At 70.7% G+C, this 55,876-nt stretch carries 53 protein-coding genes and 1 pseudogene (2 of these 54 running past the window's edge); 26 read left to right on the top strand and 28 right to left on the bottom strand.

The window, feature by feature from the left end; genetic code table 11:
• Nucleotides 1–734, bottom strand: partial view of a potassium-transporting ATPase subunit KdpA gene (gene kdpA, locus OG718_RS45835; RefSeq protein WP_328846935.1) — the 5' portion only. It extends 946 nt beyond the left edge of the window; only the first 734 of its 1,680 coding nucleotides appear in the window; its start codon is at nucleotides 732–734; the stop codon falls past the left edge of the window.
• 7 nt (nucleotides 735–741) lie between these two features.
• Nucleotides 742–831: a K(+)-transporting ATPase subunit F gene (gene kdpF / locus OG718_RS45830; protein ID WP_037659531.1), complete on the bottom strand. Its 90-nt coding sequence runs from the start codon at nucleotides 829–831 to the stop codon at nucleotides 742–744.
• 299 nt (nucleotides 832–1,130) lie between these two features.
• Here kdpF and OG718_RS45825 point away from each other — a divergent pair.
• Nucleotides 1,131–1,437, top strand: a pseudogene (locus tag OG718_RS45825) (amino acid transporter); the annotation flags it as partial.
• Between the two features lie 37 nt (nucleotides 1,438–1,474).
• On the opposite strand, the gene OG718_RS45820 reads toward OG718_RS45825, so the two are convergent.
• Nucleotides 1,475–2,332: a LysR family transcriptional regulator gene (locus OG718_RS45820; protein ID WP_328846934.1), complete on the bottom strand. Its 858-nt coding sequence runs from the start codon at nucleotides 2,330–2,332 to the stop codon at nucleotides 1,475–1,477.
• A gap of 68 nt (nucleotides 2,333–2,400) precedes the next feature.
• Here OG718_RS45820 and OG718_RS45815 point away from each other — a divergent pair, with 68 nt between their 5' ends.
• Nucleotides 2,401–3,351, top strand: coding sequence for an EamA family transporter (locus OG718_RS45815; protein ID WP_328846933.1), 951 nt, complete (start codon nucleotides 2,401–2,403; stop codon nucleotides 3,349–3,351).
• Nucleotides 3,352–3,568: 217 nt separating this feature from the next.
• Nucleotides 3,569–5,554 (top strand): serine/threonine-protein kinase, encoded by a 1,986-nt coding sequence (locus OG718_RS45810; RefSeq protein ID WP_328846932.1) that lies wholly within the window; start codon nucleotides 3,569–3,571, stop codon nucleotides 5,552–5,554.
• Nucleotides 5,555–5,673: 119 nt separating this feature from the next.
• Here the strand turns inward: OG718_RS45810 and OG718_RS45805 are convergent, their stop codons facing one another.
• On the bottom strand, nucleotides 5,674–6,525 hold the full coding sequence (locus OG718_RS45805; protein ID WP_143633323.1) for a helix-turn-helix transcriptional regulator: 852 nt from the start codon (nucleotides 6,523–6,525) through the stop codon (nucleotides 5,674–5,676).
• Between the two features lie 86 nt (nucleotides 6,526–6,611).
• Between OG718_RS45805 and OG718_RS45800 the strand changes: the two genes are divergently transcribed.
• On the top strand, nucleotides 6,612–7,415 hold the full coding sequence (locus OG718_RS45800; protein WP_306941330.1) for an SDR family NAD(P)-dependent oxidoreductase: 804 nt from the start codon (nucleotides 6,612–6,614) through the stop codon (nucleotides 7,413–7,415).
• Between the two features lie 171 nt (nucleotides 7,416–7,586).
• Complete coding sequence (locus OG718_RS45795; RefSeq protein WP_328846931.1) at nucleotides 7,587–9,749, top strand: serine/threonine-protein kinase; 2,163 nt, start codon at nucleotides 7,587–7,589, stop codon at nucleotides 9,747–9,749.
• 64 nt (nucleotides 9,750–9,813) lie between these two features.
• On the opposite strand, the gene OG718_RS45790 is transcribed toward OG718_RS45795, so the two are convergent.
• On the bottom strand, nucleotides 9,814–10,512 hold the full coding sequence (locus OG718_RS45790) for a TetR/AcrR family transcriptional regulator (RefSeq protein ID WP_143633317.1): 699 nt from the start codon (nucleotides 10,510–10,512) through the stop codon (nucleotides 9,814–9,816).
• Nucleotides 10,513–10,656: 144 nt separating this feature from the next.
• Between OG718_RS45790 and OG718_RS45785 the strand changes: the two genes are divergently transcribed.
• The 5 genes from OG718_RS45785 to OG718_RS45765 all read left to right on the top strand — a co-directional run bounded on the left by OG718_RS45785 (nucleotide 10,657) and on the right by OG718_RS45765 (nucleotide 15,523).
• Nucleotides 10,657–11,334 carry an SDR family NAD(P)-dependent oxidoreductase gene (locus OG718_RS45785; protein WP_143633315.1) on the top strand — a complete coding sequence of 226 codons (678 nt, stop codon included), beginning with the start codon at nucleotides 10,657–10,659 and terminating at the stop codon, nucleotides 11,332–11,334.
• A gap of 47 nt (nucleotides 11,335–11,381) precedes the next feature.
• The gene (locus OG718_RS45780) at nucleotides 11,382–11,783 is read left to right on the top strand and encodes a hypothetical protein (protein WP_143633313.1); all 402 of its coding nucleotides are present in this window, start codon (nucleotides 11,382–11,384) and stop codon (nucleotides 11,781–11,783) included.
• Between the two features lie 387 nt (nucleotides 11,784–12,170).
• Entirely contained in the window at nucleotides 12,171–13,337 is a 1,167-nt protein-coding gene (locus OG718_RS45775; protein ID WP_143633311.1) for an MFS transporter, read from the top strand.
• A gap of 137 nt (nucleotides 13,338–13,474) precedes the next feature.
• The gene (locus OG718_RS45770) at nucleotides 13,475–14,374 is read left to right on the top strand and encodes an NAD(P)-dependent oxidoreductase (RefSeq protein WP_143633310.1); all 900 of its coding nucleotides are present in this window, start codon (nucleotides 13,475–13,477) and stop codon (nucleotides 14,372–14,374) included.
• Between the two features lie 411 nt (nucleotides 14,375–14,785).
• Entirely contained in the window at nucleotides 14,786–15,523 is a 738-nt protein-coding gene (locus tag OG718_RS45765) for a maleylpyruvate isomerase family mycothiol-dependent enzyme (RefSeq protein ID WP_328846930.1), read from the top strand.
• 57 nt (nucleotides 15,524–15,580) lie between these two features.
• Here the strand turns inward: OG718_RS45765 and OG718_RS45760 are convergent, their stop codons facing one another.
• Complete coding sequence (locus tag OG718_RS45760) at nucleotides 15,581–16,027, bottom strand: MarR family winged helix-turn-helix transcriptional regulator (protein ID WP_443055267.1); 447 nt, start codon at nucleotides 16,025–16,027, stop codon at nucleotides 15,581–15,583.
• Nucleotides 16,028–16,077: 50 nt separating this feature from the next.
• On the opposite strand from OG718_RS45760, the gene OG718_RS45755 reads away from it, so the two are divergent.
• Together OG718_RS45755 and OG718_RS45750 are read left to right on the top strand one after the other, a co-directional pair.
• On the top strand, nucleotides 16,078–17,586 hold the full coding sequence (locus OG718_RS45755; protein WP_328846927.1) for an MFS transporter: 1,509 nt from the start codon (nucleotides 16,078–16,080) through the stop codon (nucleotides 17,584–17,586).
• Between the two features lie 146 nt (nucleotides 17,587–17,732).
• Entirely contained in the window at nucleotides 17,733–18,017 is a 285-nt protein-coding gene (locus OG718_RS45750) for a DUF6332 family protein (RefSeq protein ID WP_143633304.1), read from the top strand.
• Here OG718_RS45750 and OG718_RS45745 read toward each other — a convergent pair.
• From OG718_RS45745 to OG718_RS45735, 3 genes are read right to left on the bottom strand one after another with little or no spacing between them, the layout of a single operon-like run.
• Complete coding sequence (locus OG718_RS45745; RefSeq protein WP_143633302.1) at nucleotides 17,978–18,643, bottom strand: response regulator; 666 nt, start codon at nucleotides 18,641–18,643, stop codon at nucleotides 17,978–17,980. The two genes, OG718_RS45750 and OG718_RS45745, sit on opposite strands and share 40 nt — an antisense overlap.
• Complete coding sequence (locus OG718_RS45740; RefSeq protein ID WP_443055266.1) at nucleotides 18,640–19,962, bottom strand: histidine kinase; 1,323 nt, start codon at nucleotides 19,960–19,962, stop codon at nucleotides 18,640–18,642. The genes OG718_RS45745 and OG718_RS45740 overlap by 4 nt, the downstream gene beginning before the upstream one ends.
• Nucleotides 19,963–20,015: 53 nt before the next feature.
• Nucleotides 20,016–22,337 (bottom strand): MMPL family transporter, encoded by a 2,322-nt coding sequence (locus tag OG718_RS45735; RefSeq protein WP_328846925.1) that lies wholly within the window; start codon nucleotides 22,335–22,337, stop codon nucleotides 20,016–20,018.
• On the opposite strand from OG718_RS45735, the gene OG718_RS45730 reads away from it, so the two are divergent.
• The gene (locus tag OG718_RS45730; RefSeq protein WP_143633299.1) at nucleotides 22,322–23,152 is read left to right on the top strand and encodes an AfsR/SARP family transcriptional regulator; all 831 of its coding nucleotides are present in this window, start codon (nucleotides 22,322–22,324) and stop codon (nucleotides 23,150–23,152) included. The genes OG718_RS45735 and OG718_RS45730 overlap by 16 nt on opposite strands.
• Here the strand turns inward: OG718_RS45730 and OG718_RS45725 are convergent.
• Nucleotides 23,107–23,841, bottom strand: a complete 735-nt coding sequence (locus OG718_RS45725) for a TetR/AcrR family transcriptional regulator (protein WP_143633298.1) — start codon at nucleotides 23,839–23,841, stop codon at nucleotides 23,107–23,109. The two genes, OG718_RS45730 and OG718_RS45725, sit on opposite strands and share 46 nt — an antisense overlap.
• Nucleotides 23,842–23,995: 154 nt before the next feature.
• Here OG718_RS45725 and OG718_RS45720 point away from each other — a divergent pair, with 154 nt between their 5' ends.
• Nucleotides 23,996–24,451 carry a nitroreductase family deazaflavin-dependent oxidoreductase gene (locus tag OG718_RS45720; protein WP_143633297.1) on the top strand — a complete coding sequence of 152 codons (456 nt, stop codon included), beginning with the start codon at nucleotides 23,996–23,998 and terminating at the stop codon, nucleotides 24,449–24,451.
• A gap of 77 nt (nucleotides 24,452–24,528) precedes the next feature.
• On the opposite strand, the gene OG718_RS45715 is transcribed toward OG718_RS45720, so the two are convergent.
• Entirely contained in the window at nucleotides 24,529–25,731 is a 1,203-nt protein-coding gene (locus OG718_RS45715) for a geranylgeranyl reductase family protein (protein ID WP_143633295.1), read from the bottom strand.
• Nucleotides 25,732–25,904: 173 nt separating this feature from the next.
• Between OG718_RS45715 and OG718_RS45710 the strand changes: the two genes are divergently transcribed.
• Complete coding sequence (locus OG718_RS45710; RefSeq protein ID WP_143633293.1) at nucleotides 25,905–27,260, top strand: dipeptidase; 1,356 nt, start codon at nucleotides 25,905–25,907, stop codon at nucleotides 27,258–27,260.
• Between the two features lie 106 nt (nucleotides 27,261–27,366).
• On the opposite strand, the gene OG718_RS45705 is transcribed toward OG718_RS45710, so the two are convergent.
• Complete coding sequence (locus tag OG718_RS45705; RefSeq protein ID WP_143633292.1) at nucleotides 27,367–28,407, bottom strand: NUDIX hydrolase; 1,041 nt, start codon at nucleotides 28,405–28,407, stop codon at nucleotides 27,367–27,369.
• Nucleotides 28,408–28,565: 158 nt separating this feature from the next.
• Nucleotides 28,566–28,760, bottom strand: a complete 195-nt coding sequence (locus OG718_RS45700; protein ID WP_143633290.1) for a hypothetical protein — start codon at nucleotides 28,758–28,760, stop codon at nucleotides 28,566–28,568.
• 361 nt (nucleotides 28,761–29,121) lie between these two features.
• Between OG718_RS45700 and OG718_RS45695 the strand changes: the two genes are divergently transcribed.
• Nucleotides 29,122–31,188: an NPCBM/NEW2 domain-containing protein gene (locus OG718_RS45695; protein WP_143633289.1), complete on the top strand. Its 2,067-nt coding sequence runs from the start codon at nucleotides 29,122–29,124 to the stop codon at nucleotides 31,186–31,188.
• 151 nt (nucleotides 31,189–31,339) lie between these two features.
• On the opposite strand, the gene OG718_RS45690 is transcribed toward OG718_RS45695, so the two are convergent.
• On the bottom strand, nucleotides 31,340–32,299 hold the full coding sequence (locus OG718_RS45690; protein WP_143633287.1) for an ROK family protein: 960 nt from the start codon (nucleotides 32,297–32,299) through the stop codon (nucleotides 31,340–31,342).
• A gap of 194 nt (nucleotides 32,300–32,493) precedes the next feature.
• Between OG718_RS45690 and OG718_RS45685 the strand changes: the two genes are divergently transcribed.
• Both OG718_RS45685 and OG718_RS45680 read left to right on the top strand, forming a co-directional pair.
• Nucleotides 32,494–33,558, top strand: coding sequence for a LacI family DNA-binding transcriptional regulator (locus tag OG718_RS45685; protein ID WP_055613455.1), 1,065 nt, complete (start codon nucleotides 32,494–32,496; stop codon nucleotides 33,556–33,558).
• A gap of 3 nt (nucleotides 33,559–33,561) precedes the next feature.
• Nucleotides 33,562–34,374, top strand: a complete 813-nt coding sequence (locus OG718_RS45680) for a hypothetical protein (RefSeq protein WP_328846924.1) — start codon at nucleotides 33,562–33,564, stop codon at nucleotides 34,372–34,374.
• Here the strand turns inward: OG718_RS45680 and OG718_RS45675 are convergent.
• Entirely contained in the window at nucleotides 34,320–36,455 is a 2,136-nt protein-coding gene (locus OG718_RS45675) for a protein kinase domain-containing protein (protein ID WP_443055265.1), read from the bottom strand. The two genes, OG718_RS45680 and OG718_RS45675, sit on opposite strands and share 55 nt — an antisense overlap.
• Nucleotides 36,456–36,660: 205 nt before the next feature.
• Entirely contained in the window at nucleotides 36,661–37,965 is a 1,305-nt protein-coding gene (locus OG718_RS45670; protein ID WP_143633283.1) for a DUF6986 family protein, read from the bottom strand.
• A 384-nt stretch (nucleotides 37,966–38,349) separates the two neighbouring features.
• Between OG718_RS45670 and OG718_RS45665 the strand changes: the two genes are divergently transcribed.
• A complete protein-coding gene (locus OG718_RS45665) occupies nucleotides 38,350–39,261 on the top strand; it encodes an endonuclease/exonuclease/phosphatase family protein (protein ID WP_328846923.1) in 912 nt (303 codons plus the stop codon).
• 88 nt (nucleotides 39,262–39,349) lie between these two features.
• On the opposite strand, the gene OG718_RS45660 is transcribed toward OG718_RS45665, so the two are convergent.
• From OG718_RS45660 to OG718_RS45645, 4 genes are all read right to left on the bottom strand, one after another.
• Nucleotides 39,350–40,312 (bottom strand): electron transfer flavoprotein subunit alpha/FixB family protein, encoded by a 963-nt coding sequence (locus OG718_RS45660; RefSeq protein ID WP_143633278.1) that lies wholly within the window; start codon nucleotides 40,310–40,312, stop codon nucleotides 39,350–39,352.
• A gap of 72 nt (nucleotides 40,313–40,384) precedes the next feature.
• Nucleotides 40,385–41,170 carry an electron transfer flavoprotein subunit beta/FixA family protein gene (locus OG718_RS45655; RefSeq protein ID WP_143633276.1) on the bottom strand — a complete coding sequence of 262 codons (786 nt, stop codon included), beginning with the start codon at nucleotides 41,168–41,170 and terminating at the stop codon, nucleotides 40,385–40,387.
• 243 nt (nucleotides 41,171–41,413) lie between these two features.
• On the bottom strand, nucleotides 41,414–41,938 hold the full coding sequence (locus OG718_RS45650; protein ID WP_143633274.1) for a flavin reductase family protein: 525 nt from the start codon (nucleotides 41,936–41,938) through the stop codon (nucleotides 41,414–41,416).
• A gap of 232 nt (nucleotides 41,939–42,170) precedes the next feature.
• On the bottom strand, nucleotides 42,171–42,593 hold the full coding sequence (locus OG718_RS45645) for a TlpA family protein disulfide reductase (RefSeq protein ID WP_143634114.1): 423 nt from the start codon (nucleotides 42,591–42,593) through the stop codon (nucleotides 42,171–42,173).
• Nucleotides 42,594–42,669: 76 nt separating this feature from the next.
• Here OG718_RS45645 and OG718_RS45640 point away from each other — a divergent pair, with 76 nt between their 5' ends.
• From OG718_RS45640 to OG718_RS45630, 3 genes are all read left to right on the top strand, one after another.
• On the top strand, nucleotides 42,670–43,086 hold the full coding sequence (locus tag OG718_RS45640; protein WP_328846922.1) for a DUF4395 domain-containing protein: 417 nt from the start codon (nucleotides 42,670–42,672) through the stop codon (nucleotides 43,084–43,086).
• A 189-nt stretch (nucleotides 43,087–43,275) separates the two neighbouring features.
• Nucleotides 43,276–44,004, top strand: coding sequence for a lysophospholipid acyltransferase family protein (locus OG718_RS45635; protein ID WP_143633270.1), 729 nt, complete (start codon nucleotides 43,276–43,278; stop codon nucleotides 44,002–44,004).
• A 162-nt stretch (nucleotides 44,005–44,166) separates the two neighbouring features.
• The gene (locus OG718_RS45630; protein WP_328846921.1) at nucleotides 44,167–47,121 is read left to right on the top strand and encodes an NACHT domain-containing protein; all 2,955 of its coding nucleotides are present in this window, start codon (nucleotides 44,167–44,169) and stop codon (nucleotides 47,119–47,121) included.
• Here OG718_RS45630 and OG718_RS45625 read toward each other — a convergent pair.
• The 5 genes from OG718_RS45625 to OG718_RS45605 form a co-directional block, all read right to left on the bottom strand.
• Nucleotides 47,087–47,791, bottom strand: a complete 705-nt coding sequence (locus OG718_RS45625; RefSeq protein ID WP_328846920.1) for a B3/B4 domain-containing protein — start codon at nucleotides 47,789–47,791, stop codon at nucleotides 47,087–47,089. The genes OG718_RS45630 and OG718_RS45625 overlap by 35 nt on opposite strands.
• Nucleotides 47,792–47,813: 22 nt before the next feature.
• Nucleotides 47,814–48,407 (bottom strand): transglutaminase domain-containing protein, encoded by a 594-nt coding sequence (locus tag OG718_RS45620; RefSeq protein ID WP_143633266.1) that lies wholly within the window; start codon nucleotides 48,405–48,407, stop codon nucleotides 47,814–47,816.
• An 83-nt stretch (nucleotides 48,408–48,490) separates the two neighbouring features.
• Entirely contained in the window at nucleotides 48,491–49,561 is a 1,071-nt protein-coding gene (locus OG718_RS45615; RefSeq protein ID WP_328847945.1) for a threonine aldolase family protein, read from the bottom strand.
• Nucleotides 49,558–50,313 (bottom strand): SDR family oxidoreductase, encoded by a 756-nt coding sequence (locus OG718_RS45610; RefSeq protein ID WP_143633264.1) that lies wholly within the window; start codon nucleotides 50,311–50,313, stop codon nucleotides 49,558–49,560. The genes OG718_RS45615 and OG718_RS45610 overlap by 4 nt, the downstream gene beginning before the upstream one ends.
• A 38-nt stretch (nucleotides 50,314–50,351) precedes the next feature.
• Nucleotides 50,352–51,749, bottom strand: a complete 1,398-nt coding sequence (locus OG718_RS45605; protein WP_328846919.1) for a DUF6421 family protein — start codon at nucleotides 51,747–51,749, stop codon at nucleotides 50,352–50,354.
• 378 nt (nucleotides 51,750–52,127) lie between these two features.
• Between OG718_RS45605 and OG718_RS45600 the strand changes: the two genes are divergently transcribed.
• Complete coding sequence (locus OG718_RS45600) at nucleotides 52,128–52,811, top strand: glycerophosphodiester phosphodiesterase (RefSeq protein ID WP_143633260.1); 684 nt, start codon at nucleotides 52,128–52,130, stop codon at nucleotides 52,809–52,811.
• 24 nt (nucleotides 52,812–52,835) lie between these two features.
• On the opposite strand, the gene OG718_RS45595 is transcribed toward OG718_RS45600, so the two are convergent.
• Nucleotides 52,836–53,375: a GNAT family N-acetyltransferase gene (locus OG718_RS45595; protein ID WP_328846918.1), complete on the bottom strand. Its 540-nt coding sequence runs from the start codon at nucleotides 53,373–53,375 to the stop codon at nucleotides 52,836–52,838.
• 71 nt (nucleotides 53,376–53,446) lie between these two features.
• On the opposite strand from OG718_RS45595, the gene OG718_RS45590 reads away from it, so the two are divergent.
• The gene (locus OG718_RS45590; RefSeq protein ID WP_143633257.1) at nucleotides 53,447–53,833 is read left to right on the top strand and encodes a VOC family protein; all 387 of its coding nucleotides are present in this window, start codon (nucleotides 53,447–53,449) and stop codon (nucleotides 53,831–53,833) included.
• Nucleotides 53,834–53,888: 55 nt separating this feature from the next.
• Here OG718_RS45590 and OG718_RS45585 read toward each other — a convergent pair whose 3' ends face one another.
• Nucleotides 53,889–54,260: a VOC family protein gene (locus OG718_RS45585; protein WP_328846917.1), complete on the bottom strand. Its 372-nt coding sequence runs from the start codon at nucleotides 54,258–54,260 to the stop codon at nucleotides 53,889–53,891.
• Between the two features lie 41 nt (nucleotides 54,261–54,301).
• Nucleotides 54,302–55,267 (bottom strand): LLM class F420-dependent oxidoreductase, encoded by a 966-nt coding sequence (locus tag OG718_RS45580; RefSeq protein ID WP_328846916.1) that lies wholly within the window; start codon nucleotides 55,265–55,267, stop codon nucleotides 54,302–54,304.
• Between the two features lie 108 nt (nucleotides 55,268–55,375).
• Between OG718_RS45580 and OG718_RS45575 the strand changes: the two genes are divergently transcribed.
• Both OG718_RS45575 and OG718_RS45570 read left to right on the top strand, forming a co-directional pair.
• The gene (locus OG718_RS45575; protein ID WP_143633251.1) at nucleotides 55,376–55,618 is read left to right on the top strand and encodes a DUF7218 family protein; all 243 of its coding nucleotides are present in this window, start codon (nucleotides 55,376–55,378) and stop codon (nucleotides 55,616–55,618) included.
• Between the two features lie 153 nt (nucleotides 55,619–55,771).
• Nucleotides 55,772–55,876: the 5' end (the start) of an SMP-30/gluconolactonase/LRE family protein gene (locus OG718_RS45570; protein ID WP_443055264.1), read on the top strand. It continues 903 nt past the right edge of the window; only the first 105 of its 1,008 coding nucleotides appear in the window; its start codon is at nucleotides 55,772–55,774; the stop codon falls past the right edge of the window.

Genomic DNA, 55,876 nt, shown 5'->3' with positions numbered 1-55,876 from the left:
GCGGAGTTGGCGTTGAAGTAACCGCCGCCGTTGGTGCCCAGCTCCTTGATGGCCTCCTGCGACGCGACCGCGCCGCCGTTCCACTGCTGCGAGCCGCCCGTGCTGTGCCCATTAAAGAATTGACCGACCTCGTGGATGCCGGAGAAGTTCTGGATCGCACCGCACGCGACGAGCACGATCGCGGCGATCACCGCGATCGGCAGCAGGATGCGGATGGTGCCGCGGACCAGGTCGGACCAGAAGTTGCCGAGCTCACCGGTGCGCGAGCGGGCGAAGCCGCGGACGAGCGCGACGGCCACCGCGATACCGACCGAGGCGGACAGGAAGTTCTGCACCGCCAGGCCACCGGTCTGTACGACATGGCCCATGGCCTGTTCGCCGTAGTACGACTGCCAGTTGGTGTTGGAGACGAACGAGGCGGCCGTGTTGAACGCTTGGTCCGGGTCGATCGAGGAGAAGCCCAGCGAGCCGGGCAGGCTGCCCTGGAAGCGCTGCAGCAGGTACAGGAACAGAACACTCACCGCGGAGAAGGCGAGGACACCGCGCAGATACGCGGGCCAGCGCATCTCCGTGTCCGGGTTGGCGCCGATGCCCTTGTAGATCCACTTCTCGACGCGCAGGTGCTTGTCCGAGGAGTAGACCTTGGCCATGTAGTCGCCGAGGGGCACGTAGGCGAGTGCCAGTGCCCCTATGAGCGCCAGCAGCTGAAGGATGCCGGCAAGTACGGGACCCATATGTGTCTCAGAACCTCTCCGGGAAGATCAGGGCGAGGACGAGATAGCCCAGCAGGGCGACGGCCACGATCAGGCCGACGATGTTCTCGGCGGTCACAGCCTCGTCACCCCCTTGGCGACGAGAGCCACCAGCGCGAACACCGCGATCGTGGTGACGACGAAGGCCACGTCGGCCATCGCAAACTCCTAGATGAGGTTCGAATCGAACGGACGATTAGAGGAAAGCCCCTCTCCGACCGGATTCGAGCGCCGTTGACGGCTCCCATACGCAGGTTCGCCCGGCTTTGACGGAACTCATACGGCGGGCTGATCCAACTCCGGGATACGGGATCAGATGCGGAACCGCAGCCGACAGATCGCCGCGTCCGTGTCCTTCCGGACGGCGTGGGCGTCATCGCCCAGTCCCGCGAGAAGAACGAGCAGATCCACGCGGACAACGACGTCCCCGCCCAGGAGGACTTCGTCTTCGCCGAGGTCACGGTCCTGGACCCGTCGGAATTCGAGGCGGGCCTGACCGTACGCGGCGAGGTCCTGCACGGCCGCTACCGCGTCCTCACCCGGAGTCGTCCTCCGTCCCCAACGCCCTGGCCACCCTCGTGCTGCACGTCCCGACACCACCCCGCACATCTACTTCGAGTGAACCGAGGGCAACCCCTTCACCAACCTCCTCCGCTTCTTCCTCTTCGGGCAGGGCGAAGTCGCGGCGTGGGACTGTTCGGCGCAGAACTGCCCGAAGCCGGTCAGCCGTTGCGGTACAGAGCCGTGAGCAGTTCGATCGCCGCCTGGGTGGCGGGGTGCGGGTCGTCCCGCCACCAGGCGAGGCGTACGGCGATGGGCTCGGCGTCGCGGACCGGCCGGTAGACGATGCCGGGCCTGGGGTACTGGTGGGCGGTTGATTCCGCCGTCAGGCCGATACAGCGGCCGCTGGAGATCACCGTGAGCCAGTCGTCGACGTCGGACGTCTCCTCGGTCGCCGGGCGGGCGTCCGGCGGCCAGAGTTCGGCGGTCGTGGTGCCTGTGCGGCGGTCGATCAGGAGGGTGCGCCCGCCGAGGTCCGCGAGCCGGACCGAGCGGCGCCTCGCCAGGGGGTCGTCGGCGGCCAGGGCGCACAGGCGCCGTTCAAGGCCGACGATGGCGGAGTCGAACCGCCGGTCCTCCTCCAACGGCCGGCGCACGACCGCGAGATCGCAGGCTCCTTCCGCCAGACCGGCGGTGCCCGAGTTGACGCGGACCAGCCTCAGGTCCGTCTCCGGTTGTGCCTTGGCCCAGCGGCGCTGGAAGGCCGCCGTGTGGCGGCCGATCGCCGACCAGGCGTACCCGATCCGCAGACGCGTGTGACCCGACCGGGCCTCCTGGACCAGATCGGCCACCTCCCCGAGCACCCGCCGGGCCTGTGCCACCGTGCGCAGTCCGGCTGGGGTCGGCGCCACCTCACGCGAAGTTCGGCGCAACAGCCGTACGCCCAGGGCTCGTTCGAGCGAGGCCAGGGTCCGGGACACGGCTGCCTGAGAGACACCGAGCGCGATGGCCGCGTCGGTGAAAGTGCCCTCGTCGACGATCGCGACGAGACAGCGCAACTGTCGTAGCTCCACATCCATGACTGAAGCGTATAGATGGTTCGCCGGGTGCATTTTGCGCAAGAGACGCCAGGGCACACGCTCGAAGCATGCGAGCCGCACCCGCACCGGGCACCACCGCCGCCGTACACCCCGCAGTCGCGCCACTCCCCGCGGCACCCCCGCGCCGGGCGGCGCCGGATCTCCCGGACCCGCAGCCGACCGGTCGTTCACGGCAGCTCGCCGGTGTGGCCACGATGATCGGCAGCGGTCTGTCCACCCAGACCGGTGCCGCGATCGGGTCCCTCGCCTTCCCCGTACTCGGGCCGATCGGGGTCGTCGCGGTCCGCCAGTACGTCGCCGCGGTCGTCCTGCTGGCCGTCGGCCGGCCGCAGCTGCGGAACTTCACCTGGTCGCAGTGGCGACCGGTGCTGCTCCTTGCCCTGGTGTTCGGGACGATGAACCTGTCCCTGTACAGCGCCATCGACCGCATCGGCCTGGGACTCGCGGTGACCTTGGAGTTCCTGGGCCCGCTCGCCATCGCCCTCTCCGCCGCGCGCCGCCGCGTGGACGTCTGCGCCGCGGTCGTCGCCGCCGCGGGCGTGGTGACGCTGATGCGCCCCCAGCCCTCGACCGACTACGCCGGGATGGCCCTGGGCCTGCTCGCCGCCGCCTGCTGGGCGTCGTACATCCTCCTCAACCGCACCGTCGGCCAACGCGTCCCCGGTGCGCAGGGTTCGGCCGCCGCGTCAGGGCTCTCCGCCTTGATGTTCCTGCCGGTCGGCGTCGTCCTGGTGCTCCGGCACCCGCCGACCGCCGAGGCCGTCGGTTACTCCGTCGCCGCCGGGGTGCTCTCCTCGGCGGTGCCGTACCTCGCGGACATGTTCACCCTGCGCCGCGTACCCGCCCAGGCGTTCGGGCTGTTCATGAGCGTCAACCCCGTCCTCGCCGCCGTGGTCGGCTGGGTCGGCCTCGGCCAGAACCTGGGCTGGACGGAATGGGCGAGCATCGGAGCGATCGTCGCCGCCAACTCCCTCAGCATCGCAACTCGGCGCACCTGACCGGCACGCAATCCTCACGTGTCGTCCCCCGGCCACGACGGCCGAGGGAGTACGCGTGTTCGGGCGGAGACAGAGCCTGTGGACGTCGCACAACCGGCAACTCGAAGCCGGGTAGCCTCTGTTCACGTCAAGCGGAAGCTCGTGGACCACCGGCTCGTGATCGTGACCCTTCGCGGCGGTGAGTGGGGCGGAGTGCCGACCGAGGGGAGACAGTCAGATGACGAAGCCGTCGACAGGCGACTTCGATGCCACCTCCGGTGGGGTTGGCGACAGAATCGGCCGGTATCGACTGCTCAGAACCCTCGGCGCGGGTGGCATGGGGCGGGTCTGTCTGGCGCGTTCGGAGGGCGGGCGCACGGTCGCGGTCAAGCTCATCAAGCCGGAGCTGGCCGCCGAACCCGAGTTCCGCGAGCGCTTCCGGCTGGAGGTGGCTGCGGCGCGCAGGGTGAGCGACCGCTGGACGGCGCCGGTCCTCGACGCGGACACCGAGGCCGAGACGCCATGGGTCGCCACCGGCTACATCGCGGGACCCTCGCTCGAACACATCGTCTCGCCGCAGGGACACGGCCCGCTGCCCGCTCCTTCCGTACGCACCCTCGCCCATGGACTCGCCTGCGCCCTGCTCGACATTCACGGCGCGGGGCTGGTCCACCGGGACCTCAAGCCCTCCAACGTCCTGATCACCATCGACGGCCCCCGGGTCATCGACTTCGGTATCGCGCGGGCGCTGGACGCGATCCCCGGGTCGACCCCGACCAGCTCGGGCATGCTGGTCGGCTCGCCCCGCTTCATGTCGCCCGAGCAGCTCAGGGACGAGCCGGTGGGGCCGGCCGCCGACGTCTTCTGCATGGGCACGGTACTGGCGTATGCGGCGACCGGGCAGACACCGTTCGGCGGTGGCGGTTCGGGCGGGGTTCACGCCGTGATGTTCCGTATCGCGCAGGAGGAGCCGGACCTGACGGGGATCGAGGAGCCGGTACGGGGACTGATCGCCGACTGCCTCGCCAAGGACCCGGCGGCCAGGCCGACGCCGGAGGAGGTGGTCGCACGGATGCAGCCGGTGGCGACCGGCACCTCGTCGCCGCCGTGGCTGCCTGCCCAGATCATCGCCGAACTGGGGCGCAGTGCCGTCCAGTTGCTCGACACGGACACACCGCCGCACGCGAGCGCGATGGCGGCGCCAGTAGCGGCCGCCTACGTATCGTCGCCCGCACCGGCCGAGCCCGCACCCACGTCCGCGACTTCGTCCGCCGCCTCGCTCGTGACCTGGGAGGAACCGCCCGCGTCGGAGCGGTCGGAACGGTCGGAGTGGGGAACCCAGGTCGTCCCGAGGCCGGACCACGGGCGCACGGAACCTACTCCTTCGCCGCGCCCTCGCCGGGCGGGCAGGGGCCGACGAACCGCAATCGTGCTTGCGGCCGCCGCCGTGGTGGCAGGAGGCGTCTACGCCGCGTCGGCCGCCGATCTGCAGCTGCCTTACGGGGGCTCGGAATCCGGCTCCGCCTCCGGTGACGACGGCGGCGTGACCTCCGATGTGCCCAAGGAGTTCGTGGGCGTCTGGGCGGGCGAGGTCGAACGGGACGGGAAGCCCACCGATCAGTACCGCCGGTTCGTCGTCTCGTCGGGGCAGGTGGGCGAGGTCGTCGCCACCAGCATCAGCCTCGGCGAGAACTACGAGTGCAAGAGCGACGGCAAACTCGCCGCCAAGCCGTCCGGCGGCGGTACGTCGCTACGACTGGACACCAAGGTCGTCAGCAGCGTCCCCTCGGGCTCATGCTCGGCCCTCGGCGAGCATGTCCTCTCCCGGACCGACGGTGACTCCCTCCGTTGGGAAGCCGCGGGGCGCACCGCCGAACTGCACAGGATCAAGGGGCCGGAGGAGCTGCCCGAAGAGCTGCTCGGCACCTGGCAGCGCCCCCTGGCCAACGGCGGCACCCAGCGAATGACCATCGAGCGGACGGCTGTGGGCAGCCCTGCCGCCACAATGGTCTCGGACGGCGGCGGCGAGCACTGCGAGGCCGACATGAACCTGGTCTCCGTAGGAGACGCGGACAGTCCGGCACGCTTCGCACCACCGGCGATCGACCGGGCCGCGTCCTCCGGCGCCTGCCTCCGCGGCGGCTCCTCCACACTGCGCACCGAGGGCGACACACTGGTACGCGAACTGGCCGACGGGCGACGGCTCACGTACACGCGGGTCTGAGGAGGCCCCGACCGAAGGGCCCTGGGTTCGGTTTCCGAGTCCTGTTCCGAGTCCTGTTCCGAGTCGGCCGACCTTGATGGCCGGTGCTGCACACGCCCGGCCTCCGGCCCGGCGTGGTCTCAGCGGCCCACATCCATACGCTGCGTGCCGATGACCGACAGCAGTCGCAGCGCCTCCTCGGAGCGCGAGCCGGAGGCGGCGGTGTAGATCACGACCTGCTGGTCCCGGTCGGCGATGTCCAGGGCGTCGCAGTTGACGGTGACCGGGCCGACCAGCGGGTGCTGGAAGGTCTTGCACAGGGTGGGCTCGGCGCTCACGTCGTGAGAGGCCCACAGGCGGGTGAACTCCTCACTTCCGGCGAGGAGTTCGTCCACCAGACCGGTCACCTCGGGGTCTTCGGGATAGCGGGCGGCGGTGGCGCGCAGCCGCTGCGTCGCGTTGCGGGCGAACGCGTCCGCGTCCGACACTCCGTACAGCCGCCGCCCCTGCGGGTGCGGCCCGAGGAAGACACGGCGTACGAGGTTGCGGTCGCGCCTCGGCAGGGCGGAGAAGTCCTCCATGAGGGCGGCCGCCAGATCGTTCCAGGCGATCACCTCGCACGACGCGGACGTCACGATCGCGGCGGCCTGGGGCAGCCTGCTCAGCAGGTCGAGGATGCTCTGCCGCACCTCGCGCGAGGGCCCGGGCGGCGGGCCGGGCGGTGCGCCGGCGAGGTGGTGGAGGTGGTCGCGCTCGGCGTCCGACAGGCGCAGGGCCCGGGCCAGCCCGGCCAGCACCTCGCGCGACGGACGCGGGCCTCGGGCCTGTTCCAGGCGCGTGTAGTACTCGGCCGAGATGAACGCCAGCTGCGCCACCTCCTCGCGGCGCAGCCCCGGCGTACGGCGGCGCGGCCCGGCGGGCAGCCCCACGTCGGCGGGGGTGATCCGCTCGCGCCTGCTGCGCAGGAAGGCCGCCAGTTCTCGTCTGTCCACACCCCCAGTGTGCGCGGGCGGTGTGAGCCCATCCAGGTACCGCCGGTGCCTGGATGGGCTCCGCGGACCGGCGCAGGCTCGCTGCCATGGACAACACACGAACCACCGACACATCCGCCGCCCCTGCCTCCCTTGGCCTGCTGGACGGCAAGGTCGCCTTCATCACCGGAGCCGGACGCGGTATCGGCGCGGCCGCGGCACGGCTGTTCGCCCGAGAAGGTGCACGGGTGCTGCTCGCGGCCCGGACGGAGGCCCAGCTGAAGGCGGTGACCGAGGAGATCCGGGCGGCGGGCGGCATCGCGGACCACGTGGTGTGCGACCTGGCCGACGCGGCCGGTGTACGAGCCGCCGTGGACCGCGCCGTGGATCTGTACGGCCGGCTCGACGTCGCCTTCAACAACGGCGCGACGTTCGTGCCACCCGGCCCGATGGACCAGGTGACCGAGGCCGACTTCGACCACGTCTACGCCGTGAACCTCAGGGGCCCGTGGCTGGCCATGGTCGCCGAGATCGCCGCCATCCGGGCCACGGCGGGGACTGGGGCCATCGTCAACAACTCGTCCGTCGGCAGCCTGATGGGCAACCCGGAGCTGCCCGCGTACGGTGCGATGAAGCGAGCGGTCAACAGCCTCACCGAGTCGGCTGCCATCACCTACGGCCCGGAAGGCATCCGCGTCAACGCCATCGCCCCCGGCAACACGCTGACCGAGATGATCCGTACCTGGGAAGCGGAATCCCCAGGCCTCCAGGAGCGACTCCAGGCGCACACACCGCTGCGCCGCGCGGCCGACCCCGACGAGATCGCCCAGGCCGCCGCCTGGCTGCTCAGCGACCGCTCCTCGTTCGTGACCGGTACGGTCCTGCGGGTCGACGGCGGCGCGCGAGCCTGAGCCGGGGACGCCGCACCCTCATCAGCACCGACGTCTGCCGGGGCGAAGCGCCCACCGAGTTCGCCCGGCCGTTCACCGGAAGTGCCCGGACAACGGGCACTAGAGTGAAGGGTCCCTGTCAGAAGGATCCGGGCCGGGACCGTCCAGGCGCGAATTGGTGAAGGAGATTCGGTGACCCTGCGCGAGAGCGATCCGCGGTCTGTCGGCGGCTATCGGATCGAATCGCGGATCGGGACCGGCGGCATGGGCGTCGTCTATCTCGGCAGATCAGCCTCGGGGCGGGCCGTCGCCGTCAAGGTCGTGCACACCAGGTATGCCGACAACGCCGAGTTCCGCGCCAGGTTCCGGCAGGAGATCGTGGCCGCGCGCCGGGTCAGCGGTGCGTTCACCGCGCCGGTCGTGGACGCCGACCCGGACGCGGAACGACCGTGGATGGCAACCGCGTTCGTCCCGGGCCGCACACTCACCGAACGGGTCGCCGAGGCGGGGCCGCTGGATCGGCAGGCACTGCGCCGCCTCGGCACCGAACTCGCCGAGGCGCTGCGTGAGATCCACCGCGCGGAGGTCGTGCACCGGGACCTCAAGCCGAGCAATGTGCTCCTGCTGGAGGGCGAGGGCGACGACGGGGCGGCACGCGTCATCGACTTCGGCATCTCGCGCGCGGCCAGCAGCGATGTCCGCACCCAGACGGGCATGGTGATGGGCTCGCCGCCGTTCATGGCACCGGAGCAGTTCAGCCGCCCCCGCGAGGTCGGCCCCGCCGTCGATGTCTTCTCGCTGGGTGCGGTACTCGTGTACGCGGCCACCGGGCGCAGCCCCTTCGAGGCGGAGAACGCCTATCTCGCCGCGTACAACACCGTGCACAGCGAGCCCGAGCTGGGCGGGCTGCCGGAGCAGCTGCGCCCGTTGGTCTCGGCCTGTCTGGCGAAGGAGCCGGCGGACCGTCCGACGTCGAGCGAGGTGCTGAACGCACTGACCGGGCTGCCGGAGGAGCCGGCCGACGTAGAGTCCGGTTCCGACGAAGAGGCGTCCCGGGCCCCGGTGACCGTGCCGCCGAAAACAGGGACGCTGCCGCTCTCGGACCCGAGGCCGGCCGAACGGAAGCGCCGAAGAAGCAGGTTGTGGACCGCCCTCGTCGGCGCGGTCCTCCTCTGTATGGCGGGGGCGGCTTCGGTCACCGTGCTGGACGAGGACCCGGCAGGCACGGTCGGCCGTGCCGACCCGCGGGAGACGCCCCGTGGGTCGGTCCCGGCCGGCTGGAAGCCGTGGCACAACGAACTGGAGCCGGACGGGAACAAGGACGAGCCGATGCCCTTCGGCCCGGCGTGTGTTCCGGACAAGCTCGGCGTCTTCTGCTCCTCTCCGCAGGTCGCCCTGATGCGACTGAGTTCCGCGACGGGCCGTGTGGAATGGACGAAGCCCATGAGCCAGAAGGAGGTCGACGGTTACTCGCTGCGCGAGCCCGTCGTCCGTGAGGGTGTGGCGTTCGTCAACAGCTCGGACCGCTCCGAAGGAGTGGACGCCTTCGACGGCAGGACCGGCGCACGGCTGTGGCATGTGGACGGTCCGGTGGGCGACTTCGCGTACGTGAGCGGGGTGCTGCTCGTACGGCTGGACGAGCTCGGGTCTTCCGACACCGCGCGCTTTGCGGCGTACGAGCCGCGCACAGGTGAGGAACTGTGGCAGCGCAAGCTGGCTTCCGCGTCGGCGAGCCCCTTCCACGAGGGGTCCGAGGGGACCCTCTACGCCGATCTGCGCGGCGGCTCCGGCGGCATTGCCCGCCTCGACGCACGCACCGGCAGGACCCTGGGCAACGTCGAGGCGCCCAAGGGCGATCTATGGCTGGCCACGGTCCACGACGACACGGCGTACTACGCGCGCTGGGACGACAACTCCGGGGTCTCCGCCGCCTTCTTCATCCAGGAGCTCGACAGCGGGAAGACCCGCCGGATCGACTTCCCCTGGAGCGTCGAGCCGGAAGCGCCGCCCCTGGTGCGCGGCGACACCATGTACATCTTCGACTACGGCAACGAGACCCTGCTCGCCCTCGATCTGAAACGCGGGAAGCCGCTGTGGACCAGCTCGCGTGACCTGCGCGTCTTCAGCGAACCTGCCCTCCACGACGGCCGGTTGTACGTCACGATGCCGGACACCAGCATCCTGGCTCTCGATCCACGCACCGGCAAGGAGATCGGGCGTACCGCTTCGTCCTTCGACACGGAGGGCCGCTCCTTCGAGGAACTGACGCCGAATTCGATGCCGCCGCTTCTGGTGGGCGATGTGCTGTACGGGGTCAGCGAGCCGGGGGTCTTCTCGGTGGCCGACGTTTCCTGAGCGCCGAGGTCGTCGGGTGGAGGGTTCGCCGTGCTTCACACAGCACGGCGAGATCGGCCTGGGGTCAGCCGGTCGTGTCCGGTTCCGGCGTGGTCGGGACGGCCGGACTGGCACGGAGCATGGCCTTGTGGAGGTCGTCGTGCGGGGGCGAGGGGGGCAGGGCACCGCGGGCCGGTGCCTCCAGGGACTGGATGAACAGGGCCACGACGCGCCGCCAGGCGTCGGGGGCGGCGCCGCCGGTGGCGTTGACGACACCGGCGTTGGCCATGTGGAGCAGCACTATGTCCGATGAGTCGAAGTCCTCGCGCAGCCGGCCTGCGGCCTTGGCCCGGCCGATGAGCCGCAACATGCCCTCGAATGCCTCGTTGCGGCGCACCTCCATGGCCTTGGCTGTGGGGAAGGACGTGGTCAGCACGTCGGCGAAGCCGTAGTCGGCGGCCTGCATCGCGCAGGCGGTCTCGATGTAGCCCACGAAACCGTGCCAGGGGTCGGGGTCGTCGAGGGCGGTGGCGACCGCGTCGGCATAGGCGTCCATGCGGTCGGCGAAGACGGCGGCGACCAGCTCCTCCTTGGTGGGGAAGCGGCGGAACATGGTGGCGATGCCGACACCCGCCTCGCGGGCCACGGACGCCATGGAGGCGTTCAGGCCGTCGCGGGCAAACACCCTGCGTGCGGCAGCGATGATCCGTCCCCGGTTGCGCTCGGCGTCGCTGCGCAGCGGCTGGGCGGCGGTGTCGTCGGAGGGCTGGGAGCCAGGGGTCATGCCGGCCAGTCTAGCAACCGGATTGACCTATCCATTTTTGGTGCTAGCCTGACTTCAGCGAGACGGAAAGGCCTATCCGGTTCAGGAATCGGATAGGTCACTCCGATTCTGCTCTCCCCTACCAGGACTTGCGAAAGGATCGCTGTGACCAGCATCGCCATCATCGGAGCCGGCCCTCAAATGGGTCTGGCCATCGCCCGCACCTTCGGCTCCCAGGGCTTCGACGTCGCCCTGATCTCCCGCAACCGCGAGAAGCTCGACGGTCTCGTCGGCAGGCTCACCGCCGAGGGCATCACCGCCGCCGCGTTCCCCGCGGACGTACTCGACCATGACGCACTCACCCAGGCACTCAAGGACGCCGCCACCCGGTTCGGCGGCATCGACGTCCTGGAGTACTCCCCGCTCGCCGTGGAATCCACCGTGCTGGCCACTCCGGCCGAGAGCGACCCCTCCCACATACAGCGCGAGATCGAGTTCCAGCTGTACGGGGCCATGGCCGCCACCAAGGCCGTACTGCCCGCGATGCGCGAGGCCGGCACGGGCACCCTGCTCTACACCACCGGTGCCGGCTCTCTCGACCCGCTGCCGATGGTCGGCAACGTCAACGCCGCCGCCGCGGCGCTGCGCAACTGGGTGGTCAACCTGCACAAGGAGCTGGACGGCACCGGCATCCAGGCCGCCCACGTCGCCATCGACGTGGCGCTCGGAGGCGCCTCGATCGACCCCACGCTCAAGGCGGCCACACCTGAGGCGATTTCCTCCGTCTACTGGGAGCTGCACACCACCAAGCGTGACCAAGGGGAGATCGTCTACAGGGGCTGAGGCCACGTCGGCTCCCCCGCCGACCCTTGATCGTGCCGCGGTGCGGCATGTCGCACCGCGGCACGATCAAGGAGAAGGCACGCGCTCCGGCAAGCCTCGACCGCTTCGTCGACCAGAGCGACTTCGGCGGCAAACCCGCCCCGATGGCCCACCGGACCGTCGAACCCCTCGCCACCGAGGCCACCCCCGCACCACTCGACCCCCACGCGGCACGTCTCGTCGCTGCGTTCAGGGACGCTCCGGTCCGCATGCGCGACGGAGAGGACCTGACCGTCGAGGACCCCAACATGGCCAACGAACTGCTGCAGTTGGTGCAGGCGACCACCGACGCCTCCCTGGCTGCGACAGTCATGCCGTGGTTCAGCGAGGTCTTCCAGGGCCGCCGGGCCCCCTCCACCCCTGCACCCAGCCGCCACGTTCCGAAGAGTCCGGAACCCCGCTGGTGGTGAAGGTGTGGCAGCCGTCGGCGACGTAACCGCGCCGCCGGAAGGCCAGACGACCTAGTCGCACGCGCTGCAACAGCAGACATGGCCGGCGGTGAACCAGCCGAGCAATGGATTTCAGGACCGCGCGACGCCAGTCCCCCAGCCGGTCGCCCGGTGCGCCGCTCTGCCCGTTCAATCGGGACGAACAGCGCCCGGAAGGCGACAGAAGCCCGCGACGACTGCCACGGTCATCCGCTACGCGCAGCTGGGCTCCATTGACTGCAAAGGCGTTTCCTTGTGGCACCCGAAGCCGCTGGCGACCAGGCAACCGTCAACGCCCTTGCCCAGCCACCGGCTCCCGCCTAGCCTGACTTTGTGCCGCTAATAAACAAATCCCGATCGCACAGCGTCGTGCCGGGCAACGACCTCACTCGACTCCGCATCGTCCTCACCACCTTCTTCGCCCTCGACGGCTTCATCTTCGCCGGCTGGGTCGTCCGCATCCCCGCCATCAAAGAGCAGACCAACGCCTCCGCCAGCGCCCTGGGCCTCGCCCTCCTCGGCGTCTCCGCCGGAGCCGTCGTCACGATGATGTTCACCGGCCGGCTCTGCCGCCGCTACGGCAGCCACCCCATCACCGTGATCTGCGGCATCCTGCTCTCCCTCAGCGTCGCGCTGCCGCCACTCACCCACTCCACCTGGGCGCTCGGCGCGGTCCTGCTGATCTTCGGCGCCGCCTACGGCGGGATCAACGTCGCCTTCAACAGCGCCGCCGTCGACCTGGTGGCCGCGCTGCGGCGGCCGATCATGCCCAGTTTCCACGCGGCCTTCAGTCTGGGCGGGATGATCGGCGCCGGCCTCGGCGGACTGGTCGCGGGCTCGCTGTCGCCGACGCGGCATCTGCTGGGCCTGACCGTGATCGGCCTGCTGGTGACGGCTGTCGCGGGACGCGCCCTGCTGCGGTACGACTCCCCCGTACCGCGGCCGGATCCCGGGCAGACCGAGGAGAGCGCACCGCGCCGGCTGGACTCCCGTACGCGCCGGCTGGTCGTCGTCTTCGGTCTGATCGCCCTCTGCACGGCCTACGGGGAAGGGGCCCTGGCCGACTGGGGCACGTTGCACCTGGAGCAGGACCTGGACGCGCACCCGGGCATCGCGGCCGCGGGTTACTCGTGTTTCGCGCTCGCCATGACGATCGGCCGACTCTGCGGAACCACACTCCTGGAGCGGCTCGGGCGGACCAGGACGGTGGTCGCGGGCGGCGCCATGGCCGCCGTCGGCATGCTCGTCGGATCGCTCGCCCCCTCCGTGTGGGCGGCCCTGCTCGGCTTCGCCGTCACGGGAATCGGCCTCGCCAACATCTTCCCGATCGCCGTCGAACGGGCCGGTGCCCTGGCCGGCCCCAGCGGCGTCGCCATCGCCTCCACCTTCGGCTACGGCGGCATGCTCCTCGGGCCCCCGGCCATCGGCTTCATGGCCGACTGGTTCTCCCTGCCCATCGCCCTCACCAGCGTGGCAACGCTGGCCGCGGTGGCCGCCGTCATCGGATACGGGACCCGGCGGGCGACCGCCGACTGACGGCCTCGTCGAAGCCGCCGCCGGATGAAAACACCGCCACGGCGCGGCATGCCACGGCAGGGCACGGCAGGGCACGGCAGCGCAGGGCAGGGCACAGTGGTAGCCGACGCACCATACGGATCAGGAAAGTTGATGTCATGACCGACAAGCTCACCGTCAGTGTCCTCGGCACCGGGATCATGGGCGCCGCGATGGCCCGTAACCTCGTCCGCGCCGGACACACCGTCCGGGCCTGGAACCGCACGCGTGACAAGGCCGAACCTCTCGCCGCCGACGGCGCGCACGTCTTCGACACCCCCGTGGAGGCGGTCGAGGGCGCCGATGTCGTCCTCACCATGCTGTACGACGGCCCAGCCGCGCTGGACGTGATGCGGCAGGCCGCACCCTCCCTGCGCGCCGGAACCGTGTGGGTGCAGTCGACGACCGCCGGGATCGAGGCCATCGGCGAACTGGCGGGCTTCGCCCGCGAGAAGGGCCTGGTCTTCTACGACGCACCCGTCCTCGGCACCCGACAGCCCGCCGAGGCCGGTCAGTTGCTCGTCCTGGCGGCCGGTCCGAGCGACGGTCGGGAGGCCGTGACGCCGGTCTTCGACGCCGTCGGCGCCCGTACGGTGTGGACCGGTGAGGACGGAGCGGCGGGCAGCGCCACCCGTCTCAAGCTCGTGGCCAACAGCTGGGTCCTCGCCGTCACCAACGCGACCGGTGAGGTCCTGGCCCTGGCCAAGGCTCTGGACGTCGAACCCCAGAGCTTCTTCGACGCCATCGCGGGCGGCCCGCTCGACATGGGCTACCTGCGCGCCAAGGCCGGACTCATCCTCAACGACGAGCTGTCACCGGCCGCCTTCGCCGTGGGCACCGCCGCCAAGGACGCCCGTCTGATCGTCGAGGCCGGCGAGCGGCACGGCCTCCGACTCGACGTCGCCGCCGCGAGCGCCGAACGCTTCGCCCGCGCCGCCGCCCAGGGCCACGCCGACGAGGACATGGCCGCCGCCTACTTCGCGAGCTTCGACGAGAAGGCCGCGAACACCGAGGGCTGACCGCGGAATTGGACGCGCCGGCTCGGGTCGGGTCGGGTCGCGCACGACGACCCGCCCCGGCGTCGTGGCGACGTCCGAGGCGTCCCGGCGACATCCGGGGCTTCGTGGCGACATCCGGGGCGTCGTGGCCGAGGACGGCGCGCGCCTCACGGCGGCCGCGGGCCCCGACGTCGGCCTCGGCGACGAAGGCGGCGACCAGCATCGCGGTGTAAACGGGTTCGCCGCGCGTGCCTCGACCCGTACCCCCCGACAACCGGCGGGGCGGGGCCTTCCTCCGGCGGACCGGAGCCGCTGCCGCGCACCCCTGCCCTCCGCCCGGCAGGCCGGCGCACCCGCCCGGGTCAGCGGCGGCAAGACCTCGCCCTCCCGCCCTCCCTCCTGAAGCCCGCTCCATCCGGCACACTCCCCTACATGGAGATTGCCGAGCTCATTCGAAGCCTGGACCGGGAAGGCGGGCTGCTGGCCGAGGCCGCGGAGGAGGCCGGGGTCGACGCCAAGGTGCCGACGTGTCCGGAGTGGCAGGTGCGGGACCTGTTGCGGCACACCGGCATGGTGCACCGCTGGGCCGCGGCGTTCGTGGCCGAGGGACACACCTCGTACCATCCCGACGGCGGCCTGCCGGAGCTGGACGGTTCGGCGTTGCTGACCTGGTTCCGGGACGGACACCGCAGGCTCGTCGAGACGCTCGCCACCGCAACTCCCGACGTGGAGTGCTGGAGTTTCCTGCCCGCCCCTTCGCCACTCGCCTTCTGGGCGCGGCGGCAGGCCCACGAGACGACCGTGCACCGGGTCGACGCGGAGTCCGCGCGCGGCGGCACCCCGACCGCGGTCCCCGTGGACTTCGCGGTCGACGGCATCGACGAACTGCTTCTCGGCTTCCATGCCCGCGGCAGGAGCAGGGTTCGGACGGACGAGCCGCGTGTCCTGAGGGTGCGGGCCTCCGACTCGGACGCCGTGTGGAGCGTACGGCTGTCGGCCGAACCCCCGGCGGCCGAACACGGTGAAGTGGCGGACGCGGACTGCGAGTTGGCGGGGACGGCGGCCCAGCTCTATCTGGCGCTGTGGAACCGCGGCCCGTTCCCGAGCGTGACGGGAGACTCGTCGATCGCGACGCTGTGGCGGGAGAGGTCCGGAGTCACCTGGAACTGAGCGTCACGCGACAACAGTGGCGGCCGGCCTCACCGGCCGCTCACCCGCCCAGCCGCTTCACCCGGCGGAGCCACCCGCCAGCATCCGCCCCAGCACCGCGCGCTGCACCGGCAGCACCTCGCCGTGCAGCGCGCGCCCTTTCGGCGTGAGGGCGACCCGGACACCGCGCCGGTCCTCCGGGCACATGCAGCGCTCCACGAGACCGTCCTTCTCCAGGCGGCCGATCAGCCGGGACAGCGCGCTCTGGCTCAGATGAACCCGCTCGGCGATCTCCTGGACGCGGTACGAGCTGTCGCCGCCGTCGGCCGGCGTGGTCGCGGCCAGTACGTCGAGGACCTCGAAGTCGCTTGCGCACAGGCCGTGTTGGTGCAGGGTCCGGTCCAGTTCGCACAGGGTGCGCGCGTGCACCGCGAGGATGTCGCGCCACTGGTCCACGAGGCCCTGCTCGGCCTTTTCGACAGCCTCCATGGCCCGCACCCTAGCAAAAAACCGACTTTGTTGCATCCGCATTAAATGCGTTTGCATTGAATGCACGCGCATGTACTGTGTGGCGCATGACCTCTCCGCTCACCAATTCCGCGGTGCCGTCTTCAGCAATTCGCTGGACGCCTCGCCTGTGGGGCACCCTCCTGGTGCTCTGCGCCGCGATGTTCCTGGACGCGCTGGACGTGTCGATGGTCGGCGTCGCCCTGCCGTCCATCGGTTCCGAACTCGATCTCTCCACCTCGACCCTGCAGTGGATCGTCAGCGGCTACATCCTGGGCTACGGCGGCCTGTTGCTCCTCGGCGGACGCACCGCCGACCTCCTCGGCCGCCGTCAGGTCTTCCTGGTGGCGCTGGGCGTCTTCGCACTCGCCTCACTGCTCGGCGGGCTCGTCGACTCTGGTCCGCTGCTCATCGCGAGCCGGTTCATCAAGGGCCTGAGCGCGGCGTTCACCGCTCCCGCCGGCCTGTCGATCATCACGACGACGTTCCCGGAGGGCCCGCTGCGCAACCGCGCGCTCTCCATCTACACCACCTGTGCCGCGACCGGCTTCTCGATGGGTCTCGTCCTGTCCGGGCTGCTCACCGAGGCCAGCTGGCGCCTCACCATGCTGCTGCCCGCGCCCATCGCGGTCATCGCCCTGATAGCCGGTCTGAAGCTCATCCCGCGCAGTGAGCGAGACCGGACCCACCGCGGCTACGACACCCCCGGCGCCATCCTCGGCACCTCCTCGATGCTGCTGCTCGTCTTCACCGTCGTCCAGGCGCCCGAGGTGGGCTGGACGACGGCCCGTACGCTGCTGTCGTTCCTGGCCGTGGCCGTCCTGCTCACCGTGTTCGTACGCGTCGAGCAGCGCAGCCCCAGCCCGCTGATCAGGCTCGGCGTACTGCGTTCCGGCAACCAGGTCCGGGCACAGTTGGGCGCCATGGCGTTCTTCGGCTCGTACGTCGGATTCCAGTTCCTGGTGACGCTCTACATGCAGTCGCTGCTCGGCTGGTCGGCGCTGCACACCGCGCTCGCCTTCCTGCCCGCGGGCGCGCTGGTGGCGCTGTCCGCGACGAAGATGGGGGCGATCGTCGACCGGTTCGGCACGCCGCGGCTCATCGTGACCGGCTTCGCCCTGATGGTCGTCGGCTACGCGCTGTTCCTGCGGGTCGACCTGGACCCCGTGTACGCGGCGGTGATCCTGCCGTCGATGCTGCTGATCGGCGCGGCCTGCGCACTGGTCTTCCCCTCGCTCAACATCCAGGCCACCAACGGTGTGGACGACCACGAGCAGGGCATGGTCTCGGGTCTGCTCAACACCTCGGTGCAGGTGGGCGGTGCGATCTTCCTCGCGATCGTGACGGCCGTGGTGACCGCGAACTCCTCCGAGAGTTCCTCGCCGCAGGCGGTCCTCGACAGCTACCGACCCGGTCTGGCCGTCGTCACCGCGATCGCCGTGGCGGGCCTGCTCATCACGGCCACCGGACTGCGCGGGCAGCGCACGCGGCAGACGACGATCCTGGTCGCCAAGTCCGAGGACGTACGGGAGGACGAGCAGGTGCTGGAGGCCGCGCGGGTGGCGGCCCGAGACTGACAGGCCCGCGACCGGCACCCTCCCTCGCGACGACGAGCACCCCGCGCGATTCCTTCCCTCGCGGTTACGCGCGCCCGGCGGGCTTCCTTGCCCGCCGGGCGCGCCTTTCCTTGCCCCGCCGGGCGCTCCCCTGTGAGACTGCCCGTATGGGACAGACCAGGGGGCGGCGGACTCAGTCCGAGCGGGACGAGATGACCGTCGAGATCGGATACGCGTTGTTCAGCGCCGCGTTCGCCGCGGCGGTGGCGTTCGGGGCCCTGGCCGGACCCGCGCTGCTCTTCGAGCTGCCGGTCACCGTCGAGAAGGTCCTGCTCGCGGTCGGGACCTCGCTGGCGGCCGTGCTCTTCGTCTTCCGGGTAGCCAGTGTGCTGGTCCGTTTCCGGCAGGCGCCTCAGCCCAGCCAGCCCGGCCGCACCAGCCCCGACTCGTAGGCGAGCACGACCAGTTGGGCCCGGTCGCGGGCACCCAGCTTCACCATGGTCCGGCTGACGTGGGTCTTGGCGGTCAACGGGCTGACGACCAGTCGGCGCGCGATCTCGTCGTTCGACAGTCCGATGCCGACCAGCGCCATCACCTCCCGCTCCCGCTCGGTGAGTTCGGCGAGCGCGCCGGCGGCCGCGGGCTCCTTGGAGCGCGCCGCGAACTCGGCGATGAGCCGACGGGTCACACCCGGTGACAGCAGTGCGTCGCCCTCGACCACCGCCCGCACAGCGCGCAGGAGTTCCTCCGGTTCGGTGTCCTTGACGAGGAAGCCGGACGCTCCGGCGCGGATGGCCTCGAAGACGTACTCGTCCAGCTCGAAGGTGGTGAGCATGACGACCCTGACGTCATTCAGGCCGTTGTCGTCGGTGATGCGGCGGGTCGCGGCGAGGCCGTCGAGCCGGGGCATGCGGATGTCCATCAGGACGACGTCGGGCCGCAGTTCGCGTACCGCACGCAGCGCCTCCTCACCGTCGGCGGCCTCTCCGGCCACCTCGATGTCCGGCTGGGCGTCGAGAAGTGCCTTGAAGCCTGCGCGGACCAGTGACTGGTCGTCGGCGAGCAGTACGCGGATCACCGGTCCTCCTTGAGCTTGAGGGATTTCTCGGGACTGTCGGACCTGCCGGCCGATGCCCCCGACGCCTCGCGCGAGTTCTTGAGCGGCAGCAGGGCCAGCACCCGGAACCCTCCGTCCTCGCGCGGTCCGGCCTCGATCGTGCCACCCAGGGCCGCGGCCCGCTCCCGCATTCCGGCCAGCCCGTTGCCGCTGCCACCCGCGTCCTCGCCCGTCGCGGGTCCGTCGTCGTCGATACGGAGCGTCAACGCGTCGCGCGCGTAATCGACCCGCACGCGCGCGTGCCGCGATCCGGAGTGTCGTACGACGTTGGTGAGGGCCTCCTGGATGACGCGGAAGGCGGCGAGGTCGGCACCCGGCGGCAGGGTCCTGCGCTCGCCCCCGCTCTCGACGTCGACCGTCAGTCCGGCGCCCGCCGCCTGCTCGACGAGTTCGGGGAGCCGGTCGAGGCCCGGCGCCGGCGCGCGCGGCGCGTCTCCGGGCGTACGGAGCGTGTCGAGGACCTGGCGCACCTCCCCCAGGGCCTCCTTGCTGGCGGCCTTGATGGTGGTGAGCGCGGTGCGCGCCTGTTCGGGGTCGGAGTCGAGCAGCGCGAGTCCGACGCCCGCCTGGACGTTGATGACGGAGATGCTGTGCGCCAGGACGTCGTGCAGTTCCCGGGCGATCCGCAGCCGCTCCTCGTCGGCACGCCGATTGGCCGCCTGCCGGCGCTCCGCCCGGTCGCGGTCCCACTGCTCGCGGCGTACCCGGGCGAGTTCGGAGACCGCGAGAATCGCGACCATCCAGGCGGCGATGGCGACCTCCTCGCCCCACGAGGAGACCGGGTCGCCCTTCGGCGGCAGCCACCGGTAGAGCCAGTGCCCCACCAGGAGGTGGACGACCCACAGTGTGCCGAGCGCGGTCCAGGCCGCCCAGCGCCGCCCCGCGACGATCGCACTGAAGCAGGCGAGCGCGACCGTGAGGAAGATCGGCCCGTACGGATATCCGGCGCTGAAGTAGACGAGCGCCGTGGCCGCGGTGCCGAACACCACGGCCACGGGATACCGCTGCCGCCACAGGAGCAGAGCGGCACCCCCGAAGAGGAGGACCCGCGCGAGGACGTCGAGCTGTTCCCGATCGGGCTGTTGCTCCGCGGCGAAGTTGCTGCCGACGAGGACGAACACGGTGAGGAGCAGTGTCGAACGCCACGGCCAACGCGGACGGCCGCCCTCTTCCTCCTCGTCACGGCGGTTCCACCACGAGGGTCCCTGCCACCGGCCCCACGGCGGGCCGCCCCCGGCCCAGGGGGGTCCACCCCACCGGCGTGTGCGCTGCTCTTCCATGCCTGCCACGCTAGACGCCGCGGGTCGCGGGAGGCGTCAGCCGAGCGAGGTGATCACACGTACTCCCGGCGGAGTACCTGGTCCGGCTCGGGCTCGGGCGCCTCCTTGATCCGGAAGCGGCGCAGCGGCTTCGGCGCCCACCAGTTCGCGCGCCCCGCGAGCCGCATCGTCACCGGGAGCAGGACCACCCGGATGAGGGTCGCGTCGACGAGGATCGTCAGGGCCGTGCCGATGCCCATCTCCTTCAGGAAGACGACGCCTCCGGTGGCGTACGAGAGGAAGGACAGCGCGAGGATGCCGGCCGCCGCCGTGATCAGCGGGGCGCTGCGGCGGATACCCTCGGCGACCGCGTGCCCGGTGTCGCCGGTGCGGTCGTGCTCCTCCTTGATGCGGGACAGCAGGAACACCTCGTAGTCCATCGACAGGCCGTACGCCACGCAGAACATCAGCACCGGGATGCTCGGCTCGATCGAACCGGTCGGCGTGAAACCGAGCACTCCGGAGAGGTTCCCGTCCTGGAAGACCCACACCAGGCAGCCGAACATCACGGCCAGGCTGAGCAGGTTCAGGACGGTCGCCTTCAGCGGGAGCAGCACACTGCCGGTCATCAGGAAGAGGATCAGGTACGTCGCCCCGAGGACGAGCCCGGCGGCGAGCGGCAGCCGGTCGAGGAGCGTGGCGCGGAAGTCGGTGGTCTCGCCCGGATAGCCGCCGACCAGTACGCCGTCGGGTGCGGGGACGTCACGGACGCGTTCGACGAGCGCGGGTACGTCCCCGCGCATCGCCTCCTGAGTGGGCACCAGCGCCAGCCGTACGCGGCCGTCGGGCGCCGTCAGCCGGTCCTGGCCCGGCGCTCCGGTCCGCTGCCCGTCGCGGTAGGTGCCGGAGGGGGCGTCGACCTGGAACACGCCCTGGATCGAGGAGAGTTCGGCGACGTAGGCGCGCAAGTCGGCCGCTTTCGCGGGCGCTTCGGCGGACGTTCCGGTGGATGGTTTCGTGAGGAGGACCTGGATGGTGTCGGTCGGCTCGGCGGGGAACTCCTCGTGCACGATCTCGGAGGTGGTGCGCGAGGAGGTCCCTTCGGGGAGGGTCCGCTCGTCGGGGAGTCCGAAGCGCAGCCCCAGGAGGGGCGAGGCCGCGAGGAGCAGCACGGTGAGTACTCCGGCGCCGGCAAGCAGCGGGCGGCGCATCGCCGCGAGTGCCGTGCGGTGCCAGAAGCCGGACGACGTGCGGGCTGCGGGCCGTTCGACCCGGTGGCCCCAGCGGGCCAGGGCCGCCGGCAGGAAGACCACAGCTCCGGCCACCGCCGTCACCACGACGAGGACACCCGCGTACGCGAACGAGCTGAGGAAGAAGAACGGGAACACCAGCAACGCGCACAGCGACACCGCCACCGTCACTCCGCTGAACACCACCGTGCGCCCGGCGACCGCGGTCGCCCGCACGACGGCGTCGGGCCCCGGGCGCCCGGCCGCGCGTTCCTCGCGGTACCGGCTGATCACGAACAGGCTGTAGTCCACGCCGAGTCCGAGGCCCAGGACGAGGGCGAGGTTCGCCGCGAACGTCGAGACCTCGGTGAACTGCGCGATCGCGCGCAGCCCGGCGAGTGTGCCGAGGACGGACAGCAGACCGACCGCGACGGTCAACAGGGCGGCCGTGGTGCGTCGGTAGACCAGGACGAGGAGGAGCAGGACGGCGGGCAGTGCGAAGAGTTCGGCGCGCAGGAAGTCGGTGCGGGCCTGTTCGCCGACCTGGCGTGAGATCTCCTCCTGGCCGCCCACCTGGACGGTGAGTTCGTCGGTCGTGCGCGTCAACCGCGGTGAGAGCGTGGCGAGTTGTTCACGTGCTTCCGTGGCGCTGCCTTCGAGGCGGACAAGGACGAGGGCGCGACGGCCGTCGGTGGCGCGCAGGGCGAGGCTGTCGGAGTCCCAGTACGAGGTGACGTCGGTGACCAGGGGCAGCCCCTCCACCTCCTGGGCGAGCGCGCGGGCCGCGTCCCGTGTGCGGGCGCTGTCCACGTCGCCGTCGCGTGCCGTGACGAGCAGGGCCAGGTTGGGGTTGCCGGTGCCGAACTCCTCGCGCAGTACGTCCCCCGCGCGCACCGACTCCGTGCCGGGCGAGCTCCAGCGCGCGAGGTCCAGGTCGTTCTGGGCGCCGGCCCCGTAGGCGGCGAGGCCGAGGAAGGTGAGGAGTACGCCGATGAGGACGGCGCGACTGCGCCGCACCGCCAGGCGGCCGAGCCGGGTGAGCATCGTGGTGTGGCCTTTCGCCGGGGATCCGTAGCGGCCACGGTCGTCGGCGCCGCTGACCGTCCGCTGGAAGATCCACTGGAACGCCGGTACCGGGATACTCTCGACGCATGGGCGAGGGGACACCGAAGGGCTTGCGCGCGAGCGGTCCGGCCAAGGCCGAAGGAGCGCCCGACGGCCTGCGCTTCGAACTGCTCGGCCCGCTCCGGGCGTTGCGCGACGGAGTCGAGGTACCGCTCGGCCCACCGAAGCAGCGCGCCGTACTCGCCGTCCTTCTCCTCCAGGAGGGGCGCTCGATCTCGTACGACGCGCTCGTCGAGGCCGTGTGGGGAGGGGCCCCGCCCCTGCATGTACGCAACCTCGTGCAGAAGTACGTCTCCGGGCTGCGCCGAGCCCTGGGCGGCGCCGCGGAGTTGGCGTGGACGGGCAGCGGCTACCGGCTCGCCGGCGCGGACGCCAACGACCTGCGCGAGCGCCGGCGGTGGGTGGACGAGGCGCTCGCCGCGCGCGACGCCGGCGAGCTGCGGCGCGCGGGTGAACTGGTCGAGCGCGCCGAGGAGTTGTGGCGCGGCGAGTTCGCGGAGGGCCTGCAGGCGCCCTACCTGGCGGCGGAGCGGCTGCGCTGGGCCGAGAAGCGGCTCACGGTGCTGGAGGCCCGGCTGGCCGGCGAGATCGAACTCGGCAGGTCCTTCGAGTACGTACATGAGCTGGTCCGGCTCGTCGCGGCTCACCCGTTGCGGGAACGGCTCGTGGAGCTGCTGATGCTCGCGCTGTACCGGACGGGCCGCTCCTCGGACGCGCTGACCGCCTACGAGGCCGCACGGCAGCGGCTCGCCGAGGCGCTGGGCGCGGACCCCGGGCCACCGCTCCGGTCACTGCACGCGCGGATGCTCCGTCAGGATCCGGCTCTGCTGCCCCGGCCGCCCGTGGCGGTGTCCTGAGGGAACACGAGGCCCACACCATGACCGAGTTGGGCGACTGCGTTTCGGAAGAACGGCTCGCGGTCCTCCACGACTCGGTTGAACTGCCCGAACAGCTCGAAGCCGACGAGCCCGTAGAGCTGCGCCCAGGCCGCGACGAGCGCGGTGACGACCGCGGGCGGCAGGTCCGGGGCCAGGTCCTCGGCCATCCTCCGCGCCTCGGGCCGGAGTTCCGCGGGCAGCGGAGGTAGGGCGACACCGACGCCCTGGTGCGCGTCCCGGGCGATGCCGATGAGGAGCAGCCCGACACGGGCCGCCGCCGGCACGGTGGTGGCGGGTGCGGTGTACCCGGGCACGGGCGATCCGTAGATCAGCGCGTACTCGTGCGGGTGCCCGAGTGCCCACTCGCGCACCGCCTCGCACACCGCGGTCCAACGGTGGATCGGTCCGGCTTCGGCCACCTTGGCGTGCGCCGCCTCGGCCGCGGCGCCGAGCGAGTCGTAGGCGTCGATGATGAGCGCGGTCAGCAGGTCGTCGCGGCTGGGGAAGTAGCGGTACAGCGCGGAGGAGACCATGCCGAGCTCGCGGGCCACGGCCCGCAGGGAGAGCTTGGCCGCGCCGTCCTCGGCGAGCTGTCTGCGCGCCTCGTCCTTGATGGCCGCGGTGACCTCGATCCGGGCTCGGGCGCGGGCTCCTTTGGCGGTACTCATGTGCACCAGTGTTCCATATTTCCAGAGCAGTGCACACAAACGAGAGCAGCGAACTGTTTCGAGAGCACTGCTCTTGCTTTGGATCACCGATCTCGTGCACACTGCTCTCAAGCGAGAGCAGTGCTCACACTTTCCGCTTCAGGAGGAAGTCACCATGACCACGTCCACGCACGTGAAGAAGCCCGGCTGGTTCACCGTGAACGTCCTCAACCGCACCGTGGCCTGGATGACCCGCCGCGGCCTCAGCGTCTGGGGCTCCAGGGTCCTGGCCGTCCGCGGCCGCAAGAGCGGCGAGTGGCGCACCACCCCCGTCAACCTGCTGACCTTCGACGGCCGGCAGTACCTCGTCGCACCTCGCGGCCACGTCCAGTGGACGCACAACATGCGGGCCGCGGGCGGCGGCGAACTCCACCTCGGCAAGAAGGTGGACGCATTCACCGCGGTGGAGGTCGCCGACGACGACAAGGTCCCGCTGCTGCGCGCCTACCTCAAGCGCTGGAAGGCCGAGGTCGGCGTGTTCTTCAACGGCGTCGGCCCCGACTCGTCCAACGAGGAGCTGCGGCGCATCGCCCCCGACCACCCGGTCTTCCGGATCACGGTCAAGAGCTGAGCCCCGCGGCCACCCCATGAAGACTCCTGAAGCCCGCTGAAGCCCCAGCTCCTGGCCCCTTCAGGTCTCCCCGCAGATCACCGGTCGAGCGCGGTCAGGGCGCGCCCCGCCATCGGATGCGTACGCACGATCTCGCCCAGCGACGTGGAGCCGCGGGTGATGCCCGTGAACGCCTTCCAGGCGGGCCGGAAACCGGTGAGCGCGGCATGGAACATGCCGGGCCGCCGCTGGAAGAGCGTGAGCATGCGCTTGCCGATGCTCATCTCGACGCCGAGACCCGCCTTGATCGCGAAGGCGTAGTTCAGTGCCTGCCGTCGTGCGTCGACCGCGTCGTGCGCCTCCGCGATCCGCACCGCCCACTCCCCCGCGAGCCGCCCCGAGCGCAGCGCGAAGGAGATGCCCTCACGGGTCCACGGCTCCAGCAGGCCCGCCGCGTCCCCGCACACCAGCACCCGCCCCCGCGACAGCGGCGAGTCGTCGGCGCGGCAGCGCGTCAGATGCCCGGACGAGATGCTGGGCTCGAAACCGGCGAGGCCGAGCCGGGCGATGAAGTCCTCCAAGTACCGCTTGGTGGCGGCGCCTTCGCCGCGCGCCGAGATCACACCGACGGTGAGCGTGTCACCCTTCGGGAACACCCATCCGTAGCTGCCGGGAAGGGGACCCCAGTCGAGGAGGACCCGTCCCTTCCAGTCCTCAGCGACCGTTTCCGGCACCGGGATCTCCGCCTCCAGGCCGAGGTCGACCTGGTCGAGCTTCACCCCGACGTGTGCTCCTATCCGACTGGCGCTGCCGTCCGCACCGACCACGGACCGGGCCAGCACCGTCTCGCCGTCCTGGAGGACGACGGCCACCGTGCGCCGGTCCGGGACGGCCGAGCCGTGCTGCTCCACCCGCGAGACCGTGACGCCCGTACGCAGTTCGGCGCCCGCCTTCTGCGCGTGCTCGACGAGCTGCTGGTCGAACTCGGGCCGGTTGATGAGCCCGAAGAGCATCTGCTTGGAGCGACGGGTGCGAGTGAACCTGCCGTCGAGCGAGAAGGTGACCGCGTGCACCCGGTCCAGGAACGGCAGCTCGAAGCCGGGCGGCAACGCGTCCCGCGTCGGTCCGATGATGCCGCCGCCGCACGTTTTGTAGCGGGGCAGCTCCGCTTTCTCCAGCAACAGGACGCGGCGCCCCGCGACCGCTGCCGCATAGGCGGCCGAGGCGCCCGCAGGCCCCGCACCGACCACGACGACGTCCCACACCCGCTGTGCGTCGTCCGAAGAGTTCTCGCTGCTCACGATGGTCTGCTGCTCCGATCCAGCCGCCTGCCGCACCTACTCCACGCATCCTACGGCGACGTCCGGCGAGGACCGCTGTGGGAGGATCTGCAGCGAATGCAGCGCGCACACCCGTATGCGCGCATCGCAGACGTACCCATCCGTACAACGTCGCACCCACGAGGAGCGTGCCCATGTCGTCGAATCCGGTCGCCGAGACCGTCGCCTCGTTGATGCCGAGGGCGAAGGCGGAGCTCACCGAGCTGGTGGCCTTCAAGTCGGTGGCGGACTTCGACCAGTTCCCGAGGAGCGAGAGCGAGGGCGCCGCGAACTGGGTGGCCGACGCGCTGCGCGCCGAGGGCTTCCAGGACGTCGCGCTGCTCGACACCCCCGACGGCACACAGTCGGTGTACGGCAGCCTGCCGGGCCCCGCGGGCGCCAAGACCGTCCTCCTGTACGCGCACTACGACGTGCAGCCGCCGCTCGACGAGGCCGGCTGGGCGACACCGCCGTTCGAGCTGACGGAGCGGGACGGCCGCTGGTACGGGCGGGGAGCCGCCGACTGCAAGGGCGGCCTGCTCATGCACCTGCTGGCGCTGCGCGCGCTCAAGGCCAACGGCGGGGTCCCGGTCGACGTCAAGGTGATCGTGGAGGGTTCGGAGGAGCAGGGCACGGGGGGCCTGGAACGGTACGCGGAGGAGCACCCCGAGCTGCTGGCCGCCGACACGATCGTCATCGGCGACGCGGGCAACTTCCGGGTCGGCGTCCCCACGGTGACGACCGCGCTGCGCGGCATGACGCTCCTCCGTGTCCGGGTCGACACCCTCGAAGGCAACCTGCACTCCGGCCAGTTCGGCGGCGCGGCCCCCGACGCGCTGGGCGCGCTGATCCGCGTACTGGACTCGCTGCGTGCCGAGGACGGCTCGACGACGGTCGACGGACTCACCGGCACCTCGCGCTGGGACGGCCTCCAGTACGACGAGGCGCAGTTCCGCAAGGACGCGAAGGTGCTCGACGGTGTGGAGCTGATCGGTTCGGGCACCGTCGCCGACCGCATCTGGGCGCGGCCGGCCGTGACCGTGCTGGGCATCGACTGCCCGCCGGTGGTCGGCGCCACCCCGTCCGTGCAGGCGGGCGCCCGCGCGCTCGTCAGCCTGCGGGTGCCGCCGGGCGTGGACACGGTCGAGGCGACCAAGCTTCTCCAGGCCCATCTGGAGGCGCACACCCCGTGGGGCGCGCGCGTGCAACTCGAGCAGATCGGCCAGGGCCAGCCGTTCCGCGCCGACACGACCAGTCCCGCGTACGCGGCGATGGCGGAGGCGATGAGTGTCGCGTACGACGGTGCGGAGATGCAGTACGCGGGTCAGGGCGGCTCCATCCCGCTGTGCAACACCCTCGCGTCGCTCTATCCGCAGGCGGAGATCCTGCTCATCGGGCTGAGCGAGCCGGAGGCGCAGATCCACGCCGTGAACGAGAGCGTGTCGCCGGAGGAGTTGGAGCGGCTGTCCGTCGCGGAGGCGCTGTTCCTGCGCAACTACGCGGCGAACTGAGCGAGTTGGTCCGACGGGCGTGCCCCACGACGCAACCGGGCACGCCCCTCGTCCCTCGTACACCCCACGGCCGATGGCCGTCGGCCCACGGCCGTTGCCGGGACAGCTACCCCGTGGGCACCCCGGCCTCCAGGTACAGCGCGGCTCCCCGCTCCCGTGCGCGCAGTGCCCAGCGCAGGCGTTCGTAGCGGACGGGTGGCAGCAGTCCGGCCGCCTCCTCCTCGGTGACGAAGCGCCAGGCGCGCAGTTCGGGGCCCGGCAGCAGCATCCGCCGGGCCTCGTCGCTGTCGAGCCGGCCGCCGTCGTAGAGGAGGCGGAGTCCACCGTAGGCGGGGGGTACCGGTGGCTCCCAGTCGACGACCAACAGGCTGGGTATGTCGACGAGTCGGATGCCTGTCTCCTCGGCGACCTCGCGGATGCCCGCGCGCGCGGGTGCCTCGCCTGATTCGACGACGCCGCCCGGGAACTCCCAGCCGGCCTTGTAGGTCGGGTCGACGAGCAGCACCCGGTCCTGCTCGTCGAAGAGGAGTACGCCCGCGGCGACGGTCTCCGAGGTGGGCTCGGGGGTCTGCACGATGTCGCAGACGGGGACGCTTCCGCTGCTCACGGCCTCGGCGATGCGCACGGCGGCCTCGGAGGGGGTCAGCGCGCTGGTGTCGACCGGGTGGGCGTCGGCGGTGAGCCAGCCGGCGAGGGCGGCATGGTAGGGCTCGATGTGGTCGTACGACCACTGCCGCACCCGTATCTCCCCGTCAGGGAGGTCCGGCGGGACCTCCCGGTCGGCTATTCGCTCGCGCAGGATCGTTTCCGCCGGGGCGAGAAGCACATGGCGAACCGCGATCCTGCGGGAGGCGAGACCGCCGAAGATCTCGTCACGGTAGTCCTGGCGGAGCAGTGTCATGGGGACCACGAGTACGCCCCCGAGTTCGGCGAGCATCGCGGCCGCGGTGTCGACCACGAGCCGTCGCCAGATCGGCAGGTCCTGGAAGTCGCCGACCTCGGCGAGGCGCTTGGCGGGCAGGAGCTGCGTCAGCCCGGCGCCGATGAGCTCGGGGTCGAAGAGTGTGCTGTTCGGGATCAGGTCGATCAGTTCCCGTGCGGTGGTGGTCTTCCCCGCACCGAACGCACCGTTGATCCAAACGATCACGGTTCCCCCTCTGCTGCTGTTGGCCCCCTGAGGCTTGCCCGCTCCACCCTGCCACGGAAACCAGGCCCTGAAGAGGTCGCGTTCGACGGGTCGGACGCATGCGAAAGCCCGGCCCTCGAAGGGCCGGGCCGACGGTCGGAGCGGTCCTGACTCGTGAGTCAGTCCCGCTGCTCCTGGGGCTTGTCGTCCGTGGCCAGACTGCCGTCGCTGACCGTCTGGTCGAGGCTGCTGAGCGTGTTCTGTACGTCGAGGCCGCCGAGGGCGTCGCCCTCCGCGGAGTGGGACGGCGTGACGGCCGCCACAACGAATCCGGTGGCGAGGGAGGCGATGGCGAGCATGCTGCGCTTCTTCATGCCCGGTTCAACTGCCAACCCGCCCATGGGTCACGGTCGACCTTTCCGCCGCCCCACGGTACGGCCGCACCACGCAAGGGATTCCGCCGGGACATCCGATGTCCCGCCGCATTCATGGGAATCACGGGCCCCTTGAGCGATCACCGTGGCGTGAACCCCTCCACGGGGCGCAACTCAACACAAACGCACGCGGGGCTTGAATTCCACTCCCTAGTCGGAGCGTCGTCTAGGGTTTTGACGGGATATCGAACAAACGTTACCGCACCTCTTCCACCACAGTGCGACAGGTCCTACCGTAAACGCGCACGGATGACGCGGACATGAAGACATCCAACCTTTCGCGAGTACGGAGGACGTAACGATGCGTCACTTTCTCACCCGCACGACTCGCCGAAGAGTGGTCGGAGCGCTCACCGCAGGGCTGCTCGGCACCTTGGGGCTGACCGGGACCGCCCCGGCCGCCGACGCCGGAACACCGACCGGAGCATCGGCCGGAACTCCGGCAGCACCGGCCGCACCCACCCTGGACGACGGTCTCGCCCTCACCCCGCCCATGGGCTTCAACAACTGGAACTCCACGCACTGCCGCGCGGAGTTCAACGAGGAGATGGTCAAGGGCATCGCGGACATCTTCGTCACCAAGGGGCTCAAGGAGGCCGGGTACGAGTACGTCAACCTGGACGACTGCTGGGCGCTGCCCGCCCGTGACGCGAACGGCAAGCTGGTGCCCGACCCGGTCCGCTTCCCGGGCGGGATCAAGGCGGTCGCGGACTACGTGCACGCCAAGGGGCTCAAGCTCGGCATCTACACCAGCGCGGGCACGAAGACGTGCAACGACGCGGGCTTCCCCGGCGCGCTCGGCCACGAGTACAGCGACGCCCAGCAGTTCGCGGACTGGGGTGTCGACTACCTGAAGTACGACAACTGCAACAACCAGGGCGTGGACGCCAAGCTGCGCTACACGACGATGCGCGACGCCCTGAAGGCCGCCTCTCAGTCGACCGGCCGCCCCATCGTCTACAGCATCTGCGAGTGGGGCGAGAACAAGCCCTGGGAGTGGGCGGCCGACGTCGGCCAACTGTGGCGTACGACCGGGGACATCAGCGACAACTGGGGCTCGATGCTGTCGATCATGAAGCAGAACCTGCCGCTCGCGCAGTACGCCGGTCCCGGGCGCTGGAACGACCCGGACATGCTGGAGGTCGGCAACGGCGGGATGACGGACACGGAGTACCGCACACACTTCTCCATGTGGTCGATCATGGCCGCGCCGCTGCTCATCGGCTCGGACCTGCGCTCCGTCCCCGAGGAGACCTTCGACATCCTCGGCAACAAGGAGGTCATCGCGGTCGACCAGGACCCGCTCGGCAAGCAGGGCGCCGTGCTCTCGTCCGAGGGCGGTCGCTGGGTCGTCGCCAAGGAGATGAAGGACGGCAGCCGCACGGTCGCCCTCTTCAACGAGACCGGCAGCGCCCAGCGCATCGCCACGACCGCGAAGGCCGTCGGACTGCCCGACGCGGACGCCTACACGCTGCGCGACCTGTGGCAGCACAAGAGCTACAACACGGCGGGCGCGATCTCGGCGACCGTCCCGGCCCGCGGCACGGTTCTCGTACGGGTCTCGACGGACGGCCGCTGGGCCAAGAACCCACCCGCCGTCGAACTCGGCCTGGACGGCAGCACGTTGATCGAAGCGGGCAAGCCCACCGCTCTGACGGCCTCGGTCACCGACCTGGGCCGCACGCCCGCGAAGCGCGTCTCCGTCTCCCTGACCGGCCCCGAGGGCTGGAGGGTGAAGGCCAAGTCGCCGACCACGACAGGCTCCCTCCCGACCGGAAGGGCGTTGCGCACCAAGTGGACGGTGACCGCGCCCGTCGGCACGCCCGCGGGGCCGTACGAGCTGAAGCTGAAGGCCACTTACCGCTCGCCGAGCGGGGTGCGAGCGGAGAGTGTGCTGCCGCTGACGGCATCCGTCGTGGTGGCCCCGCCCTCGGGCGCGTCGAATCCCGGTGATCTCCCCTGGCTCTCGACGACCAACGGCTGGGGGCCCGTTGAGCGCAACACCAGCAACGGCGAGAGCGCGGCGGGCGACGGCACCCCCCTCACGATCAACGGGGTCGTGTACGCCACGGGGCTCGGCGTCCATGCGGAGAGCACCGTCGAGTACTACACGGGCAAGGCCTGCGAGACCGTGACCGCGAAGGTCGGCGTGGACGACGAGGAGGGCACCGACGGGTCCGTCGCCTTCGAGATCTGGGCCGACGGCACAAAGGTGGCCTCGACCGGCGTCCTCACCAACGCCCAGCCCGCACAGCCCCTTTCGGCCGACGTGAGCGGCGCCCAGGTGATCCGCCTCGTCGTCACGGACGGCGGAGACGGAATCACCTCGGACCACGGCGACTGGGCAGACACCCGACTCACCTGCTGACACCAGCGGACAGGCAGGGCCCGACCAAGCAGCTTCCCGCGCCCCGGAGTGCCTTCTTTTCAGGGGCGCGGGGAACTGCGCGACAGGCCCCCACCGGCCGGCACACAACAACGCTCGGATCGAATCCCCACCCGAACGACAGAGGGGCGGCTCAGCCGCCAACCACCGCCGTGGTGGCGCTCGCCTGCCGGCTGAGCGCAGCCGCCGCCGCGCCGACAAGCCCGGCATCCGTCCCCATCTGCGCCGGCGTCACAGTGAGCCGCTGCACGAACGACAACGTGGCGTAGTCCCGCAGGGCGGCACGCAGCGGCGTGAACAGGACGTCACCCGCCTTCCCCACTCCCCCGCCGATCACCGCGATGTCGATCTCCACCAGCGTCGCGGTCGCCGCGATTCCGGCGGCCAGGGCCTGGGCGGCACGCTCGAAGGACGCCACCGCGACGGGGTCACCGGCGCGGGCGGCGGCGGCGACGGCGGCCGCGGAGGTGTCGCCCTCGGCGCCGGGCTGCCAGCCGCCCTCGATGGCGCGGCGCGCGATGTTCGGGCCGCTCGCGATGCGCTCGACACAGCCGCGGGACCCGCACGGGCAGCGGTCGCCGTTGAGTTCCACGCTGATGTGACCGATGTGGCCGGCGTTGCCCGTGGGTCCGGGGTGCAGTTGTCCGCCCAGGACCAGGCCGCCTCCGACGCCTGTCGAGACGACCATGCAGAGGGCGTTGTCGTGTCCTCGTGCCGCGCCCTGCCAGTGTTCGGCCGCGGTGATCGCCACGCCGTCGCCGATCAGCTCGACGGGCAGCCCGGCCGTTGCCGCCCGGACCCGCTCGACGAGGGGGTAGTCGCGCCAGCCGGGCACGTTCACGGGGCTCACGGTGCCCGCTGAGGCGTCCACCGGGCCCGCGCTGCCGATGCCGATGGCCATGGCACGGCTCCACAGGGGCGAGACGGTCAGTTCGCCGAGCACGGCGTGGACGGCCGCCATGACGGTCTCGCCGCCCTCTTGCGCGGGCGTCGGCCGCTGGGCGCGCAGCAGGATCCGGCCGTGGCCGTCCACCAGCGCTCCGGCGATCTTGGTGCCGCCGATGTCGAGCGCGGCCACGAGGTCGGTGTGCATCAGTGTCTGATCTCCCGTTTGGATCCCATTTGGACCATGAGAAAAGGGCAGGCCGGTCTCGCAGTGAGGAAGGGGAGGCCGGAGATTGCGATGGACAGTCTCTCCCGCATCTGACAACGTTGTCCAGGCTCTATGCTCGACGCCACACCCCGATCTGGCGACCAACCGAGCATCCTCAGGACCGACGCAGCCCCATGGACTACAGGACAGGACAGCGCATCGTGGCCGAGACCGCCCGCCGAACCGAGAGCCGCTACGGCAACCGCCCCACGATGAAGGACGTCGCGGCGCGTGCCGGAGTCGGCCTGAAGACGGTATCGCGTGTAGTCAACGGCGAGCCAGGAGTCACCCCGGACACCGAGCGCCGGGTGCAGGAGGCGATCGACGCGCTGGGCTTCCGGCGCAACGACAGCGCGCGGGTGCTCCGCAAGGGGCGTACGGCGAGCATCGGTCTCGTGCTGGAGGATCTGGCGGACCCGTTCTACGGCCCGCTGAGCCGGGCGGTGGAGGAAGTGGCCCGCGCCCATGGCGCCCTGTTGATCAACGGCTCCAGCGCCGAGGACCCCGACCGCGAACAGGAGCTGGTCCTCGCGCTGTGCGCGCGCCGCGTGGACGGACTCGTGATCATCCCGGCCGGTGACGACCACCGCTATCTGGAACCGGAGATAAAGGCGGGTGTCGCCACGGTCTTCGTGGACCGCCCGGCCGGACAGATCGACGCGGACGTCGTGCTCTCCGACAGCTTCGGCGGTGCGCGTGACGGCGTCGCCCACCTCATCGCGCACGGCCACCGCCGGATCGGCTTCATCGGTGACATGCCGCGCATCCACACCTCCGCCGAGCGTCTGCGCGGTTATCGCGCCGCCATGGAGGACGCCGGAATTCCGGTCGAGGACGCCTGGATGTCCCTGGGTGTCACCGACCCGCAGCGGGTGCGCAAGGCGGCCGAGGACATGCTCTCCGGTCCCTCCCCCGTCACGGCGATCTTCGCGGGCAACAACCGGGTGACGGTCACGGCCGTACGTGTGATCGCCGAGGGCTCCCGCCCCGTGGCCCTGGTCGGCTTCGACGACATCGAGCTCGCCGACCTCCTCCAGCCCGGGGTCACCGTCGTCGCCCAGGACGCCGCGCAGCTCGGCCGCACCGCCGCGGAGCGCCTCTTCCGTCAGCTCGACGGCTCGCTCGTCCTTCCCGAACGCATCGAACTCCCGACGCGTCTGATCACCCGCGGCTCGGGCGAACTGCCGCCCTCGGACTGACACATGACGGCCAGTGACCCGTATGCCGACCGCACGCTGGAAGCGCTCGGTCTGGCCGAGGCGCCGCGCGACCGTCCGCTGACCTATCCGGGCGTCTGGCCCGGGGAATCGGGGCTCCTGGACGGGGACCGGCTGCTGCCCCTCACCGACCGTGAGTTCCCGGGCCGCGTCCCGGTCCTCGCGGTCGGCTCCAACGCCTGCCCCGCGCAACTCCGGCACAAGATGCGGGAGTACGAGCTGTCGTCCCCGGTCCCGCTGGTGAAGGCGCGGGTCACCGGGTTGGAGGTGGGCGTCTCGGCGCACGTCAGCGCGATGGGGTATGTGTCCGCGTCGCCCTTCCGCGCACCCGGGCACACCCGCGAGCTGTTCATCACCTGGCTGGACCCCGCACAACTCGCGGCGGTCGACGCGAGCGAGGGCGTCACGGCGCCGGCGGGGGCGTACGACCGTGTGTCGCTGCCCGCCGACGACGTCCGGATCGAGCTGGAGTCGGGCGCCGCGCTCGACGGCGCCCACCTCTACGTCAACCGGCGCGGAGTCCTCCACGACGGTACGGGGACGCCGCTGAGGCATCCCGGAGAGCGGCCGCTGCTCACCGGACTCCTGGCCCGGTCACCGCGGCTGCGGGAGCTGTTCGGCGCCACGCCCGAGGAGTTCTGCGCCCGGGCGCGCGGCGATCTGCGACTCTGCACCGCGGGCACCCGGCTGTTCGCCGAGGAGGGGTGGACGACGGCCTCCGAACTGGAGAAGTACCTGCCCGGTCAACACACCGGCAGCCCCGGAACCGGCGCGTCGTTGTCGCCGCCCTTGATATAGACGTCGCTGACGAAGACGTTCGTGTTGCCGCTGTCGTCGTCGGTCTTCGCCCACCAGACGTTCGTCCACTCGCCGTAGGTCTCGCGGCGGCCGAGGTTCTGCTGGCAGTAGAAGTAGTTCGTACCCGCGTTGAGGGTGCCCGCCTCGGCTCCGGCCGCCGTGTAGGACTTGGACGTCTTCCAGACCTCGCAGTTGTACTTGCCGCCACCGATGGCGTGGCAGACCGGGGCGGAGCTGGGGTCGCCGCCTCCGCCGGTCGTGCCGCCGTCCGAACCGCCGCCCGTGGTACCGCCCTCACTGGGCCTGGGCGAGGCGGCCGGTGCTTTGTCCGTGGGCTTGGCGTCCTCGGTGCGCTCCGGCTTCTCGCTCGGCTTCGCGGACTCCTTCTTGTCGCCCTGTTCCGTGGGCTTGGTGTCGTCCGACAGGTCGATCGAGCCGCGGCTCGCGCCCTCGGACGGGGTGGCGTCGCCGCCCTGAGATGCCTTGGGCCCGGCGGTGGGCCCCGACTCGTCGGAGCCGTTCAGAAGGGCGACGGTGACGCCGGTCGCGGCCAGCACGACGGTCACCGCTGCGGCGGCGAGAAGAACCCGGCCCTTGCGACCCCGGGGAGCGGCAGGAACGGCGGGCTGAGCCATCGACTCGGGCGGGCCGAAGCCCGGCCCGGGCGTCGGGGGCTGCGCGGAAGAGCCCGCTGTCGGCGGCGCGGCGTGGCCGCCTGCTTGCTGGGCCCCGGGTGCTGCCCGGTCCGCGTCCGGGAATCCGGGCCCGGATCCGCTCCCTGCGGAGGCGGAGGCAGAGGCGGACACCGAGGCGCCCGTCCCGTCCGTCGCCGGACTTGCGGCCGCCTGCCAACCCGCCCGGGGGACCCCGGGCCCGGAGCCGCCGATGCCCGCGGCGCCGAATGCGGCTTCTCCCGTACCAGTATCCGATCCCGCGCCTGCGGCTCCGGTCCCCGGCCCGCTCGGTTCCGGGGCGCCGAAGCCCGCATGACCCGTCGCCGGAACGCCGGGCGCGGAGCCTCCGAAGGAGCCGGCCTCCGCCCTGTCCTCGCCGGCGGGCCCGAAGCCCGCACCGGCCGGCTCCGGCGGGCCGAAGCCCGGCGGCACCGCCGGCACGCTCCGCTCGGTCGTCTCGCGCGGCCGGGGCGCGGGCGGGCGCAGGCCCCTGGTCGCCGAGTCCGGGCCGGTGGTGGCGTCCGCCACCGCTTGCAGCAGGCGGCTCGCTTCGTCGGCGTCCGGGCGGGACTCCGGCTGCTTGTGCATCAGTTGCTGCAGAACGGGGCCGAGCGGCCCGGCGCGCTGCGGCTCCGGCAGCGGTTCGACCACGATCGCCGTGAGTGTGGACCACGTCGACGTACGCCGGAACGGCGAGGCGCCCTCGACGGCCGCGTACAGCGTGGCGCCCAGGGCCCAGATGTCGGAGGCCGGGCCCGGTTCGTGGCCCTGCGCCCGCTCGGGTGCCAAGTAGTCCAGGGAACCGACCAGTTCGCCGCTGCGGGTGAGATGGGTGGCGGAGCCGTCGCCCGGGTCCTCCATCGTGGCGATGCCGAAGTCGGTGAGGACGACCCGGCCGGAGCGGTCGAGCAGGATGTTGCCGGGCTTCACGTCACGGTGGAGCACTCCGGCGCGATGGGCCGCGGAGAGCGCGTCCATGACCTTCGCGCCGATGCCGGCCACCTCGCGTGCGTCGAGGGTGCCGCGCTCGCGCAGGACGTCGTCCAGGGACGGTCCGTCCACCAGTTCCATGACGATCAGCGGCCTGCCGTCGACCTCCGCCACGTCGTGCACGGCGACGACTCCCGGGTGGCGCACGCGGGCCGCCGCGCGCGCCTCGCGCTGCATGCGCAGCCCCAGGTCGGCCAGTTCGGGCGCGCCCGCGTCCGAGTACGTACGCAGTTCCTTGACCGCGACCTCGCGGCCCAGGACCTCGTCGAGCGCCCGCCAGACGACGCCCATTCCGCCGCGGCCCAGTTGGGCGACGACGCGGTAGCGTCCGACGAGGAGCCGGCCGATCCCGTCGGGCTGGTCGGGCCCGTCCGGTCGGTCCTTCTCCCCTGGTTGTTGGTTTTCCCCCGAAGACACCGCTGCCCCGTTCCTGAGTCACACCAATGAAGTGGCGTCCAGAGTACGGGGCAGAAGTGACAGCCGGTGCGGGGGCGCTGTCGCTGTGACTGGGTCGCTACGTGCGGCGCGCCTCTGGTGTGAGGGGTGGTACCGGTCGTCGTCGGGCCGCGGACCGTCAGTGGCTTGTCGCGCAGTTCCCCGCGCCCCTGGCGGGGCTGGGCCCTTATGGAGCCGAGATCGTCAGGTCCGCTCGCCTCGGTGTCGCGAAGGCCTCCAGGTCGGCGCGGGTCAGGCCGGCCGCTCGGGCCACCTCCGCGATGTCCAGGGCGCCGCAGTCCAGGCCGCGCAGGAGGTAGCCGCTGAGAGCCTTGGCGGTGGCGGGCTCGTCCATCACGTCGCCGCCGGCGTGGTTGGCGTACCGGGCGAGACGCGCGGCGGCCTGCTCGAAGCCCTCCCGGTAGAACGCGAACACGGCCGCGTAGCGCGTCGGGATGTGGCCGGGGTGCATGTCCCAGCCCTGGTAGTAGGCGCGGGCGAGCGCGCGGCGGGTGAGGCCGTAGTGCAGCCGCCAGGCGTCGTGGACCTTCGGCGTGGGGCCGACCGGCAGGACGTTCGTGGAGCCGTCCGAGACACGGACGCCGGTGCCCGCGGCCGCGACCTGCATGATCGCCTTGGCGTGGTCGGCGGCCGGATGGTCGCTGGCCTGGTAGGCGGCGGAGACGCCGAGGCAGGCGCTGTAGTCGAAGGTGCCGTAGTGCAGGCCCGTCGCCCGTCCCTCCGCCGCCTGGATCATGCGGGCGACGGTCGCGGTGCCGTCGGTGGCGAGGATGGACTGGCTGGTCTCGATCTGGATCTCGAAGCCGATCCGGCCCTGCTCCAGGCCCCGCGCCTTCTCGAACTCCTCGAGGAGCCGCACCATGGCCGTGACCTGCTCGGCATAGGTCACCTTGGGCAGGGTCAGCACGAGCCCGTCGGGCAGGCCGCCCGCCTCCATCAGGCCGGTCAGGAAGATGTCGAGCGTACGGATGCCCCGGTCGCGGACCGGCGCCTCCATGCACTTCATGCGGATACCCATGTACGGGGCCGCCGTGCCGGTCTCGTACGCCTCCGAGACCAGCCGTGCCGCGCGGGCCGCCGCCTCGTCCTCCTCGGTGTCCGGGCGCGGGCCGTAGCCGTCCTCGAAGTCGACGCGGAGGTCCTCGACGGGCTCGCGCTCCAGCTTGGCGCGTACGCGGTCGTACACGGGTGCGGCGAGGTCGTCGGAGAGGCCGAGGACCGCGGCGAAGGAGGCGGCGTCGGGCGCGTGTTCGTCGAGGGCGGCGAGGGCCTGGTCGCCCCAGGAGCGGATGGTGCCGGCGGCGAAGACGTCACCGGGGACGTACACGGTGTGGACGGGCTGGCGGGTGCCGGGGTCACCGGGGTAGCGGCGCTCCAACTCGGCGTCGACCGGGGCGAGGGAGGCGCTGATCTCCTCGCTGACCGCGCCCGCGAGGCTCGTCGCCACCTTCTCCTGCTGGCCCTGACCCATTCCACACCCTCCTGTTTTCCGCTTCACGGAATCAAATATCCGTAGAGCGAAGTTATCCGCGGACCTTCCCGCCGGTCAACACCCTCTGCCCTCCCGCCCCGCTTCCGGAGCTCCTGCCCTGGCCACCTCCGATGTCGGGTCGGGCCACGTCGGCGTTCCCTCCCTTGCCATCGCCGGATCCCTTCCCCGGCCGTCCGGGATTCCCACCGCGGGTGCCCCTGAATTCCCTGGGGGGCACCCCCGGGACTTCCTTCGGGGTCCATCCCGGGACCTCGACATGTTCACGCCGAGCTTCGAGACTGCGATGCGCACGACTCGTCCGGTGTCCGCAGCAGAACCGGTGTCCCCCACAGGAACCGGCATCCGCCACAGAAGGAGCCACCCGTGCCCCATCGCAGTCGAGTCACGCGCCGCCTGGGCCTCAAGACCGCGCTCGCCGCGGCGGTCACGCTGCCTCTGTCCAGTACAGCACTGTCGACCACGCCCGCCGCCGCGGCGAACCGAATAACGCGGAGCCGCCGGCTGGAGGTCATGTCGTTCAACCTGCGTTACGCGAGCACCGTCGAACCCAACAGCTGGGCCGTCCGCCGCCCCGTGATGCGCGAACTGCTGCGCCAGGAGCAGCCGCACGTCATGGGCGTCCAGGAGGGTCTCTTCCAGCAGGTGCGCGACATCGAGGCGGACCTCGGACCGCACTACGACTGGATCGGCACGGGCCGCGCGGGCGGCAGCCGCGACGAGTTCATGGCCGTCTACTACGACACCCGCAGACTCGCCCCGGTCGAGTACGACCACTTCTGGCTCTCCGACACCCCTAACGTGATCGGCTCGAACACCTGGGGCGGCGGGTCCATACGCATGGTGACCTGGGTCCGCTTCCGTGATCTGGGCGACGGGGACCGGCAGTTCTACTTCCTCAACACCCACCTCGACAACGCGAGCCAGAACGCACGCGCGCGTGCGGCGTCCCTGATCGCCCTGCGGATCGCCGGCCTCGACCGGACCCTGCCGCTCGTGGTGACCGGCGACTTCAACGTCGCCGCCCACAAGAACCCGGTCTACGACACGATGCTGGCCGCCGGACTCACCGACACCTGGGACACCGCGGCCGAGCGGAGCAAGCTGTACGCCACCTTCCACGGCTACCGGCCCCTGACTCCGGACGGCGACCGCATCGACTGGATCCTCGCCACGACCGGCGTGACCACGCACCGGGCGTCGATCAACACCTTCTCCGTCGGCGGGCAGTTCCCGAGCGACCATCTGCCCGTTCAGGCGTCACTGACCCTGGCATGAGGCGAGGCCCCGGTGACCGTCACGGTCACCGGGGCCTCGTAGGCCACGAGGTACCCGTGAAACACCTGCGGGGTACCTGTGTGAACGATCAGCCCTTGCGGGTGTTGATCTCCTCGGTGAGCTGCGGGACGACCTCGAAGAGGTCGCCGACCACGCCGTAGTCGACCAGGTCGAAGATCGGCGCCTCGGCGTCCTTGTTGACCGCGACGATCGTCTTGGAGGTCTGCATACCGGCGCGGTGCTGGATCGCGCCGGAGATGCCGGAGGCGATGTACAGCTGCGGGGAGACCGACTTGCCGGTCTGGCCGACCTGGTTGGTGTGCGGGTACCAGCCGGCGTCCACCGCGGCACGCGAGGCGCCGACGGCCGCGCCGAGCGAGTCGGCGAGGGCCTCGATGATCCCGAAGTTCTCGGCGCCGTTGACGCCACGGCCGCCGGAGACCACGATCGCGGCCTCGGTCAGCTCGGGGCGGCCGGTCGACTCGCGCGGGGTGCGGCCGGTGACCTTGGTGCCGGTCGCCTTGTCCGAGAAGGAGACCGCGAGGGCCTCGACGGCGCCGGCGGCCGGGGCGGCCTCCACGGCGGCCGAGTTCGGCTTGACCGTGATGACCGGGGTGCCCTTGGAGATGCGGGACTTGGTGGTGAAGGAGGCGGCGAACGCGGACTGCGTGGCCACCGGGCCCTCGTCGCCGGCCTCCAGGTCGACGGCGTCGGTGATGATGCCCGAGCCGATGCGGACCGCGAGACGGGCGGCGATCTCCTTGCCCTCGGCGGAGGACGGCACGAGCACGGCGGCCGGGGAGACGGCCTCGTACGCGGCCTGCAGCGCGTCCACCTTCGGGACGACCAGGTAGTCGGCGTACTCCGCGGCGTCGTGCGTGAGGACCTTGACCGCGCCGTGCTCGGCGAGCGCGGCGGCGGTGTCGGCGGCGCCGTTGCCCAGCGCGACCGCGACGGGCTCGCCGATGCGGCGGGCCAGCGTCAGCAGCTCCAGGGTGGGCTTGCGGACGGCACCGTCCACGTGGTCGACGTAGACGAGAACTTCAGCCATGGGAATGCTCTCCTGCTTGCGAAAGATGAGGGGCGGTCGGCGAATGGAGGTTCAGCGAGCCTCGAACGGGGCTCAGATGAACTTCTGGCCCGCGAGGAACTCGGCGAGCTGCTTGCCGCCCTCGCCCTCGTCCTTGACGATCGTGCCGGCGGTACGGGCCGGGCGCTCGGTGGCGGAGTCGACCTTGGTCCAGGAGCCTTCGAGACCGACCTCGTCCGTCTCGATCTCCAGCTCCTCCAGGTCCCAGGACTGAACCGGCTTCTTCTTGGCGGCCATGATGCCCTTGAAGGAGGGGTAACGCGCCTCGCCCGACTGGTCGGTGACCGACACGACGGCCGGCAGGGAGGCCTCCAGCTGCTCGGAGGCGGTGTCGCCGTCGCGGCGGCCCTTGACGACGCCGTCCTCGACGGAGACCTCGGAGAGCAGCGTGACCTGCGGGACGCCCAGACGCTCGGCGAGCAGCGCCGGGACGACACCGGCGGTGCCGTCGGTGGACGCCATACCGGAGATCACCAGGTCGTAGCCGGCCTTCTCGATGGCCTTGGCCAGCACGAGCGACGTACCGATGATGTCCGTGCCGTGCAGGTCGTCGTCCTCGACGTGGATCGCCTTGTCGGCGCCCATGGACAGCGCCTTGCGCAGCGCGTCCTTGGCGTCCTCGGGGCCGACGGTCAGCACGGTGATCTCCGCGTCGTCCGCCTCGTCGGCGATCTGCAGGGCCTGCTCGACCGCGTACTCGTCGAGCTCCGACAGCAGGCCGTCCACGTCGTCACGGTCGACGGTCAGGTCATCGGCGAAGTGCCGGTCGCCAGTGGCGTCGGGCACGTACTTCACGGTGACAACGATCCTCAAGCTCACGCCGGCTCTCCTACTGCATCGTCTTTTCTGGGCTGCCTGCTTATGGGCAGCATAGGCGCCTGAAGCGGCCGTTCCCGGTGGGGGCGACCCGCGCTCCGAGCGAAATATTACTCGCCAGTACGCACATCTACGCTCCCGCAGGTGGTTCCCTCTAAGCAAGCGCTTTGAACTGTGACCTTCGCAACGCAGCGTAATCGGAACTCGACGCCCACGCAGGCGAGGTGGGCCGTACGGCCCGACGCGTCATTCCCGCAGCCCCTTGAAACTCCCCTGGTGGTAGAGGAGTGGGCGGCCGGCGCCGGCGGGGTCCCCGAGGACCACCTCGGCCAGCACGATGCGGTGGTCCCCGGCCGGTACGCGCGCGACGACCCGGCAGACGAGCCAGGCGAGGACGTCGTCGAGCACGGGGACGCCCTCGGGGCCCTTCCGCCATGCGGTGGGCGCGCCGAAGCGGTCGGCTCCGCTGCGGGCGAAGGTGGCCGCCAGTTCCCGCTGGTGCTCGCCGAGTATGTGGACGCCGACGTGGTCCTGCTCGGCGATCGCCGGCCAGCTTGACGCGCCGGTGCCGACGCCGAAGGAGACCAGCGGGGGCTCGGCGGACACCGAGGTGAGCGAGGTGGCGGTGAAGCCCACCGGACCCTCGTCGCCCTGGGCGGTGATCACGGCGACTCCCGCCGCGTGCCGCCGGAAGACGGAGCGCAGAAGGTCCGGGGAGGCGAGTTCGGGAGAGGTGAGTCGAGGGGTTCCGAGATCGGGCGTGGCCGTCATGGAGTTGTCCTTCTGCGGGAGGCGACGAGCAGGTCCTGGGCTGGTCAACAGCCCGGACAGTGCGCGCTCGCGCAGCGGGCGGCAGCCGCGGTCCGAGGGCGTTCGCGCTCGACGAGAAGGAGTTCCAGGGGCATACGGTCAGGTTGACGATAGGTGGTGCGTGCAGTCAAGTGCGTCCCGGCATATGGGAGATGCGTCACCGGTGCCCTCCAGCCTCGTCCAGCTTCACAGGTCAGGGTGTTCCGACCGCCTCGCCGAGCGCGGCGATCACGTCCGCCTTGCGCGGCTGCCCCGTCGCGCGCCGGACCACGCGTCCGTCCGCGTCGAGGACGAGCACGGTCGGTGTCTTGAGGATGTCGAGTTCCCGCACGAGGTCCAGGTGGTTCTCGGCGTCGATCTCGACGTGCGCCACGCCCGGGACCAGTTCGGCGACCTCGCCGAGGACCCTGCGGGTCGCCCTGCAGGGTGCGCAGAAGGCGCTGGAGAACTGGACGAGTGTGGCTCGCTCACCGAGGTCCTCGCCCAACTCGGCCGCCCCCAGCCGCTTTCCGCCGTCCCGCCCGCGCACTCTGACTCTCCCGCTCCGCCGTCGGTTCAGCACTCCGAAGGCGCTCGCCACCGCGAGCACCACCACGCACACCACGAATCCGGCCATCCTCGGCTTCAGCATTCACGCGACTGCAAAGATTCCCGCGGCGGCGGATCGTTTTCCATGCGGAATGCTTGATCCCATGGACATCGATGCAAGAGGGCCGCGTTTCGGAGCGGCCGTGACGACCGTCGTACTGGCGGTCGTACTGATCACCGGCAGCGCCTGGCTGCTGGCCTGGCAGACGCTGGCGTTCGCGCTCGGCGCGGCGGGTGGCGTGGCCCGTTCCCCGTACGGCTGGCTGTTCCGCAAGGCGGTGCGTCCCCGGATCGGGCCGCCGACGGAGTTCGAGGCGCCGGAGCCGCCGCGGTTCGCTCAGGCGGTCGGATTCGCGTTCGCGGCGCTGGGGTTGATCGGCTTCGGAGTGGGGCCCGAGTGGCTGGGACTCGCGGCGACCGGGGCGGCGCTCGCGGCGGCGTTTCTGAACGCTTCGTTCGGGTACTGCCTCGGGTGCGAGATGTACCTGCTCGTACGTCGGCTCACGGTTCGCGCAGAGTAAAGGCAGCTTAAAACTCCGAGGTGGATCAAGGGGTGACGTGACGAGAATCTCGCCCTTGCACGGCACGAGGACTGGCCACTCGTCCGTTCTTGGGGCACGATCTGCGCAATGCCGTAAACCTACGGCAGCGTAAGTTCCCGCCGGGAGCCCCCTTCCCAGGCAGACCAGAGAGAAGGGTCCACTCCGTCCATGGCTGAGCTTGCCTACCGTCCCGCCATCGGTCTCGCCCAGACGTTGTTCAAGGCCTGGGACCTGAAGATCGACCTCAAGGGGACGGAGAACATCCCGCGCTCGGGCGGTGCGGTGCTGGTGAGCAATCACATCAGCTACCTCGACTTCATCTTCGACGGTCTGGCCGCCCTGCCGCAGAAGCGCCTGGTCCGCTTCATGGCGAAGGAGTCGGTCTTCCGGCACAAGATCTCCGGCCCGCTGATGCGCAACATGAAGCACATCCCGGTGGACCGCGAGAACGGCGAGGCGGCGTACGCCCACGCGCTCGACTCGCTGCGCTCCGGCGAGATCGTCGGCGTCTTCCCCGAGGCCACGATCTCCCAGTCGTTCACGCTGAAGAGCTTCAAGTCGGGTGCCGCGCGCATGGCCCAGGAGGCCGGCGTCCCGCTGATCCCGATGGCGGTGTGGGGCACGCAGCGGCTGTGGACCAAGGGCCACCCGCGCCACTTCAAGCGCAGCCACATCCCGATCACGATCCGCGTCGGCGAGGCCATAGAGGCCTCGCGCGACAAGTACGCGGGCGCGATCACCCGCCAGTTGCGCGAGCGGGTGCAGGAACTCCTGGAAGCAGCGCAGCGCGCCTACCCCGTACGCCCCAAGGGCCCGAACGACACCTGGTGGATGCCGGCCCACCTCGGCGGCACGGCCCCGACCCCCGAAGAGGTCAAGGCCTCCGAGGCCCGCTGAATCGTCACCGTCCGCGCGGGCCCGTCGGGATCCCTCGATCAGCTCCAGGGCTTAGCCATGGTTCCGCACCCCTCACCGCCCGCTACGCCGTATGGACGCTCCGTCAATCGACGGCTACCTTCCCCATATTGAGCGGAAGTCCGGGGAGGGGGCCCGAGATCCGTGCTGGCAGAAGTCGCCGCCGGAGTGATCGTGGAAGCCGTCGCCGCGACCGCCCGCTGGCTGAGGCGGGAGACCGCGAGCACCGGCGGTCATGACCACACCCTGATCCGCTGGTTCGACACCTACCAGTTGTCGCCCACGGGGAATCGCGCCCCGGAACTGCCGGACGAGCTGCCGGCGCAGCCGGTGGAGGAGTTCCTGCGCTGCGACGACAGCCAGGCCGTACTGCACGAGTTGCTCGCCGCCCGCCTCACGGATGCGCCGGAATCAGTGATCGTGGGACTGCGCGAGTCCTATGTGTCCTGCGCACGATGCGTTCTGGGCCCGCACACCGTGACAGAGCCGCTTCCGGACCACGACGCGGTGGTGGGCGCCCTCGCCGCGGAGTTCTTCGACTACTGCGACCTGGAAATCGCCACGCTGGTGGGCCAGTTGGCCAGCTCCGACCCCGTGGCGTCGGGCCGGGTCCGTCAGGAGGCGTTCTCCGCTCGCATCACGGCGGTCCTCGGCGCAATCGAGAGGCACACACGCGCACTGACCCTTCGCGATTCCGCTTGCCTCGCGGCGGACCAGGCCTTCGTCGCCGCCTATCGGCGCCAGGCCGCCTACGCCCACGGATCGCTGGAACCGCCCGATTTCGAGCGCCGACGACGCGTGCCGATAGACGCCCTGCACGTGAGCCCGGACATGGAGCGCGTCGACGAGAACCGCGTGGCGCCCGACGGCCCGACGCTCGGGATCCCGGAGCTCGACAGGGCCGTCGACCGAACCGTGCTGCTCGGTGATCCGGGGTGCGGAAAGTCCACCACATGCCAGGTGCTCATGCACCGGCGCGCCTCCGACCCGCAGGCGCCGCTCCCGTTCCTCGTCGTGCTGCGTGACTTCGCCCTCGCCGAGGGCGAGAAGCGCTCCGTCGTCGACTACATCGAGCACCGCCTGGAGACCTACTACCAATGCCCGGCACCCTCCGGTGCCGTCGACCGGCTGTTGCTGAGCGGTACGGCATCGATCCTCTTCGACGGCCTCGACGAGCTGGTCGACTCCGCTCGGCGCCGGGAGGTGACCGAGGTCGTGGAGCTGGTCTGTGCCAGGTATCCGCTGGCTCCCGTCCTGGTGACGTCACGGATCGTGGGGTATGGCGAGGCGCGTCTCGACGACCGCCTCTTCGAGTGCTTCCGGCTGGGACCGTTCGGCCCGGCCCGGACGGCGGAGTACGTGACCAAGTGGTTCGCCCAGGAGGAAGGGACGCCTCACGAGGCCGAGGAGCACGCCACGAGTTTCCTCGCGGAGAGCGCGAGCCTGACCGATCTGCGCGCCAATCCCCTGATGCTCGCTCTCATGTGCATCCTCTACCGCGGCACGGGCTCCATCCCCCGCAGCCGGCCTGAGGTGTACGAACAGTGCGCATCACTGCTGTTCCAGAAGTGGGACGTTCGGCGCAGGATCCACGTCGAACTCGCGATGTCACGGCTGGTCGAACCGGCGCTGCGCCATCTCGCCCTCTGGCTCTTCACCCGGGACGACGAGGCCCACGCAGTGACGGAACGCGAACTGGTGGACAGGGCCGTGGAGTTCCTGGACGGCCGAGGGTACGAGGCGCGTGCGGAGGCCGAGGCCGCCGCCAAGCAGTTCGTCAATTTCTGTCGGGGTCGCGCCTGGGTGTTCAGCGAGGTGGGCACCACCGCCCGCGGCGAGCGGCTCTTCACGTTCACCCATCGCACCTTCCTCGAGTACTTCGCCGCCGCCCAGCTCGCCAGCACCAGTGACACTCCGGAGATACTCGCGCGTCGTCTCGCGCCCAAGGTGTCGCGAGAGGAGTGGGACATCGTCGGCCAACTGGCCGTGCAGATCAAGGAACGAGCGACCGCGGACGGCGCGGCCCGCTTCTTCACCGCACTCCTCGGCGAACGGCGACGCAGGTCGGCGACCGGCCGCGGGAACATCCTCGCGTTCCTGGCGCGCTGCCTGAGCTGCGTGGATCCGCCGCCGAGCGTCGTCAGACGGTTGACCAGGGCAGCCGTGGATCATCTGATGCTCGGAGACCCGGAGTCCGAGGACTTCAGCCGTCCTCTCGGCGAGCTCGTCAAGAACTGCTGGAGCAGCCGCGACCTGGTGGCGGACGAGCTGGCCGGGGCCATCGCCGAGGCAGTGGGGTCGTCCGACGCGGTCCGGAAGCGTTCCGGGCTGCTCCTGGCCGGATATGTGGCGGTACCGAGCAACGAGGTGTCGTCAGCGGTGAGTGCGTTCTGGTGGGAGTTCGTGCGCCGCACGGTCGGAGAGTACGCGGCGGAGTTTCTCGCCGCCGCACCGGACGACATCGGTCTGATGGACGTCTGTCTGGGCCATGAACTGGCCGATCTGGGGGACTTCTTCGACGAGTGGGGGCTGGAGTTCGGGTCGCTGTTCGAGAGCTGGCCCATGGGAATCTTCGGCAGGGGCCACGCCTGGTCCCCGTACGCCGCCCGGTGTGTGTTCGTGTTGCTGATCGGAGGTCCGGGGTGCCGCCCTGCCTTCGAAACGACGCTGCGCGACTGCGCCGCGGTCGGGGCATGGGTGCGCGAGCATCCCGACCCGCCCTGGGTCGGGCGCGCCGAGGACGTGTCGCACTTCCTCGACTACATCGTCGGGGAACTGGCCGCCGGCGAGTCCCGGGTCCACGCGGCACTCGACTCGGACGGGTTCCTGGGCGCCGCCGTTCTGTTGCTCACCTCTCTGGAAGTGAGCAGCGAGCCTCCGGTGGACCGGCTTTCCGCGGTACTCGGCCCGCTGACCGCGCTCTTCCCGTACGCGGAGGCCCGGTGCAACGGCGGCGATGGCGACCTGCCGGACCTCCCCGTACCGGACGGGTTCGGTGAGCTGCTGCGCGCCTGGGCCCGGCACGGGGTGAACTTCAGCCTTGCAGGAGGAGCGGTACGGGTCGTCACCCCGTCGCCGGCTCAGGGGCGTGCACAGTGATCCGCGCCCCCGGGCTGAACTTCTCCAGTAGTTCGACGAGTTCGGCTCCCGCGGCCTCGACGTCGGCCACCGGCATCGGTGTGAGGCTCTCCAGGAGGAAGACCGCTGAGGTCGACTCCTCCGTGAGGCGGGTGCGCGGGCCCTGGCGCCAGTTCCAGCGGCGGCAGGTCACGCCCTTCTCGTCGCACCACACCACCTCGCCGGCGTCGGGGTGCTCGACGGCCTCCTCCCCCGCCGCGACGGTCACGAAGTCCTCGTCGCCCGTGGCGCGCACGAGACGCATCCCGCCCTGGATGTGGTCGAGGTCCTCCCCGCCGACCGGGATCAGGTGGGCGACGCTGATCGCGTTGTAGAGGTCGACCAGCACGTTGATCCGGGGCAGTCCCGCGTCCGAGAGGGCCCTCTTCGCCAGCGCCTCCGCCGAGTTGCGCGTGCGCGAGGGCTTGGAGCCGAACGCCGTGTAGACCTCGCGCCATGCGGCCATGTGCGGGTCCTCTTGCGGGGCGCGGCCGTCGAGGCGGGCGGCGAGACGGCGGGCCGCGTCGTCGAGGAGTTCCGAGGTGCCGTCCGTACTGGGCCCGTTGACGAGTCCGTACGCCTCGACGGCGAGGTGCGTGAAACCGGGCGCGAGGGCGCGCACCTCGTCGGACACGGTGAGCGAGAGGGTCATCGTCTGCCTTGCCTGCCTTGCCTCAGAGTGCGGTGGGGAGGGTCTTCCACAGGTGCGGCCGGTCGGGGGCTGCCTTGAGAGCGCTCAGGACGACCGGATGCGGTTCAGCGTACAGTACCGGATAGTCCACCTCATTGGACTGGGGGTCGACGGGGAAGGCCAGCCGTTCACCGACGAGCGAGAACTGGGCGTCCACGCCCGGCTTGTTGCCGCGGCAGTCCTGCCGGTGCCAGGCCCCGTTGAATCGCACGGCGACCAGGCCGTGCACGACATGTCCGCTTCCGTCGTCATGGAGAAGCGACTGGTAACAGAACGCGGTGGGGATGTCCTCGGCCCGCAGGAGCGCGGCGAGCGCGTGCGCCTTGGCGTGACAGATGCCGGTACGCAGTTCCAGGACGCCGGAGGCACGCCAGGTGACGCGCGGGTCGCCCGCGTCCTGGGAGTGCGGGACGGTGTCGCGCACGAACTCGTACGCAGCTCGCGCATAGCCATACGAATCCGCCACCCCCTCGGCGAGACGCGCAGCCGTCTCCCGTACGAGCGGATGGTGATGGTCGACCACCTCGTCAGCAGCCAAGTACGCGGACAGGTCGGGGGTGTTCTGGATCAGCTCCATGCCCACAGAGCATAGGAATGCGACCACCCGAGAGTCAATTACTTTTCGGGTGACCGCATATCTATGCATGCTGTCGCGGGGTACTAGCGGGCCATTTCCTCCTTGAGCGCCGCCAGGAACCCGTCGACGTCGTCCTCGGTCGTGTCGAAGGCGCACATCCAGCGGACGTCGCCCGCGGCCTCGTCCCAGAAGTAGAAGCGGTAGCGCTTCTGCAGGCGCTCGCTCACGTCGTGGGGCAGCCGGGCGAAGACGGCGTTGGCCTGCACGGGGTGGAGGATCTCTACGCCGTGCACGGCCCGCACGCCCTCCGCGAGGCGCTGGGCCATCTCGTTCGCGTGGCGGGCGTTGCGCAGCCACAGGTCCTTGGCGAGCAGTGCCTCCAACTGCACGGAGACGAAGCGCATCTTGGAGGCGAGCTGCATCGACAGCTTGCGCAGGTGCTTCATGTGGCTGACGGCGTCCTGGTCGAGGACGACGACGGCCTCGCCGAACAGCGCGCCGTTCTTCGTGCCGCCGAAGGAGAGGACGTCCACGCCGACCGCGTTGGTGAACGCCCGCATCGGCACGTCCAGCGAGGCGGCCGCGTTGGCTATCCGGGCGCCGTCGAGATGCACCTTCATGCCGTGCGCGTGGGCGTGCTCGCAGATCGCGCGGACCTCGTCGGGCGTGTAGACGGTGCCCAGCTCGGTGTTCTGCGTGATCGACACGACCTGCGGCATCGCACGGTGCTCGTCGTCCCAGCCGTACGCCTGCCGGTCGATCAGCTCGGGAGTGAGCTTGCCGTCGGGCGTGGGCACCGTGAGCAGCTTGAGTCCGCCCATGCGCTCGGGGGCGCCGCCCTCGTCGACGTTGATGTGCGCGCTCTCCGCGCAGATCACCGCGCCCCAGCGGTCCGTGAGCGCCTGGAGCGCCACGACGTTCGCGCCGGTGCCGTTGAAGACGGGGAACGCCTCGGCGCTCGCGCCGAAGTGGCCCCGGATCACCTGCTGGAGGTGGTCGGTGTAGTCGTCCTCGCCGTACGCGATCTGGTGCCCGCCGTTGGCCAGGGCCAGGGCGGCGAGCACCTCGGGGTGCGCCCCCGCGTAGTTGTCGCTGGCGAATCCGCGGATCTCCGGGTCGTGACGACGCCGCGCGTCGGTCTTCGGAGGGTTCACCGCTTCTCGGTCAGCCACAGACGCTTTCCGTTCACCTCGGAGGCGGGCTGCTCCCAGACGCCGGTGATGGCCTCGGCCAGCTCCTTGACGTCCGTGAAGCCCGCGAACTTCGCGTTCGGGCGCTCGGCGCGCATCGCGTCGTGCACCAACGCCTTCACCACCAGGATGGCAGCCGCGGACGTCGCCCCGTCCGCGCCCCCGGAGACTCCGGCCTTGCGGAAGAAGTCGGCCATGGCCAGTGTCCACGCCTCGGCCGCGGCCTTGGCCGCGGAGTAGGCGGCGTTGCCCGCGGTGGGCTTGCTGGCGCCCGCGGCGCTGATCAGGACGTACCGGCCGCGGTCGCTGCGCTGCAGCGCCTCGTGGAAGGCGAGGGAGGTGTGCTGCACGGTGCGGATCAGGAGCATCTCCAGGAAGTCCCAGTCGTCGAGACTGGTCCTGGTGAAGGTCTCGCTGCCGCGCCAGCCGCCGACGAGGTGGACCAGGCCGTCGACCCGGCCGAAGTCCTTCTCGATGCGGGCGGCCCAGTCATGGCTGGACTGCAGGTCGAGCAGGTCGACCGTGTCGCCGACGACCGTGGAGCCGCCGTGCGCGTACCGGGCCGCGTCCACGGCCTCCGCGAGCCGCTCGGGGTCGTTGTCCGAGCCGACGACGGTCGCACCCGCCTCGGCGAGCCGCAGGAGCGCCGCCCGTCCCGCGGGTCCGCCCGCGCCGGCCACCGCGATCACCGCACCGCTGAGAGCCCCGTTCCCCATGATCTTCGCCTCCTGAGCAGTGGTATTGGCGCGGTCGCTCACGCGGCCACCCGCTCGGCGCTCTCCGCCGTGATGCCCTTGGTTGAGGCGATCACTTTCTTCAGCTTCTTGGAGAGGGCCTCATAGAACATGCTCAGGGGAAACTCGTCCGGAAGCACGTCGTCCACGAGCTTTCGCGGCGGCTGGTTCAGATCGAGGGCGTCCGGACCCTTGGCCCAGCGGGATCCCGGGTGCGGGGCGAGGTACTGGGACACCATGTCGTACGCGGCGAACCAGTGGACCAGCTTCGGACGGTCGATGCCCTCGCGGTACAGCTTCTCGATCTCGGCGCAGAGGTCGTTGGTGACCTGCGGGGCGCGCTGCCAGTCGACGTGCAGCTTGTTGTCGGTCCAGCGGACGACGTCGTGCTTGTGCAGGTAGGCGAAGAGCAGCTGGCCGCCGAGCCCGTCGTAGTTGCGGACGCGGTCGCCGGTCACGGGGAAGCGGAACATGCGGTCGAACAGCACCGCGTACTGCACGTCGCGGCCCTGTGGGAAGCCGTCGGCCTCCAGCTTCACGGCTTCCCTGAAGGCCGTGAGATCGCAGCGCAGCTCCTCCAGGCCGTACATCCAGAACGGCTGGCGCTGCTTGATCATGAACGGGTCGAAGGGCAGATCGCCGTGGCTGTGGGTGCGGTCGTGGACCATGTCCCACAGGACGAAGGCCTGCTCGCAGCGCGCCTGGTCGCCGACCATCTCGCGGATGTCGTCGGGCAGTTCGAGGCCGAGCGTGTCGACGGCGGCCTCGGTGACCTTGCGGAAGCGGGCGGCCTCGCGGTCGCAGAAGATGCCGCCCCAGCTGAACCGCTCGGGGGCCTCGCGCACGGCGATGGTCTCCGGGAAGAGGACGGCCGAGTTGGTGTCGTATCCGGCCGTGAAGTCCTCGAACGTGATGCCGCAGAACAGCGGGTTGTCGTAGCGGGTGCGCTCAAGATCGGCCAGCCACTCCGGCCAGACCATGCGCAGGACGACCGCTTCGAAGTTGCGGTCCGGATTGCCGTTCTGCGTGTACATCGGGAAGACGACCAGGTGCTGGAGCCCGTCCTCACGGTGCGCGGCGGGCTGGAAGGCCAGCAGGGAGTCGAGGAAGTCGGGGACCTGGAAGCCGCCCTCGGCCCAGCGGTGCATGTCCCTGACCAGCGCCTCGTGGTAGGCGGCGTCGTGCGGAAGGAGCGGGGCGAGTTCCTCGACCGCGTCGATGACACGGCGCACGGCGAGCCCGGCGTCGGCGGGATCCGGGGCGTCCTCGGCGTCGAAGTCGATCGACCCGTCCTTGGACTGCCATGGCCGGATCCGCTCCACGGCATCCTTGAGCACGGGCCAGGCCGGGTGCTCCACCACCCTGTCCCGGGGAGGAGCCTGCTCCTCCGTACCCACCTGCACAAGAATTTCCGTCATGACCCATCCTCCACGGGAGAACCTCGCGTATGGACACCGTATGCGTGCAGGGTTCTCCGCCACAAGTGGGAACTCGGGAGATTGTCCTGCCCCTCCCCACCTTCACCGCTCTTTTTCCTGTCGGACGCCATGGGGACGAATACTTCCGCCGATCGCTGGGTAGCCGTCGGAGTTCGGTCAACCCACCCGGGACTCGCCCACGCAGGAGTGAGGCGGGAGGAGCCCGGCACGGCCTGTTATCGCCGCTGGAAGGCCTCATTGGCCGCTGCCGGAGCGGGTTCAACGCCGGGCCGGGCCATTAGGCTGCGGCCTTGCCGCGTGGGCACGGGACCGCAGCACGCGGCAGCCGAGCCGCCGTCGACGGAAGCGGAGTCAGTCTTGAACTTTCTCACCATCGGGCACCGCGGAATCATGGGTGTCGAGCCCGAGAACACCCTCCGCTCCTTCATCGCCGCCCAGCAGGCCGGCCTGGACCTGATCGAACTCGATCTGCATCTGAGCAAGGACGGCGCGCTCGTCGTCATGCACGACGCCGACGTGGACCGCACGACCGACGGTTCGGGGCCGATCGCCGAGAAGACCCTCGCCGAGCTGCGGGTGCTGGACGCGGGCCGCGGTGAGCGCATCCCGGTCTTCGAGGAGGTCCTGGACGCCGTCACGGCGCCGCTGCAGGCCGAGATCAAGGACGTGGCCGCGGCCCGGGCGCTGGCGGAGGTCATGAACCGGCGCGACCTGGTCGGCAGGGTCGAGGTCCTGTCGTTCCACGACGAGGCCATCGCCGAGATCGCGCGGCTCGTCCCCGGCGTCCGCACGGCGCTGGTCGCCAGCCGCTATGGCATCGATGTCGTGGAGCGGGCCACCGCGGCCGGCGCCACGAGTCTCGTCCTGAACATCCGCCGCCTGACCCTGGAGGTCGTCGAGCGCGCCCGCAAGGCGGACCTGCGGATCATCGGCTGGGTCGTGAACACCCAGGACCATCTGCGCCTCGTACGCGCCCTGGAGCTGGACGGCGCGACCACCGACTATCCGGAGATCAAGCGCACCGGCCGCTTCACGGCGTAACGGCCGGGCCGCACGGCGTAACGATTATGCGAGCGGCTTCACCAGGAGCTCGAACTGCAGGTCGTCGCGCTGCGGGATGCCGAAGCGCTCGTCGCCGTACGGGAAGGGGGTCATCTTTCCCGTACGGCGGTAGCCGCGCCGCTCGTACCAGGCGATGAGGTCCTCGCGTGCGGAGATCACCGTCATGTGCATCTCCTTGACGCCCCAGGTCTCGCGGGCGAACCGCTCCGCCTCGGCGATGATCACCTTGCCGAGTCCCGCGCCCTGGAGTGCGGGACTGACCGCGAACATGCCGAAGTAGGCGTGGTCACCGCGGTGTTCGAGCTGACAGCAGGCGACCACCGTGCCGTCGCGCTCGACGGTCAGCAGACGGCTGTCGGGGGACTTGATGACCGCCAGTACGCCCTCCGGGTCGGTCCGCTGACCCTCCAGGATGTCCGCCTCGGTGGTCCACCCCGTGCGGCTGGAGTCTCCCCGGTAGGCCGACTCGATCAGCACGACGAGGGCCTCGACGTCGGCGTCGGTGGCGTCGCGGAACGTCAGTCCGGTGGCGGCGGTGTCCATGGAGCGGTTCTCCGATCTCGGGCGCGGCTCGGGCACCGCTGAGCGTAACCCTCCCACTAGGCTCCGGGCGCATGGTGCATGTACTGAGCAGCCGGACCTTGCTCCGCCCCACCGACCCCGAGCGCTCCCGCGCCTTCTACGGCGACAAGCTGGGCCTGCCCGTCTACCGGGAGTTCGGTACGGGTCCCGAGCGCGGCACGGTCTACTTCCTCGGCGGCGGTTTCCTGGAGGTCGCGGGCCGCTCCGAGGAACCGCCCTCCCCCGCCGTCAAGTTGTGGCTCCAGGTCGCGGACGTCACGGCGGCGTACGAGGAACTCGTGGCCGCGGGCGTCGAGGTGCGCCGGCCGCCGGTGAAGGAGCCGTGGGGGCTGATCGAGATGTGGCTCGCGGATCCGGACGGAACGGAGATCGTGGTGGTGGAGGTACCGGCGGATCATCCGCTGCGGTACCGGCCCTGAGCGGACGGCTCCGGCGGGGCTCCTGGGCCGTCGCGCAGGCCCGTCGCGCTTTTGGTCAGTCCTTGCACAGGCAGAACGGGTGGCCGGCCGGGTCCGCGTACACCCGCCAGCCTCGGCTGCCGTCCTTGTCGTCCAGATCGAGCGCGGTGGCACCGAGGGCGAGCACCTGGGGCTCGGCCGCGTCGATGTCCGGCACGGTGAAGTCCAGATGCAGTTGCTGGGAGTTCTCGTCGGCGTGCGGCCAGTCCGGCGGGCGGTGGTCCGGGACCCGCTGGAAGGAGATGCGGTGTCCGCCGGGCACGTGGAGGTCGTACCAGTCGTCGTTGTACTGCTTGACCTCACCGCCGAGTACGCCGGCGTAGAACGCCGCGAGGGCCGGTGGGTCCGGGCAGTCCAGGGCTACGAGGCAGTAGGTGGCGATGGCCATGATCGTCCCTTCGTCGGCCGCTCGGAGGTCTTGTCGTCGGCTCAGAGGTCGTTGAGTGCGGGGAGCAGTTTCTTCTCGGCCCAGTCCAGGAAGGGGAGTTGGTGGTCGCCGCCGACCTGGACCAGGGCTATCTCGGTGAATCCGGCGGTGACGTAGGGGCGTACGGCCTCGACGAAGGTGTCGACGTCGTCGCCGCACGGAATCGTCTCCGCGATGTCCTCGGGGCGGGTGTACTGGGTGGCCGTGTCGAAGCTCGCCGGGCCGGGCAGTTCGGAGTTGACCGGCCAGCCGCCCAGCGACCAGCGGAACTGTTCGTGGGCCCGCCGGACCGCGGCGTCCTTGTCGGGGTCGTAGCAGATGGGCAGTTGGCCCACCTTGGGCTTGCCACTGCCGCCGTGCCGTTCGAAGGAGTCGACCAGTTCGGCCTTCGGCTCGGTGGCTATCACCAGGTCGGCCAGCCGGCCGGCGAGGGCGCAGGAGCGTTCGCCCGAGACTGCGATGCCGATCGGGGTCGGCTCGTCCGGCAGGTCGAAGAGCCGGGCGTTCTCCACGTCGAAGTGCGGGCCGTGGTGGTTGACGTTCTTGCCGTCGAAGAGCGCGCGGATGATCTCCACGGCCTCTTCCAGCATCTCGAGCCGCACATGGGCGGCCGGCCAGCCACCGCCCACCACATGCTCGTTGAGGTTCTCGCCGGAACCGAGTCCGAGCCGGAAGCGGCCCTCGGCGAGCAGTTGCGTGGTGGCGGCCTTCTGGGCGACGACCGCCGGGTGGTAGCGGGTCGTCGGGCAGGTCACGTACGTCATGAGGGGGATGGTGGAGGTGGCCTGCGCCGCGGCGCCGAGGACGCTCCACGCGTACGGGGCGTGCCCCTGCTCCTCCAGCCAGGGGAAGTAGTGGTCGGACGTGACCGAGAAGTCGAATCCGGCCCGTTCGGCGGCCACCACGTGTTGTACGAGGTCACGGGGGCCGGCCTGCTCGGTCATCATCGTGTATCCGATGTGTGCCATGTGTTCCGAGTGGCCGGTCGGGGGTACCCGAAACGTCCCCCGCCGGGCGGCGCCATGGGTGGCGCCGCGCGACGGTTCGGTCCCCGGACGAGCGGAGGCAGGGAATCCATGCCCAGGTCGCAGATCAAGGACGAGAAGACCTACCAGGCGCTGCGCCGCGAGGGCGCGGGCAAGGAGAAGGCGGCACGGATCGCCAACAGTCCGAAATCCTCCTCACGCAAGGGCGGCAGGAGCGGCCCGTACGAGGAACAGTCGAAGCAGGATCTGTACGACGAGGCGAAGAAGGTCGGCGTCGAGGGCCGCTCGTCGATGTCGAAGGACGAGCTGATCAAGGCTTTGCGGAACCGCTGACTGCCGAACGGCCCGACTGCTCCTGACCCCGCCCAGGCTCTGGCTCTCGCGAGACCGACGGCGAGCGCGTGGTCTCCTGGGCCTCGGGGCCCGCACGAGGGCGTATGGACGCGTCGAGGAGTTGCGGCGCCTCATACGGGCAGAACGCTTCTCATGACACCGCGACTCTCCGTGACAGCTCGCACCGCGGGGCCCGGCGTCCTGCCGCCCCTTCGTCCGATCCCCCTCGGTGGCACAGGTCCCGAGGATGTCGTCGTC

Origin of the sequence: Streptomyces sp. NBC_00258 (genome assembly GCF_036182465.1) — a bacterium.
Classification (GTDB): domain Bacteria; phylum Actinomycetota; class Actinomycetes; order Streptomycetales; family Streptomycetaceae; genus Streptomyces.
Note: the sequence above shows the minus strand (reverse complement) of the source record. Positions and strands in the feature narration are given on the sequence as shown.

Bases quoted from the DNA above. Each gene is read 5' to 3' on its own strand.
- OG718_RS45650 (WP_143633274.1), bottom strand. From the start codon at position 41,938: ATGACGGCCACGCCCGATCTCGGAACCCCTCGACTCACCTCTCCCGAA.
- OG718_RS45755 (WP_328846927.1), top strand. From the start codon at position 16,078: ATGACCTCTCCGCTCACCAATTCCGCGGTGCCGTCTTCAGCAATTCGC.
- OG718_RS45820 (WP_328846934.1), bottom strand. From the start codon at position 2,332: ATGGATGTGGAGCTACGACAGTTGCGCTGTCTCGTCGCGATCGTCGAC.
- OG718_RS45690 (WP_143633287.1), bottom strand. From the start codon at position 32,299: ATGCACACCGACCTCGTGGCCGCGCTCGACATCGGCGGCACCAAGATC.
- OG718_RS45760 (WP_443055267.1), bottom strand. From the start codon at position 16,027: ATGCAACAAAGTCGGTTTTTTGCTAGGGTGCGGGCCATGGAGGCTGTC.
- OG718_RS45770 (WP_143633310.1), top strand. From the start codon at position 13,475: ATGACCGACAAGCTCACCGTCAGTGTCCTCGGCACCGGGATCATGGGC.
- OG718_RS45575 (WP_143633251.1), top strand. From the start codon at position 55,376: ATGCCCAGGTCGCAGATCAAGGACGAGAAGACCTACCAGGCGCTGCGC.
- OG718_RS45815 (WP_328846933.1), top strand. From the start codon at position 2,401: ATGCGAGCCGCACCCGCACCGGGCACCACCGCCGCCGTACACCCCGCA.
- OG718_RS45725 (WP_143633298.1), bottom strand. From the start codon at position 23,841: ATGAGTACCGCCAAAGGAGCCCGCGCCCGAGCCCGGATCGAGGTCACC.
- OG718_RS45710 (WP_143633293.1), top strand. From the start codon at position 25,905: ATGTCGTCGAATCCGGTCGCCGAGACCGTCGCCTCGTTGATGCCGAGG.
- OG718_RS45660 (WP_143633278.1), bottom strand. From the start codon at position 40,312: ATGGCTGAAGTTCTCGTCTACGTCGACCACGTGGACGGTGCCGTCCGC.
- OG718_RS45635 (WP_143633270.1), top strand. From the start codon at position 43,276: ATGGCTGAGCTTGCCTACCGTCCCGCCATCGGTCTCGCCCAGACGTTG.
- OG718_RS45585 (WP_328846917.1), bottom strand. From the start codon at position 54,260: ATGGCCATCGCCACCTACTGCCTCGTAGCCCTGGACTGCCCGGACCCA.
- OG718_RS45800 (WP_306941330.1), top strand. From the start codon at position 6,612: ATGGACAACACACGAACCACCGACACATCCGCCGCCCCTGCCTCCCTT.
- OG718_RS45750 (WP_143633304.1), top strand. From the start codon at position 17,733: ATGGGACAGACCAGGGGGCGGCGGACTCAGTCCGAGCGGGACGAGATG.
- OG718_RS45670 (WP_143633283.1), bottom strand. From the start codon at position 37,965: ATGGGTCAGGGCCAGCAGGAGAAGGTGGCGACGAGCCTCGCGGGCGCG.
- OG718_RS45730 (WP_143633299.1), top strand. From the start codon at position 22,322: ATGGGCGAGGGGACACCGAAGGGCTTGCGCGCGAGCGGTCCGGCCAAG.
- OG718_RS45625 (WP_328846920.1), bottom strand. From the start codon at position 47,791: ATGACCCTCTCGCTCACCGTGTCCGACGAGGTGCGCGCCCTCGCGCCC.
- OG718_RS45645 (WP_143634114.1), bottom strand. From the start codon at position 42,593: ATGGCCGGATTCGTGGTGTGCGTGGTGGTGCTCGCGGTGGCGAGCGCC.
- OG718_RS45620 (WP_143633266.1), bottom strand. From the start codon at position 48,407: ATGGAGCTGATCCAGAACACCCCCGACCTGTCCGCGTACTTGGCTGCT.
- OG718_RS45780 (WP_143633313.1), top strand. From the start codon at position 11,382: ATGTCGCACCGCGGCACGATCAAGGAGAAGGCACGCGCTCCGGCAAGC.
- OG718_RS45640 (WP_328846922.1), top strand. From the start codon at position 42,670: ATGGACATCGATGCAAGAGGGCCGCGTTTCGGAGCGGCCGTGACGACC.
- OG718_RS45740 (WP_443055266.1), bottom strand. From the start codon at position 19,962: ATGGAAGAGCAGCGCACACGCCGGTGGGGTGGACCCCCCTGGGCCGGG.
- OG718_RS45685 (WP_055613455.1), top strand. From the start codon at position 32,494: ATGGACTACAGGACAGGACAGCGCATCGTGGCCGAGACCGCCCGCCGA.
- OG718_RS45700 (WP_143633290.1), bottom strand. From the start codon at position 28,760: ATGAAGAAGCGCAGCATGCTCGCCATCGCCTCCCTCGCCACCGGATTC.
- OG718_RS45605 (WP_328846919.1), bottom strand. From the start codon at position 51,749: ATGACGGAAATTCTTGTGCAGGTGGGTACGGAGGAGCAGGCTCCTCCC.
- OG718_RS45580 (WP_328846916.1), bottom strand. From the start codon at position 55,267: ATGGCACACATCGGATACACGATGATGACCGAGCAGGCCGGCCCCCGT.
- OG718_RS45680 (WP_328846924.1), top strand. From the start codon at position 33,562: ATGACGGCCAGTGACCCGTATGCCGACCGCACGCTGGAAGCGCTCGGT.
- OG718_RS45720 (WP_143633297.1), top strand. From the start codon at position 23,996: ATGACCACGTCCACGCACGTGAAGAAGCCCGGCTGGTTCACCGTGAAC.
- OG718_RS45695 (WP_143633289.1), top strand. From the start codon at position 29,122: ATGCGTCACTTTCTCACCCGCACGACTCGCCGAAGAGTGGTCGGAGCG.
- OG718_RS45790 (WP_143633317.1), bottom strand. From the start codon at position 10,512: ATGACCCCTGGCTCCCAGCCCTCCGACGACACCGCCGCCCAGCCGCTG.
- OG718_RS45590 (WP_143633257.1), top strand. From the start codon at position 53,447: ATGGTGCATGTACTGAGCAGCCGGACCTTGCTCCGCCCCACCGACCCC.
- OG718_RS45595 (WP_328846918.1), bottom strand. From the start codon at position 53,375: ATGGACACCGCCGCCACCGGACTGACGTTCCGCGACGCCACCGACGCC.
- OG718_RS45610 (WP_143633264.1), bottom strand. From the start codon at position 50,313: ATGGGGAACGGGGCTCTCAGCGGTGCGGTGATCGCGGTGGCCGGCGCG.
- OG718_RS45810 (WP_328846932.1), top strand. From the start codon at position 3,569: ATGACGAAGCCGTCGACAGGCGACTTCGATGCCACCTCCGGTGGGGTT.
- OG718_RS45765 (WP_328846930.1), top strand. From the start codon at position 14,786: ATGGAGATTGCCGAGCTCATTCGAAGCCTGGACCGGGAAGGCGGGCTG.